Source organism: Rhodanobacter thiooxydans LCS2, from assembly GCF_000264375.1.
Lineage (GTDB): Bacteria > Pseudomonadota > Gammaproteobacteria > Xanthomonadales > Rhodanobacteraceae > Rhodanobacter > Rhodanobacter thiooxydans.
The window spans coordinates 57,672-114,733 of sequence record NZ_AJXW01000027.1 but is presented as its reverse complement, the minus strand read 5'-3'; the positions used below and the strand labels follow the sequence as shown (position 1 = coordinate 114,733).

The 57,062-nt window shown below is 67.9% G+C and carries 45 protein-coding genes (1 of these 45 only partly in view); 12 read left to right on the top strand and 33 right to left on the bottom strand.

What is annotated here, in order from left to right:
- Window positions 1-58: 58 nt before the first annotated feature.
- The 5 genes from UUA_RS06760 to UUA_RS06740 all read right to left on the bottom strand — a co-directional run bounded on the left by UUA_RS06760 (window position 59) and on the right by UUA_RS06740 (window position 5,541).
- Window positions 59-667 (bottom strand): class I SAM-dependent DNA methyltransferase, encoded by a 609-nt coding sequence (locus UUA_RS06760; protein ID WP_008435367.1) that lies wholly within the window; start codon window positions 665-667, stop codon window positions 59-61.
- 43 nt (window positions 668-710) lie between these two features.
- Window positions 711-1,628 (bottom strand): sensor domain-containing protein, encoded by a 918-nt coding sequence (locus UUA_RS06755; protein ID WP_008435366.1) that lies wholly within the window; start codon window positions 1,626-1,628, stop codon window positions 711-713.
- Window positions 1,625-1,990: a PadR family transcriptional regulator gene (locus UUA_RS06750; protein ID WP_008435365.1), complete on the bottom strand. Its 366-nt coding sequence runs from the start codon at window positions 1,988-1,990 to the stop codon at window positions 1,625-1,627. The genes UUA_RS06755 and UUA_RS06750 overlap by 4 nt, the downstream gene beginning before the upstream one ends.
- 137 nt (window positions 1,991-2,127) lie before the next feature.
- A complete protein-coding gene (locus UUA_RS06745; RefSeq protein WP_008435363.1) occupies window positions 2,128-3,933 on the bottom strand; it encodes an EAL domain-containing protein in 1,806 nt (601 codons plus the stop codon).
- An 18-nt stretch (window positions 3,934-3,951) separates the two neighbouring features.
- The gene (locus UUA_RS06740; protein WP_235605926.1) at window positions 3,952-5,541 is read right to left on the bottom strand and encodes a methyl-accepting chemotaxis protein; all 1,590 of its coding nucleotides are present in this window, start codon (window positions 5,539-5,541) and stop codon (window positions 3,952-3,954) included.
- Between the two features lie 318 nt (window positions 5,542-5,859).
- Here UUA_RS06740 and UUA_RS06735 point away from each other — a divergent pair, with 318 nt between their 5' ends.
- Both UUA_RS06735 and UUA_RS06730 read left to right on the top strand, forming a co-directional pair.
- Window positions 5,860-6,795, top strand: coding sequence for a peptidylprolyl isomerase (locus UUA_RS06735; RefSeq protein WP_008435355.1), 936 nt, complete (start codon window positions 5,860-5,862; stop codon window positions 6,793-6,795).
- A gap of 225 nt (window positions 6,796-7,020) precedes the next feature.
- Window positions 7,021-9,165: an AsmA family protein gene (locus tag UUA_RS06730; RefSeq protein WP_008435354.1), complete on the top strand. Its 2,145-nt coding sequence runs from the start codon at window positions 7,021-7,023 to the stop codon at window positions 9,163-9,165.
- Between the two features lie 42 nt (window positions 9,166-9,207).
- On the opposite strand, the gene UUA_RS06725 is transcribed toward UUA_RS06730, so the two are convergent.
- A complete protein-coding gene (locus UUA_RS06725; protein WP_081491518.1) occupies window positions 9,208-9,978 on the bottom strand; it encodes a DUF4349 domain-containing protein in 771 nt (256 codons plus the stop codon).
- A 205-nt stretch (window positions 9,979-10,183) separates the two neighbouring features.
- Here UUA_RS06725 and UUA_RS06720 point away from each other — a divergent pair, with 205 nt between their 5' ends.
- Window positions 10,184-11,113 carry a DMT family transporter gene (locus tag UUA_RS06720; RefSeq protein WP_008435350.1) on the top strand — a complete coding sequence of 310 codons (930 nt, stop codon included), beginning with the start codon at window positions 10,184-10,186 and terminating at the stop codon, window positions 11,111-11,113.
- 103 nt (window positions 11,114-11,216) lie between these two features.
- On the opposite strand, the gene UUA_RS06715 is transcribed toward UUA_RS06720, so the two are convergent.
- The 21 genes from UUA_RS06715 to UUA_RS06620 all read right to left on the bottom strand — a co-directional run bounded on the left by UUA_RS06715 (window position 11,217) and on the right by UUA_RS06620 (window position 39,568).
- On the bottom strand, window positions 11,217-14,366 hold the full coding sequence (locus UUA_RS06715) for an efflux RND transporter permease subunit (protein WP_008435349.1): 3,150 nt from the start codon (window positions 14,364-14,366) through the stop codon (window positions 11,217-11,219).
- Between the two features lie 10 nt (window positions 14,367-14,376).
- A complete protein-coding gene (locus UUA_RS06710) occupies window positions 14,377-15,642 on the bottom strand; it encodes an efflux RND transporter periplasmic adaptor subunit (RefSeq protein WP_008435348.1) in 1,266 nt (421 codons plus the stop codon).
- Window positions 15,639-16,886, bottom strand: coding sequence for a TolC family protein (locus UUA_RS06705; protein WP_081491517.1), 1,248 nt, complete (start codon window positions 16,884-16,886; stop codon window positions 15,639-15,641). The genes UUA_RS06710 and UUA_RS06705 overlap by 4 nt, the downstream gene beginning before the upstream one ends.
- 66 nt (window positions 16,887-16,952) lie before the next feature.
- The gene (locus UUA_RS06700) at window positions 16,953-17,315 is read right to left on the bottom strand and encodes a hypothetical protein (RefSeq protein ID WP_153022982.1); all 363 of its coding nucleotides are present in this window, start codon (window positions 17,313-17,315) and stop codon (window positions 16,953-16,955) included.
- A gap of 108 nt (window positions 17,316-17,423) precedes the next feature.
- Window positions 17,424-17,489, bottom strand: coding sequence for a hypothetical protein (locus UUA_RS20270; RefSeq protein WP_337999106.1), 66 nt, complete (start codon window positions 17,487-17,489; stop codon window positions 17,424-17,426).
- A 100-nt stretch (window positions 17,490-17,589) separates the two neighbouring features.
- Entirely contained in the window at window positions 17,590-19,662 is a 2,073-nt protein-coding gene (locus tag UUA_RS06695; RefSeq protein WP_008435345.1) for a heavy metal translocating P-type ATPase, read from the bottom strand.
- Window positions 19,663-19,744: 82 nt separating this feature from the next.
- On the bottom strand, window positions 19,745-21,370 hold the full coding sequence (locus tag UUA_RS06690) for an ABC1 kinase family protein (protein ID WP_039953667.1): 1,626 nt from the start codon (window positions 21,368-21,370) through the stop codon (window positions 19,745-19,747).
- On the bottom strand, window positions 21,367-23,832 hold the full coding sequence (locus UUA_RS06685; protein ID WP_153022983.1) for a phosphoketolase family protein: 2,466 nt from the start codon (window positions 23,830-23,832) through the stop codon (window positions 21,367-21,369). Before UUA_RS06685 ends, UUA_RS06690 begins: the two co-directional genes overlap by 4 nt.
- A complete protein-coding gene (locus tag UUA_RS06680) occupies window positions 23,829-24,743 on the bottom strand; it encodes a ribose-phosphate diphosphokinase (RefSeq protein WP_008435342.1) in 915 nt (304 codons plus the stop codon). The genes UUA_RS06685 and UUA_RS06680 overlap by 4 nt, the downstream gene beginning before the upstream one ends.
- Window positions 24,740-26,251, bottom strand: coding sequence for a thymidine phosphorylase family protein (locus tag UUA_RS06675; RefSeq protein ID WP_008435340.1), 1,512 nt, complete (start codon window positions 26,249-26,251; stop codon window positions 24,740-24,742). The genes UUA_RS06680 and UUA_RS06675 overlap by 4 nt, the downstream gene beginning before the upstream one ends.
- A complete protein-coding gene (locus tag UUA_RS06670; protein ID WP_008435339.1) occupies window positions 26,248-27,639 on the bottom strand; it encodes an MBL fold metallo-hydrolase RNA specificity domain-containing protein in 1,392 nt (463 codons plus the stop codon). Before UUA_RS06670 ends, UUA_RS06675 begins: the two co-directional genes overlap by 4 nt.
- Window positions 27,640-27,736: 97 nt before the next feature.
- The gene (locus UUA_RS06665) at window positions 27,737-30,916 is read right to left on the bottom strand and encodes an efflux RND transporter permease subunit (protein WP_008435337.1); all 3,180 of its coding nucleotides are present in this window, start codon (window positions 30,914-30,916) and stop codon (window positions 27,737-27,739) included.
- Window positions 30,913-32,232 (bottom strand): efflux RND transporter periplasmic adaptor subunit, encoded by a 1,320-nt coding sequence (locus UUA_RS06660; protein ID WP_039953666.1) that lies wholly within the window; start codon window positions 32,230-32,232, stop codon window positions 30,913-30,915. Before UUA_RS06660 ends, UUA_RS06665 begins: the two co-directional genes overlap by 4 nt.
- Window positions 32,229-33,500 (bottom strand): TolC family protein, encoded by a 1,272-nt coding sequence (locus UUA_RS06655; protein ID WP_008435329.1) that lies wholly within the window; start codon window positions 33,498-33,500, stop codon window positions 32,229-32,231. The genes UUA_RS06660 and UUA_RS06655 overlap by 4 nt, the downstream gene beginning before the upstream one ends.
- 86 nt (window positions 33,501-33,586) lie before the next feature.
- Window positions 33,587-34,015: a hypothetical protein gene (locus tag UUA_RS06650; protein WP_008435324.1), complete on the bottom strand. Its 429-nt coding sequence runs from the start codon at window positions 34,013-34,015 to the stop codon at window positions 33,587-33,589.
- Between the two features lie 69 nt (window positions 34,016-34,084).
- The gene (locus UUA_RS06645; RefSeq protein WP_039953665.1) at window positions 34,085-34,537 is read right to left on the bottom strand and encodes a DUF411 domain-containing protein; all 453 of its coding nucleotides are present in this window, start codon (window positions 34,535-34,537) and stop codon (window positions 34,085-34,087) included.
- A 2-nt stretch (window positions 34,538-34,539) separates the two neighbouring features.
- The gene (locus UUA_RS06640; protein WP_008435322.1) at window positions 34,540-35,631 is read right to left on the bottom strand and encodes a c-type cytochrome; all 1,092 of its coding nucleotides are present in this window, start codon (window positions 35,629-35,631) and stop codon (window positions 34,540-34,542) included.
- Window positions 35,632-35,640: 9 nt separating this feature from the next.
- A complete protein-coding gene (locus UUA_RS19870) occupies window positions 35,641-36,879 on the bottom strand; it encodes a copper resistance protein B (RefSeq protein ID WP_008435320.1) in 1,239 nt (412 codons plus the stop codon).
- Window positions 36,876-38,639 (bottom strand): copper resistance system multicopper oxidase, encoded by a 1,764-nt coding sequence (locus UUA_RS06630; RefSeq protein WP_039953673.1) that lies wholly within the window; start codon window positions 38,637-38,639, stop codon window positions 36,876-36,878. The genes UUA_RS19870 and UUA_RS06630 overlap by 4 nt, the downstream gene beginning before the upstream one ends.
- A 102-nt stretch (window positions 38,640-38,741) precedes the next feature.
- Window positions 38,742-39,137 carry a hypothetical protein gene (locus tag UUA_RS06625; protein WP_235605962.1) on the bottom strand — a complete coding sequence of 132 codons (396 nt, stop codon included), beginning with the start codon at window positions 39,135-39,137 and terminating at the stop codon, window positions 38,742-38,744.
- 95 nt (window positions 39,138-39,232) lie between these two features.
- Complete coding sequence (locus UUA_RS06620) at window positions 39,233-39,568, bottom strand: hypothetical protein (protein ID WP_008435316.1); 336 nt, start codon at window positions 39,566-39,568, stop codon at window positions 39,233-39,235.
- A gap of 161 nt (window positions 39,569-39,729) precedes the next feature.
- Between UUA_RS06620 and UUA_RS06615 the strand changes: the two genes are divergently transcribed.
- The 6 genes from UUA_RS06615 to UUA_RS19965 all read left to right on the top strand — a co-directional run bounded on the left by UUA_RS06615 (window position 39,730) and on the right by UUA_RS19965 (window position 43,912).
- Window positions 39,730-40,644 (top strand): 23S rRNA (adenine(2030)-N(6))-methyltransferase RlmJ, encoded by a 915-nt coding sequence (locus tag UUA_RS06615; protein ID WP_008435315.1) that lies wholly within the window; start codon window positions 39,730-39,732, stop codon window positions 40,642-40,644.
- Window positions 40,645-40,680: 36 nt separating this feature from the next.
- A complete protein-coding gene (locus UUA_RS06610) occupies window positions 40,681-41,199 on the top strand; it encodes a Slp family lipoprotein (RefSeq protein ID WP_008435314.1) in 519 nt (172 codons plus the stop codon).
- 298 nt (window positions 41,200-41,497) lie between these two features.
- Window positions 41,498-41,923: a hypothetical protein gene (locus tag UUA_RS06605; RefSeq protein ID WP_008435313.1), complete on the top strand. Its 426-nt coding sequence runs from the start codon at window positions 41,498-41,500 to the stop codon at window positions 41,921-41,923.
- Window positions 41,924-42,074: 151 nt separating this feature from the next.
- Entirely contained in the window at window positions 42,075-42,974 is a 900-nt protein-coding gene (locus tag UUA_RS06600; RefSeq protein ID WP_008435312.1) for a cation diffusion facilitator family transporter, read from the top strand.
- Window positions 42,975-43,048: 74 nt separating this feature from the next.
- Complete coding sequence (locus UUA_RS06595; RefSeq protein WP_039953664.1) at window positions 43,049-43,585, top strand: DUF2058 domain-containing protein; 537 nt, start codon at window positions 43,049-43,051, stop codon at window positions 43,583-43,585.
- An 84-nt stretch (window positions 43,586-43,669) separates the two neighbouring features.
- Window positions 43,670-43,912 (top strand): hypothetical protein, encoded by a 243-nt coding sequence (locus UUA_RS19965; RefSeq protein ID WP_008435310.1) that lies wholly within the window; start codon window positions 43,670-43,672, stop codon window positions 43,910-43,912.
- 32 nt (window positions 43,913-43,944) lie between these two features.
- On the opposite strand, the gene UUA_RS20300 is transcribed toward UUA_RS19965, so the two are convergent.
- From UUA_RS20300 to UUA_RS06575, 5 genes are all read right to left on the bottom strand, one after another.
- Window positions 43,945-44,262, bottom strand: coding sequence for a hypothetical protein (locus UUA_RS20300; RefSeq protein ID WP_153022986.1), 318 nt, complete (start codon window positions 44,260-44,262; stop codon window positions 43,945-43,947).
- Window positions 44,263-44,329: 67 nt separating this feature from the next.
- A complete protein-coding gene (locus UUA_RS20295) occupies window positions 44,330-44,749 on the bottom strand; it encodes an LTA synthase family protein (protein ID WP_425476883.1) in 420 nt (139 codons plus the stop codon).
- 180 nt (window positions 44,750-44,929) lie between these two features.
- On the bottom strand, window positions 44,930-45,715 hold the full coding sequence (locus UUA_RS06585) for an acetoacetate decarboxylase family protein (protein ID WP_008435309.1): 786 nt from the start codon (window positions 45,713-45,715) through the stop codon (window positions 44,930-44,932).
- Window positions 45,712-47,100, bottom strand: coding sequence for an acyl-CoA dehydrogenase family protein (locus tag UUA_RS06580; protein ID WP_008435308.1), 1,389 nt, complete (start codon window positions 47,098-47,100; stop codon window positions 45,712-45,714). Before UUA_RS06580 ends, UUA_RS06585 begins: the two co-directional genes overlap by 4 nt.
- Window positions 47,097-48,230, bottom strand: coding sequence for an acyl-CoA dehydrogenase family protein (locus UUA_RS06575; RefSeq protein ID WP_039953663.1), 1,134 nt, complete (start codon window positions 48,228-48,230; stop codon window positions 47,097-47,099). Before UUA_RS06575 ends, UUA_RS06580 begins: the two co-directional genes overlap by 4 nt.
- 412 nt (window positions 48,231-48,642) lie before the next feature.
- Between UUA_RS06575 and UUA_RS06570 the strand changes: the two genes are divergently transcribed.
- The 3 genes from UUA_RS06570 (at window position 48,643) to UUA_RS06560 (ending at window position 55,210) form a co-directional block, all read left to right on the top strand.
- Window positions 48,643-49,248: a GNAT family N-acetyltransferase gene (locus UUA_RS06570; protein ID WP_008435305.1), complete on the top strand. Its 606-nt coding sequence runs from the start codon at window positions 48,643-48,645 to the stop codon at window positions 49,246-49,248.
- A 58-nt stretch (window positions 49,249-49,306) separates the two neighbouring features.
- Window positions 49,307-52,975 carry a transcription-repair coupling factor gene (mfd, locus tag UUA_RS06565; protein WP_008435303.1) on the top strand — a complete coding sequence of 1,223 codons (3,669 nt, stop codon included), beginning with the start codon at window positions 49,307-49,309 and terminating at the stop codon, window positions 52,973-52,975.
- A 492-nt stretch (window positions 52,976-53,467) separates the two neighbouring features.
- On the top strand, window positions 53,468-55,210 hold the full coding sequence (locus tag UUA_RS06560) for a sensor domain-containing diguanylate cyclase (RefSeq protein ID WP_039953661.1): 1,743 nt from the start codon (window positions 53,468-53,470) through the stop codon (window positions 55,208-55,210).
- Window positions 55,211-55,246: 36 nt separating this feature from the next.
- On the opposite strand, the gene UUA_RS06555 is transcribed toward UUA_RS06560, so the two are convergent.
- Window positions 55,247-57,062, bottom strand: partial view of a thiamine pyrophosphate-dependent enzyme gene (locus tag UUA_RS06555; RefSeq protein WP_039953671.1) — the 3' portion only. The gene runs 455 nt beyond the window's last position; 1,816 of the gene's 2,271 nt are visible here — the last part of the coding sequence; its start codon lies beyond the right edge, outside the window; it ends in the stop codon at window positions 55,247-55,249.

The window sequence follows — 57,062 nt, the reverse complement described above, 5'->3', positions numbered from 1 at the left end:
CGGGCGCTGCCCGCCCTACGAAGCAAGAGCATCGCGAACTGAGGTGCTTGGCAGCCAATCAGGCCGGCAACTGCGCCCGTTCCAGCGCCGCGATGTGGCGTTCCAGCCGCGGCCCGAGATAACAATGCGAGCCGCACGGCAGCAGCCCCACCCGACCGAATTCGCGCAGGTACCACGCCGGTGTGCGCGCCACGAAACCGTGGCGGTCGCCGGCCACGTCGTCGCGGCTGGTGAACACCTCCAGGAACGCCACGCCTTCGAGCATCTCGCCGATGCCCTGCAGCCCGGCGCGGATCTCCACCGGCTTCAGGTAATGCAGCACGTCGGCGCACACGATCAGGTCAAAGCGGGTGTCGAAGCGCAGCTGTTCCAGCTGGCCGAAGCGCGCCAGGCCGATGCTGCGGCTGCGCCCGTAGCGGGCCACCACGTACTCGCTGGCATCCAGCCCGCGATAGGCGATGTCCGGCCGCAGTGCGCGCAGCGGCGTACGCCAGGTGGCCTCCCCGCAGCCCACGTCGAGCACGTTGCGGATCGGCCGGCCCAGGTAGTACTCCGCCTGCGCCACCACCATCGCCACCTTGCGTTTCAGCTCCGCCGGCGAGCCCACCGCATGCCGCGGGTCGCGGTACCACTTGTCGAAATAGGCGCGGTCGTAGGTCTTGGGCATCGGCAGTCGGTCCGGCAAAGGCCGCATGGTAACCGGGTGGTCTTCAATCCGCCGCGCGCGGCACCAGCATGTGCTTGGCGACCTGGCCGTGCACCCGGCCCAGCGCGCGCGCCAGGTGCAGGGTGGCGAACAGCAGCACGATGCCGATCACGCACATCGCGATCGCGTCGCCCCAGCCCGGCACATGTGCGCCGAAGCCCCAGTCCACGGTGACCTGGCGCGGCCAGGACAACCAGCTGTCATCGCGGAACAGCATTGCCAGCGGCGCGCCGATGAACGCCACCGACACGCTGAGCAGGGTCACTACCAGCGTGAAATAGACGATGCCCAGCGGCAGCATCAGCCACATGTAGCAAAGCGTGGTCCAGGTGTGCACGTCGGTGAACATGCTGCCGATGCGCTGCATCAGGGTCATGCCCTGGGTGGGATACACCGGCCGGCGCGGCATGCGCATGCCGAGCATCGCCTCCACGATGCGCCCTTCCACCAGCGACAGCACGCGCACGCTGCCGAAGAACAGCACGATGAACGGCAGGCCGATGATCAGCACCGACAACCCCACCGACAGCGACAGCCCGGTCACCGCCCAGGTGAAGTAGAAGATGCCGGTGGCCAGCGCCAGCAGCATGTAGAACAGCGCGCCGTAGGTGCGCGGATCGGCGGCAACGCCGAAGAAACGCCCGGCCAGCGAACGACGCTTCGGCGGCCGCGGCGGGCGCAGCGCGCGCTGGATCCTGATCTCCTGGTCGCGGTAGATCTCGGCCACCTCATCCGGCGCGCCATAGCTGCCGACGACGTGCTCCAGCATCGCCGCTTCGCTGCGATCGGGCTGCTCGGCCAGTTCGGCGCGCAGGTGTTCCTCGGCGTCGTACAGCGCGTCCTGGATCAGCGCCGGATCGGCGCCGCGCAGCGCGGCACGCAACTGCTCAAGGTATTCGACGATGGTGCGTGGCGCGTTCATGACACCCCTCCTTGCAAGACGTTGTCGACGGAATCGCGGGTGGCCTTCCATGCGGCGACCCATTCGCGCAGTACCTCGCGCCCCGGCTTGGTAATGCGGTAATAGCGGCGCGGCGGCCCGCTGACGGACGGCCCCACCTCGCTGGCGAGCAGGCCGGCCGCCTCCAGGTTGCGCAGCACCGGATACAGCGCGCTCTGCTTGCCGGCCAGCACCCCCTCGCCCGTTTCTTCGAGCCGCTTGGCGATCTGGTAGCCGTACATGGGCTGGCGCGACAGCCCCAGCACCGCCAGCAGCACCAGCGACACGGTGCCGCTGGACAGCTCCTTCTGGAACTTCTTCAACTGGCTGACGCTGTCGTCCACTTCAGCTCACCCGTACTGCCGCATGGCGTTGAGTGAACCATAGTGTGAACTTGATACTAGTGCATGGGCCTGAAGTCATGCCCAAGCCGAACAGCATCTGCGAACATGGCACCGCAACCATGCCGCCCCGATGCGGCTCAGCGGACAGGCTCCGTCGCCTCGCTCGCGGGGGCCAGCAACACGTGGAAGCCCAGCCGCTCGCGCTTGGCGTGCCGCTTGGCGCGGGCCGCCAGCGTGGCGATCACTTCCGGGCGGCGGGGAAACGGGGCCTGGATGCGCACCGCACCGATCGACGCGGTGGCCAGCGCGAAGAACTGCCGCGCACCACGGCGATCCTCGCCCTCGATGCCGCCCTGGGCGAGGTCCTCGGCATCGAACAGGGCCCGCGAACGCTCGTTGAACTCGGCGATGATGGTGCGGCAGCGCGACTCCCAGTCGGCGCTCTGGAACAGCAGGATGAAATCGTCGCCGCCGATGTGGCCGACGAAGTCGCGCGCCGGGTCGATCCGCGCAGTGAGAATCGCCGCCAGCAGGCGGATCATCTCGTCGCCGCGGAAGTAGCCGTATTGGTCGTTGAATGGCTTGAAGTCGTTCAGGTCCACGTAGGCGGCGACGAATACCCGCTGCTCGCGCATCAGCCGTTCCATGTGCTCGGTCACCGGGATGTTGCCCGGCAGGAAGGTAAGCGGGTTGGCGTAGCGCGCCGCCTCGATGCGCTGCTCGGTCACGCGCCGCACCAGCGATTCGCCGGTGCCGAGCCCCAGGTAGCGCCCGCCGCGGGTGATGATGAAGCCGTCGGTCAGGTAGCGCTGGTCCTCGCCGCGCAGCACGTCGGCCATGCTCTCCAGCGACTGGCCCTCCTCGCAGAGCAGGGGCGCGACGTGCATGAAGGCATCGCAGGATTTCCGCCCGAACAGCTCGCGCGCGAACGGCTGTGCAAGGCGCTCGGTGAACACGCGGCGATTGATGAGGCCCACCGGTCGTTCCGCGTCGGTGACCGCTATGGCGTGCAGTTCGTTGTGCCGCGCGAACAGCACCGCCACGTCGTCGTTGGTCTGCTGCAGGGTGACGGCCGGGGCAGAAATTACCAGATGACCGGCCTGCACCGGCCGCAGCGTGACCGGGCCGCGCGGTCGCGGCGGTACCGGCACCACGTGCCCGCGGATCGCCTCGCGGGCCTCGTCGCTGACCGCGGCGAGGGCCTCGACCTGCGGCCGTCCCAGCAGGAAGCCCTGGGCGTAGGAAATGCCCAGCTCCCGCAGCAGCCGCAGGTCCGCGGCATCCTCCACACCTTCGCCCACCAGGTCGGCGCCGAGCGTCTCGGCGACGCTGCACAGCGCGCGGACGATCGCGAGTTTTTCCGCGCTGCGCGCCAGCCCGTGCACAAGGTAGCGATCGATCTTCACTATTTCGGGGTGAAGCTCGTTCCACATTTCGAAGTTGGAATGGCCGTTGCCGAAATCATCCAGCGCGATGCGCGTGCCGCGGGCGCGCAGATAGCCGACGGCGTGCGCGAGCTCGGTGGGGTTCTGCACGATGTCGCGCTCGGTGATCTCGACCGTGATGCGGTCGATGCCGATGCCGGCACCCGACAGGACCGCGATCAGCAGGTCCGGCTGTAGCCCGCCGTCCAGGATGGCGTGCGCGCTGAGATTGACCAGCAGGCGGCCACCCGCGGACTGCCTGGCAAAAGCGGTGCAGACGGTGCGGGCGGCCAGCAGCTCGAACTCGCCGAGCCGCCCCTTGGCACGGGCCAGGTCGAGCATGTCGAGCACGCTGAGGTCCTGCGCGCCTTCCGCCGGCCGGCACAGGCCTTCGTGCGCGACCACGGTCATGTCGTCGAGCCGCACCACTGGCTGGAACACCGCCCGCAGCCCGCTGCCGCCGGCTGCCTGGTCGAGCAGCGATGGACCGCGATTGTCTGGACCGATGACCATGCTCATTTGGGCTTGACCGTCTGCTCAGGTGAGGGCCGGAAGAAGGTGGGCGACCAAGGGGCGCGCAGATGTGACGGGCTCGTCGTCGACCCGCAGCGGGGCCGGCACCTCCGCCAGGGTGAAGAAGCCGACTTCGTCCAGCAGGGCCGTGGCGCTTTCCCGCATCGCACGGCTCGCCATGGCAGCCTGTTCGCCGAGCGCGGCGTTCTCCCGCGTCATCGCCTCCATGTCGATCACCGCCTGGTTCACCGCGGTGATCTCGCCGGCCTGCCCGCGGCCGGCCACCAGCATGGCCGCCATCGCCTCGGCCAGGCGATCGACGCTGCTGCCGATGCTTTCGATCACCTCGCCGGCCCGGGCGACCCGGCCCAGCCCGCTGCGCACGGCGTCGTCGCTCGCCTTGACCAGCCCACGGATGTCCCGCGCCGCCTCCGCGCAACGCTGGGCCAGCTGGCGCACCTCGGTGGCCACGGCCGCGAACCCACGGCCGTGTGCGCCGGCCCGGGCGGCCTCGATGGCTGCATTGAGGGAAAGCAGCCGGGTCTGGAAGGCCACCTGGTCGATCAGGTCCAGCATGTCGCCCATGCGGCGACTGGTGCGGTCGATGGCTTCCATCGAACCGATGGCTTCATCGACGGCAAGCCGGCCGTGCGCGGTCTGCTCGCGCGCCTCGCCTGCCGCGCGATCGGCGTCCCTGCCCAGCCGCGCGTTTTCGGTGAGGGTCGCCGCGATGCTGGCCATGGCGCCGGAGGTGCGCCGCAGTTGCTGCGCCTGCAGCTCGGTGCGCCGACCGAGCGCGTCATTGCCAGCGGCGATGTCGGCGGCATGGCGGTCGAGCAGGCGCGACCGGTCGCGCACCAGGCCGATCACCGCGGCCAACTGGCGGTCCATGCCATCGAGGCTGCGCAGCAGGCGACCGATCTCGTCGTCGTGCCCGGGCTCGATCGGCTCGCCCAGCGCGCCCTTCGCGATGCGCGCGGCCGCCCGCGCCGCGACAGCCAGGCGGCCGGTCAGCGAGCGCATGATGCGCAGGTCCATCCATAGCGTCAGCCCCAGCGCAGTGGCCACCAACAGGATCAACGCATACAAGCCGCGCCGGTTCGCCTGGTGCTGCAGCACCGCTTGCGCCTCGCCGTCGGCAAGCGCCAGCGCGAACAGGTTGGAAAAGTCGCTCTTGAGCGGACCGAAGGCGTTTTCCACGTCGTTCGAGACCTTCAGCCGCGCCAGGTCGAACTGCTCCGCCTTGAGCAGGGCGATCACCTCGTCGACGGCCGCATCCGCCGCGATGCGATGGGTTTCCGTCAGCGCCAGCAATTGCCGCTGCCGGGCGCCGAGACCGCTCGCCCCGAGCGGTCCCCAGTGCTTGCGGACATCGATGCGACGGGTCTTGACCTGGAGCTCGGCGTCATCGACGGACGAGGGCAATTCGGTCAGCGCGGCGTGCGTCACCGACTGCAGCATGTCGTTGTAGTCGTTCTGGATCCGTCCCACGTACGCCACCGGCGCGAGGGTGTCCGACACCACGTGCCGCAGTCGCGCGTCGGCGCCCGCAAGCAACAGGGCGGACCCGGCGCACACCAGCAGAAGCAACACCACGGTGCCGGCCAGCCGCACCGCCAGGCGCGCACCGAACGAGGAGAAAGCAGGAAAGCGCAGGCGCATGGAGGGACCGGGTTGGACGGGACCACCAAGCTAACGGCGGCCACCTCGTTAACTTGAGGGAATATCCAAATATTTCTTTTGTATTTCAATTACTTGGCAAATACATTGCGGATTCGCCCGGTACATCCGGCGAATGGGCTGGCGCTGCCACCACGGGCGACAAACATGCCCGGTTTGCAAGACAGTGCTGTTGCAGAGCCTTTGGTGTCGTGCCCGTCGGCACTCTGCTAAGTTGCCGCCCTCGCCCATCGTTTGCGCAAGGGGAATGCCATGCTCCGCCGCCACCTCGTGACCGCGCTTGCCCTGGCCGGCAGCCTGCTGGTGCTGCCAGCCGCCGCCGAACAGGACAAGCCCACGCCGACCCCGAAGGAGATCCTGGCCAGATCCGCGCCGGCCGAATGGCGCACGCCGGACCCGCAGAACCTGCTGCTCATGCAGTTGCCGAGCGGGCGCGTGCTGATCGAGCTGGCGCCGGACTTCACCCCGCTGCACGCCGCCAACATCCGCACCCTGGTGCGCCAGCACTACTTTGACGGGCTGGCGATCGTCCGCGTGCAGGACAACTTCGTCACCCAGTGGGGCGACCCCAATGACGACGACAACGGCGACAAGAGCAAGCTTCGTTCGCTGGGCCAGGCCAGCAAGACGCTGTCCCCGGAGTTCACCCGCGCGATCGACGCCAAGCTGCCGTGGACACCGCTGCCGGACGGCGACGTGTACGCGCCCGAGGTGGGTTTCAGCGAAGGCTTCCCGGTGGCGCGCGACCCGGCCAGCGGGCAGCAATGGCTGGCGCACTGCTACGGCATGGTCGGCGTAGCGCGCGACGTGGCGCCGAAAACCGGCAGTGGCAGCTCGCTGTACGCGGTGATCGGGCAGGCGCCGCGCCGGCTCGACCGCAACCTCGCCGTGGCCGGCCGCGTGCTGGAAGGCATGCCGCTGCTGTCCGGCCTCCCGCGCGGACCCGAGCCGATGGGCTTTTACGCGAAGCCGGAGCAACGCGTCACCATCGAATCCGTGCGCCTCGCCGCCGATCTCCCTGCCGCGCAGCGCCCGGCGATCGAGGTGCTGCGCACCGACAGCGCCAGCTTCGCCGCGCTGGTCGAGGCCAGGCGCAACGGCCGCAACGCGTTCTACACGAGGCCGGCTGGCAAGGTCGACCTGTGCAGCATCGAGGTGCCGGTGCGCGAGGCGAAGTCGGCGCACTAGACGTTCGCGTCGGCGGGGCGAACATCCGGCCCACGCGCGTCGGTGACCTTGCCGGTCTGACCGCTTGCGGAAACCGCGACATGTCGTTCACCCGGCAAGTACGCGTGAACGGCGAATGAAATCCGGCCGTCACCACATAACCTTTGCATGCCTGCGGCTATCACTGATGCCGCTGCCTCGACGCGTCCGCACGACGCGCGAGGCCGACCGCTGCAGGAGTGTCGGATGCAACGCCACCGGAAAGTACTCAGCTGGATCGCGGGCACGCTGCTGGTGCTGCTCGCAGTGCTGCTGCTCGCGGTCGCCATGTTCGACTGGAACCGCGCGAAGCCATTCATCGCCGACAAGGTCAGCCAGGCCATCGGACGACCGTTCGCAATCAACGGCGCGCTGACCGTCGACTGGCGGCGCGACCGCCTCGGCGGCTGGCCAGCCTCCTGGATCCCGTGGCCCGAGTTCACCGCGCGCGACATCAGCATCGCCAACCCGGACTGGGCCGCGCAACCGCGGTTCGCCCACCTCGACGCGCTGCGCTTCCGGCTGTCGTTGCCGGCGCTGCTGGCGCACCGCATCGACGTGCCCACGCTGCAGTTGGTGCGTCCCACCGTCGATCTGGAGCGCGACAAATCGGGCCGTGCCAGCTGGGATTTCACGCTGCCGCAAAGCACCGTGCCCTCCGCCTGGAAACTGCAGCTGGGCACGATCGGCTTCGATCAGGGAGTGATCACACTCGACGACGCCGCCAGCCGGGTGAAACTCAAGCTGGTGGTGGAGCCACTACAGCAGGCCATTCCCTACGAGCAGATCGTGGCGCAGCAATCCAGCGATGCGCGCGGGCAGGCCGGCAAGACGGCCGGTGCGGCGGCGACCAAGGCCATGGCCGGCGGCGAGGCCACGCCGGAAAAGGTCGGCCAGGCGACCGCGTCGACCGTCTACCAGTTCGGCTGGACCGCTGAAGGCAGCTACCAGGGCAGCCCGCTCAAGGGCAAGGGCCGCACCGGCGCCGTGCTGGCGCTGCAGGACAAGAGCATGCCGTTGCCGCTGCAGGCCGACCTGCGCATTGGCGACAGCCACATCGCGCTGGTCGGCACACTGACCGATCCGCTGCACCTGGGCGCGCTCGATGTGCGCCTGTGGTTCTCCGGCTCCAGCATGGCCAGGCTCTACCCGATCACCGGCATCACCCTGCCCGACACGCCGCCGTACGCTACCGAGGGCCATCTCAAGGCCGAGCTGCATCGTGGCGGCAGCCGCTACAGCTACCAGGGTTTCCGCGGCCGCGTCGGCGGCAGCGATCTTTCCGGCAACCTGCTGTTCGTTACCGGCGGCGCGCGGCCCAAGCTGAGCGGCGAGGTGCACTCGAAGCTGCTGCGCTTCGCCGACCTCGCCCCGCTGATCGGTGCCGACTCCCGCGCCGAAAAGGCGCAGCGCGGCGACGCCACGCCGCAGCCAGCCGACAAGCTGCTGCCGGTGGAACCGTTCCGCACCGGGCGCTGGCGGGCGATGGACGCTGACGTGAACTTCACCGGCGCGCGCATCGTGCGCGGTGCGGCGCTGCCGATCGACTCGCTCAGCACCCACCTGGTGATGAACAACGGCGCGTTGTACCTCGACCCGCTGAGCTTCGGCCTGGCCGGCGGCACGGTGCGCAGCAACGTGAGCCTCGACGGCAGCCGCACACCGATGCGCGGTCTGCTGAAACTCAACGCGCGCCACCTCAAGCTCAAGCAGTTGTTCCCGACCTTCGAGCCGATGCGCACCAGCCTCGGCGAGATCAACGGCGACGCCGCGCTCGATGCGCAGGGCAACTCGGTGGCCGCCCTGCTCGGCAGCGCGAACGGCGAGCTGACGCTGCTGATGAACGATGGTGCGATCAGCAAAACCCTGCTGGAAACCGCCGGCCTCAACGTGGCCAACATCGTCATCGGCAAGCTGTTCGGCGACAAGACGGTGCCGATCAACTGCGCCGCCACCGACATGGCCGCGAGCAACGGCCTGTTCGACATGCGCCTGTTCGTGTTCGACACCGGCGACGCGCTGGTCAACGTGACCGGCACGGTGAACCTGGCCAGCGAGAAGCTCGACCTCGACGTGAAGCCGCACACCAAGGGCCTGCGCGTGTTCTCGCTGCGCTCGCCGCTTTACGTCCGCGGCACGCTGAAAAACCCGGACGTCGGCGTGCACGCCGGCCCGTTGCTGGCGCGCGGCGCAGGCGCCGTCGCACTCGGCGCGGTCGCCGCGCCGGCGGCCCTGCTCGCCCTGATCGCCCCCAGCCACGGCGACAACGGCGACAACACCTGCCGCACCGTGCTGCAGCAGCTGCGCAGCTCCGACACGATGCGGCCCGGCAAGCCGGCGGCAAGGAAATAGGCGTTGGCACCACACCGGACGCAACAGCCCGGCCTCGCCTCGTCAACGCTCCTGCATTCGCCCGCGACGGGTGAATCGACGCCACAGCCAGAGCCACAGCAATGCCAGTGGGAAAGCCAGGATCAGGAACGGCAGACCGTAGCCCAGCAGCCGCAGCGCATCGGTCACGCCCTCGGTGGTTTCGTCGAGCAGGCCGGAAAAGCCATCGCCGATACGCCCACTGCGCGAGTACGCACTGGTGTCGCCGAAATGCAGTTCGAGCCGGTTGGTATCCAGCCGGCGCTGCTGGTTGGCAGCCACTGCCTGCACCGACTGCAGTTGGCTCTCCACCGAAGCCTGCTCGCGACTGAGCGCAATCAGGTCGGCGACCGCGATGTCTTTGCGCGCAGCCAGTTCCGCCAGGTGTTGTGCGTGCTTCTCGAGCAGTTCGCGCTGACGCTGGTTGTCGTTCACGACATCGGCGAGATCCTCCGCTGTGGTCTGCCGGAACCCGACCGTGCCGCCTTGCGCAGCCAGCTTCGCCATCGGCTCCACGCCTTCCGGAACGATCCGCACGGCGAGTTCGGCGTCGTGCTCGGCCTGCTCGATGCGCAATACATCGCAGGCACCGAAACGGCCCGTCTCGCAGGCCTGCCGGGCCGCCGTCACCCGGCCGGCGATCTCGGCCCCGGGCAACCTGATCCGCAGCACGTGCTCATAGGCCAGCATCGCACCGGCCTTCGACCTTTCCCCGCTGATCGGGGCCGGCGAGACTTCCTGCTTCTTCGAGCACCCAACGAGAACCTGCGAGACTCCCAGCAGAACCAGGGTCATCCAGACAGTGTGGCGACAGGACATGCGATGTTCCCCCGATACAAGGCAAGTTGGAGCAATCTGCCATAGCCGCAGGCAAACGCAAACCCCGGCGCGACGATGGTGCAACAGGCGAGACGGATCACCCGCGGCATTCGACTCGCGGAAGTCCGTCCACCCGGCAGGGACGCTAGAATGTCGCGCCGTCCTCCCCTGCGAATTCCCCATGCAACCCGTCAACCAGGCCCGCCTGCAGATCCATTTCTGCGTGTTGCTGTGGGGCTTCACCGCGATTCTCGGCAAGTTGATCACGCTGCCCGCGTTGCCGCTGGTGTGGTGGCGCATGCTGCTGGTGGTGGCGGCGCTGTTGCTGATGCCGCGGGTCTGGCGCGGCTTGCGCGCGATGCCGGCGCGACTGATCTGGGCGTATGCCGGCATCGGCGTGCTGGTGTCGCTGCACTGGCTCACCTTCTACGCGGCGATCAAGCTGTCCAACGCCTCGGTGGGCGCTACCTGCATCGCGCTGGGGCCGGTGTTCCTGGCCTTCATCGAACCGTGGATCGCGAAACGCCGCTTCGATCCGCGCGAGCTGCTGATCGGCGTGGCGGTGGTGCCGGGTGTGGTGATGGTGGTGGGCGGCGTGCCCCACGACATGCGTCTGGGTATCGCGGTGGGCGTGCTGTCGGCGCTGTTCGTGGCGTTCTTCGGCTCGCTCAACAAACGCCTGGTCGAGCACGGCGATCCACTCACGGTGACCTTCATCGAGCTGGGCACCGGCACCGTCTTCCTCACCCTGCTCGCGCCATTCATCCCGCACGCCGGCCCGGCATTCATGCTCCCGGGCGCGCACGATGCGCTGCTGCTGCTGGTGCTCGCGTTCGGCTGCACCTTGCTGCCGTTCACGCTGGCGCTGGTGGCGCTGCGCCACATGAGCGCGTTCGGCACGCAGATGGTGACCAACCTGGAGCCGGTCTACGCGATCGTGCTGGCGATCGTGCTGCTGGGTGAGCAGCGTGAGCTGGACGGCTGGTTCTATGCCGGCGTGGCGGTGATCCTTGCGGCGGTGTTCATGCATCCGCTGCTGAACCGCCGGGCACGCAGCACCAGGCAGCCCGAACTGCTCGGCACGGCCGAGAGTCACTCCATGGTCGACTGATCCATCGCCACCCGCACTCCCGAGGAGCGCCCCACGACCGACAAGCGGCACCCGCTGCCAGGCGCCCGGGCCATCGACCACTTCGGCAGTGGCCGATGGCCTCTCAGCCGGCGGGCACCCGTCGGCGTGCCTCGCCGGCACCGTGCACCCACCGGTACAGCGCCGGCAGCACCAGCAGGGTCAACAGCGTCGAGGACAGGATGCCGCCGATCACCACCGTGGCCAGCGGACGTTGCACTTCGGCACCGGTGCCCACGTTCAGCGCCATCGGCACGAAACCCAGCGACGCCACCAGCGCAGTCATCAGCACCGGCCGCAGGCGGGTCAACGCGCCTTCGACAATGGCACCGTCCAGGTCCCGGCCTTCGTCGAGCAGGCGGCGGATGAACGACACCAGCACCACGCCGTTCAACACCGCCACGCCCGACAGCGCAATGAAGCCCACGCCGGCGGAAATGGAGAACGGAATACCGCGCAGCCACAGCGCCAGCACGCCGCCGGTCAGCGCCAGCGGCACGCCGCTGAAGATCACCGCGGCATCCCGCGCCGAACCGAACGCCATGAACAGCAGGCCGAAGATCAGCAGCAGCACGACCGGCACCACCACCTGCAGGCGCTGGCTGGCCGAGATCAACTGCTCGAAGGTGCCACCGTAGTCGATCCAGTAGCCCGCCGGCAGGGTGACCCCGGTGGCCACGGCGCTGCGCAATTCCTCCACGAACGAGCCCAGGTCGCGGTCGCGCACGTTGGCGGTGACCACCATCCGCCGCTTGCCGCTTTCGCGGCTGATCTGGTTCGGCCCAGTGGACAGTTCGATGCGCGCCACCTCGCCCAGCGGTACCGTGGCGGGGGCGGAGGGATCGCCGCGCGCCGGCAGCGGTATCGGCAAGCTACCCAGCGCCTCCAGCCGGCTGCGCTGCGCCTCCGGCAGGCGCACCACGATGTCGATGCGCCGGTCGCCCTCGAACACCTGGCCGGCGGGGCCGCCGCCCATCGCGATGGATACCGTGTCCTGCAGGTCGGCGACCGACAACCCATAGCGGGCCAGCGCGGCGCGGTCGGGCTGGACCGTCAGCAACGGCAGGCCGGTGGATTGCTCCTGCTTGACGTCGGCGGCACCGGCCACGCCGGCGGCAACCTGCTCCACCCGTTCGCCCAGCGCCACCAGCGTGTCGAGGTCGTCGCCGAAGACCTTGACCGCCACTTCCGCGCGCACGCCGGCAATCAGCTCGTTCATGCGCATCTGCACCGGCTGCGTGAACTCGTAGTTGTTGCCCGGGATGGCGCGCACGGCCGCATCCATCTCGCGGACCAGTTCGGTCTTGGGCTTGCGCGGATCGGGCCAGTCCTTGCGTTCCTTCATGATGATGTAGGTATCGGCGACGGACGGCGGCATCGGGTCGGTCGCCACATCGGCCGTGCCCAGCTTGGCGAACACGTGGCTGACCTCCGGGAACTGCTTGATGCGCGCTTCCAGTTGCACCTGCATGCCGATCGCCTGGTTCAGCCCGGTGCCCGGGATGCGCAGCGCATGCACGGCGATGTCGCCTTCGTCCAGGTCGGGGATGAATTCGGCACCGAGGCGACCGGCCAGCAGCCCGGCGGCGACGACCAGCACGGTCGCCGCGGCCACCACCGCGACTCGCCACGCCATCACTCGCTGCAGCAGCGGCGCGTAGACGCGGCGGACAGCGAGCATCAGTCGGTTCTCCTGCTCGGCTACGCGGCCGGTCACGAACATCGCCACCGCTGCCGGCACGAAGGTCAGCGACAGCGCCATCGCCGCGGTGATCGCGATCACCACGGTGAACGCCATCGGGTGGAACATCTTTCCCTCGACCCCCGAGAGGCTGAAGATCGGCAAGTACACGGCGGCGATGATGAACAGGCCGAACAGGCTCGGCTTGATCACCTCGGCCGTGGCGCTCGCCGCCAGCGCGAAACGCTCGTCCCGGCGCAGCATGCGGCCCAGGCGGTGCTGCGCCTCGCCGAAGCGGCGCAGGCAGTTCTCCACGATGATCACCGCGCCATCGACGATCAGGCCGAAGTCGAGCGCGCCCAGGCTCATCAGGTTGCCGGAAATGCCGTTGCCGACCATGCCGGTGATCGTCATCAGCATGGTCAGCGGAATGACCGCGGCGGTGATCAGCGCCGCGCGCAGGTTGCCCAGCAGCAGGAACAGCACCGCGATCACCAGCAACGCGCCTTCGACCAGGTTCTTCTGCACCGTAGCGATGGCCCGGTCGACCAGCAGCGTGCGGTCGTACACCGTGCGTGCGCTGACCCCGTCGGGCAGGCTCGCGTTGATCGTCTTCAGCTCGGCCGCGACCCGCTGGGCCACGATGCGGCTGTTCTCGCCGATCAACATGAACACGGTGCCCAGCACAGCCTCGTGACCGTTCTCGGTCGCTGCACCGGTGCGCAATTCCTCGCCCTCGGCGACTTCGGCCACGTCGCGCACGCGCAGCGCCACGCCGTCCTTCCGCCCGATCACGACCTCGCGCAGGCCATCGAGGTCGGCGATCTGCCCAGGCACACGGATCAGATACTGCTCGCCGAACCGCTCGATGTAACCGGCACCGACATTCGCGTTGTTGCGTTCCAGCGCCTGTTGCACGTCGACCAGGTTCACCCCGTAGGCAGCCAGCCGGGCCGGATCGGGGGTGACGTGGAACTGGCGCACGAAGCCGCCAATCGTGTTCACCTCGGTCACTCCGGCAAGGTTGCGCAGCTGCGGCCGGATCACCCAGTCCTGCAGTGAGCGCAGGTCGGTCGGCGTCCACGGCTGGCCGTCAGCCCGCCGCGCATCGGGGGCAGCCTCGACCATGTACATGAAGATCTCGCCCAGGCCGGTGGCCACCGGTCCCAGCGTCGGCTGCACGCCCGGCGGCAGCTGCGTGCCGACCTCCTTCAGCCGTTCGGCCACCTGCTGCCGCGCGAAGTACACGTCGGTGCCGTCCTCGAACACCGCGGTGATCTGCGACAGGCCGTAGCGGGCGATCGAGCGCGTCTGCTGCAGATGCGGCAGCCCCGCCAGCGCCATCTCGATCGGGTAGCTCAGGCGCCGCTCCGCTTCCAGCGGCGAATAGCCGGGCGCCTCAGTGTTGATCTGCACCTGCACGTTGGTGATGTCGGGCACCGCGTCGATCGGCAGCTTCGAATAGTTCCAGACGCCCAGTGCGCCCAGCCCCAGCGCCAGGACGAGCACCAGCAGGCGATGCGCGATCGCGGCGCGTACAAGTCGTTCAAGCATGCCGGCGTCCTCAGTGGTCGTGGCTGGCGCCGGACTTCTCGATGTCCGCGCGGATGAGGAAGCTCTGCTCGCTCACGTAGGTCGTGCCGGGTTTGAGGCCGCCGAGCACCTCGGCCGCGTCGGCATCGCGCTCGCCCAGCTCCAGCATGCGCACCTCGTAGGTGTCGCCGACCCGGGCGAGCACCACGGGGAAGTCGCGAAAGCGCTGCAGGCCTGAAACCTTCACCGCCAGCGGCACTTCACGCTGGGCGACGGTGACATCCCCGACCACCGCCATACCCGGACGCCAGGCGCCGTCGGGGTTGGGGATGCGTGCACGGGCCACCACGCTCGTACCCATGTGGGTGACCGGTACCAGGGCGTCGATACGAGTCGCCAACGCCTCGCCGCCGCTGGCCGGGCGCACACTCACCGCCTGCCCCGGCCGCAGTCGATCGGCGTCGCGTCCGACCGCATGCAGTTGGACCCAGACCGAGGACAGGTCTGCGATCTCGAACAGCGGCGCCTCACCGGCGACGTCGCCGACATTCGTGTTGCGCGCCAGCACCACGCCGTCCAGCGGTGCGGTTACCGCGTAGCTGCGCATGCTGTCGTTGCCTTCCACCGTGGCCAGCGTCTGCCCGCGGCGCACGCGGTCGCCCAGGTTCACCGGCACGCTGCGCACGATCCCCGGAAAACGGGCACGCACCATCGCCTGGCGGCTGCGGTCAATCGCCACGCGCCCCATCAGCGGCAGCACGTCGCGGATCGTGGCCGGCCCAGCCACCGAGGTTTTCACCCCTGACGCTGCGGCAATCGCCGCCGGGATCGTGACGCGTCCTTCGTACGAGGCGTAGTTCCACGCATGCGTCTTGCCGGCGTGGACGGCACTGACCTTGACGTCGAAAGAATGCGGCTCGATCACCGTGCCGTCGGCAACCAGCGCGTCGCCCTCGGGCCCGAACGCGAAGCGGGTGGTTTCGCCGTCCAGACGTCTGATCTCGATCACCGGCTGCAGCGCAGCCGGCGGCAGCGGCTTGCCGTCGCGATAGCCGTACAGGCGGAACTCCGGCGGCACGCCGGCTTCGTAGACGGTGACTTCGAGTGCGAACGAACCGTCGCGCAGCAGGCGGCCGTTGTGCGGGCCGCGCTCGAACGCATCGGCGGCAGCGTGTTCGCCTGCGGCCGGTTCGTGTGCGGCACGCTCGCCGCAGGCGCCAAGGGCAACAATGGCGAGAACCAGCAGCACCAGTGCAGTGCGCTTGATGGGAGCGCTTTTCAGGGACATGAACTTCATGGCGACGAAACTCCGGCGGAGACCGTCATCCGTTCGATGTCGGTCAACAAGATGTGGTAACGGACGGCGGCGTCGATCTGCGCGTTGCGCAGTTCGAGCAGCGTGCGCTGGGCCTGCGACAGCGCGACGAAGCTGAAGCGCCCCGCCTCGAAACCCTTGCGGATCAGCGCCAGCGCAGCTTCAGCCTTGGGAATCATGCGGTCGCGATGCGCTTCGAAGGCGGTGCGTGCGTGGACCAGTTCCTGGTACGCGGAGAACAGCCGCTGGCGCACGTCCATCTGCTGCGCCTGCGCGCGCGCGTCGGCCGCCTCGGTCTCGGCCTCCGACTGGGCCACGCTGAGCGCGGAGCGTCCGGCGCTGCCCAGCGGCAGCGATACCCCGGCGATCAGCGCCGTGTCGTTGAACGTCGACAGCCGGCGCACGCCGACGTGCCAGGTAACGTCCGGCCTGGCACTGGCGGCGGCGACGCGCTCGCGCGCCCGTGCCGCGTGCGCGTCCAGCGCCAGGCCGCGCAAAGCGGGGTTGTCGGGCAGGCGCGAAATGAGGGCTGCATACGACGGTACCGCGGGCAACTCGAACAGGTTGCCGGCCACCGCGTCGAAATCAGGCTCGGCGGCATGCCACAGCGCGGCCAGCGAAACCCTGGCACTGGCCAGCTCATGGGACGCGTGCTCCACCTCGATGTCGGCCCGCGCCTCGGCGATCTGCATCAGGTCGAGGTCCGACTCCGGACTGCGGCCGGCTTGCACCCAGCGCCGCACGGTCGCCGTCAGCTCGTGCGCGAGGGCGAGGTCCTGCGCCGCCACGGTGGTGCGCGCCTGGTCGGCGAGCACTTCGACGAAGCGCCGTGCGGCCTCGGTGGCCAGCTCCAGACGGATCTGTTCCAGCGCATTGCGCGACCGCTCGATGTCGATGGTACCCGCGGCCACGCGAGCGTCGCGCTTGCCGCCCCGTTCGAGCACACGGCCCAGCCGCAAGGTGGTCTCCGCCGCCTGCACGCCGGCCAGGGATCCGCTGCCGGCCACGTTTTCCACCTCCGCCCCCACCACCCAGGGCGGCGCAAGGCCGGCAAGGTCCGCTTGCCGTTCGGCGGCGACGACGCTCCGGTCGCCGGCACGAATGGCCGGGTTGTGCGCGAGCGCACGAGCCACCGCTTGCGGCAGCGAAAGGGCCTCGCCCGCCACCGCAGGCGCACCGAAGCCGCCTGCCAGCAGCAGAAGACACAGACAGCGTAAAGAAAACACGACGATCTCCCATCGAATGCACAGTCAACGAGTTCAGGCCGCGATGCGGCCGTCGGGGCGTTGCCGTCAGACGATGGGAGGGCGATGCAGGCGGGTCAGCGAACCGTCGGGTGCGGAGGCATCCTGCCAGGGCGTGCAGGCGTCCGCCTGCACCGGTGCGCACAGCGCAACGACGACTTGCGGCAGGGTTGCCGCTGCGCCGGCCAGGTAATGCACATGGACGTGCGAGCCGTCCGGCAGCGGCACCACCGGCTCGCCGGCACTGTCGGCATGCTGGTGATCGGCGGCGGCATCGGCGGCGATCGCGTGCACTGCCGTGTGCGCGCCGTCATGGCTATGCGTGATCCACCTCGGCATCAAGGCCGACAGCACCATCGCCAGCGCGAACAGCAGCACCGCGCGCACCATGACGGGGCGACGATGGGGCAAGCGGCGAAGAGTGCAAAGGACGCTCATGACCCGCCCACTATGCGCAGGAAGAGCCGCGAAGGCAACCGGCGATGCGACGCACCACCGGTCATTCACCCGCCGCGACGGTCACCCGCGGCAGCCCTTCTGCTGCTGCACGGGCGGGCACGGCACGCTGCCCCAGGAGCAGAACACGCAGCAGTCGCCGCAGCCGGGGGCAGTCGTGGAAGAACCGGATGGCTTGAGTCTCCAATGAGTTCGTCGAGGAATCGAGAGCGCCGGGAACCTCGGCGCTCTACAGCGCGGTCCGTCGGAGAAGCTGCGCGTTGATCGCCACGATTATCGTGCTGGTGGACATCAGGATCGCGCCCACCGCTGGGTCCAGCAGGATGCCGGCCCAGGCCAGCACGCCCGCGGCCAGCGGAATCGCCACGATGTTGTAGCCCGCCGCCCACCAGAGGTTCTGCACCATCTTGCGGTAGCTGGCCCGGCTCAGGGTGACAATGCGCGGCACGTCGCGCGGGTCGGAGCGGACCAGGACCACGTCTCCGGCCTCCACCGCCACGTCCGTACCCGCGCCGATGGCAACGCCCACGTCCGCGGTCACCAGCGCGGGCGCGTCGTTCACGCCATCGCCCACCATGGCGACCTTCCTGCCGCCCTGCTGCAGTTCCTCGATCTTGGCGACCTTGTCCTCCGGCAGGACCTCGGCAAAGACCACGTCGATCCCCAGCTCCCTGGCGACGGAGTCGGCCACGGCCTTGGAGTCGCCCGTGAGCATGGCAACCTTGATGCCGGCAGCGTGCAGGCGTTCCACGGCTTCCTTCGACTCGGGTCGCACCGCGTCGGCGATGGCGAACACGGCGAGTACACGGTTGCCTTCGATCAGGTAGGTGGCCGACTGCGCGTTGGCGGCGGCGGTCTCCGCTGCTTCCTGGATCCTCGTGCCAGGCTGGAGGCCCAGGCGCCTGAGCATGCCGGGTCCGCCGACACGAAGCGTGCGGCCTTCCACCTCGGCACGAACGCCGACGCCGGCCATCGACTCGAATCCCGCCGCGGCAGGCACGTCCAGGCCGCGTTCCTTCGCGCTCGTTGTCAGTGCATTGGCGATGGGGTGTTCGGCGTCACCCTCGACTGCTGCAGCCAGGCGCAGGGCGTCATCTTCCGTCACGCCGTCCTCGACCGCCATCGACACGACGCGATGCGAACCAAGGGTCAGCGTACCAGTCTTGTCGAACACGACGATATCGAGGTTGCGTGCCTCTTCCAGACCACGCCGGTCGCGTACCAGCAGGCCGTTTTGTGCCCCGATCGTCGTGGAGATCGCGGTCACCAATGGCACCGCCAGCCCGAGGGCGTGCGGGCAGGCGATGACCAGCACCGTCACCACGCGCATGATGGTGAAGTCCAGCGTTGCACCCACCGCCCACCATGCAATGAACGTGACCACGCCCGCACCAATGGCGATCAGCGTGAGCCAGAACGCCGCCCGATCCGCCAGCGCCTGGGCACGCGAACGGGACGTCTGCGCCTGCGCAACCAGGCGCATGATCCCGGCCAGGGCGGTCCTGTCCCCGGTGCCGGTGACTTCGACCCGGAGCGATCCCTGTCCGTTCACCGTTCCGGCGATCACCTTGTCGCCCTCCCGCTTCTCGATCAGCTTGGACTCGCCGGTGATCATCGACTCGTTGACGCTGCTCTTGCCGCTTTTCACCAGGCCGTCGGCAGGAATGCCCGCGCCGGGGCGGATCAGCAACACGTCGCCGTCCCTGAGCGCAGCGACCGGCACCACTTCGGTTTCATCGCCCCGGGTGATCCGTACCGCCGTGTCCGGCAGCAGTTTGGCCAGCTCCTTGAGCGCGCCCTGGGCCTGGAAGATGGAGCGCATCTCGATCCAGTGGCCCAGCAGCATGATCGTCACCAGCGTCGCCAGCTCCCACCACAGCGCATGTCCCGGATAGCCCAGCGTCACCGCCGCGCTGTAGAGGAAGGCGACGACGATCGCCAGCGAGATCAGCGTCATCATGCCAGGCAGGCGGTCGGACAGCTCGCTCCATGCGCCCTTCACGAACACCCAGCCGCCGTAAAGGAAGACGGCCGCACCGAAAATGGCAGGGATGTAGCCCGAGCCGGGGAACTGCAGCGCTGTATAGCCGAACCATTTCTGCAGCATCGGCTCCCACACCAGCGCGGGAATGGTCAGTGCCAGGCTGATCCAGAACCGGTCGCGGAACATCTCCACGCTGTGGCCGGCGTGCTTGTCATGGCCATCGTGTTCGCCTGTGTCCGGCCCATGTTCGCGTGCGCGATGCTGTGAATGATCATCGGGTGAATGGCCGTGTCCGGCATGGTGATCGTTGTTGTTCATGGTTCCCTCCGCTCAAGGGGGTGGAAAATCACGTTGGGGCCTTGCGGCTGCGGTGTCGAGGTGGGGAGCAAACAAAACCTGTTCACAGGTGTCCCGAGCGGCCGATGCCGATGATGAGGCGCACCGACAGCACGCCAGCCGCGACGAAAGCGATGACAGCAAGCACTGGCAGGTGTCCGAACATCTGCGGACCGTCCCCATGCAAGGTCAACAGCGAGGCACTCATGTACAGGCCCAGGGTGACCAGCGCCAACGCAAGCCGGTTGCCGGTGCGCGCAATCGCCTCCTGCGTCGAGTCCAGGCCACGATGAAAAATGGAAAGAGCCAACCGGCCATCGCCCAGCTGAGCTTGCCGCAACATATCTGCCGCAAGCTGGGGTAGTTGCCGTGCAGCGTGCATCAGCTGCGCCGCGACCTGGCGTCGGGTGCGGGTTGCGTTGACTGTCCTGGCGATCGCTGGCGCACGGGCGGTCAACGCCCCCAGCACGTCCAGATCCGGAGCCAGGGTGCGCAGCGTGTTCTCCAGCAGGAAAAGCGTGCGCATCAGCACCAGCAAGTGAGGTGGCAACCGGAAATCCGCTCCCTGGCCAATCCGGGCTACACGCCAGATCGCTTCTGCGATTGACCATTGCGCCAACGGGCGACTCGCCATCTCGGAAAGGATCATGTGCACTTCGCGTTCGTACGGCCGACGATCGACTTGCACGCGGAAGAATTCGAGGGCGATCGCGGTATCCAGCACCGTTGGCGCGTCGTTGGCGGCAATGGCTTCCACCAGCCCGCCCAAGGCCAGGCGCGACGCCGGATCAAGCACCCCGATCGAGCCGAAGTCATGCAGGCACAGGCGTCCGTCGTCCAGGACGAACAGGTTGCCCGGGTGGGGATCGGCATGGAACACGCCAGCCACCAACAGCTGGTGTATGTAGGCGTCGAGCAGCCCCGCGGCCAGCGCGGGCGCGGCAGGTGTCCCATACACGGTCTCGATCCGGGAGCCGTAGCTGCGGTCTTGTACCAGTACCTCGCGCGTGGCCAACGGCTCGATCACGTGCGGCACAGTGATCCCCGGCAAGGGATCGATCACGCTCGCCATGCGCCGCATGTTCTGGGCCTCGTGGCGCATGTCGATTTCGTCGTGAAGGAACGCTGACAGTTCGTCCACCAGCTCCAGCGGACGTTGGCGCTTCAGCGAAGGATAGATCCATTGGACGACGCGGACCGCGCGCCGCAGCAGGCGCAGGTCGGCCTGCACCTGCGCGTGGATGCCTGGCCGCGTGACCTTGACCACGACGTCGCGCCCGTCGAGCAGGCGCGCAGCATGGATCTGCGCCACCGATGCCGCGGCAAGGGGGGTGGCGTCGAAGCTCATGAACAGCTCGCCAAGCGGCTTTCCGAACGCCTGTTCGATAGTGTGGATCGCGGCGTCCTCCGGGAATGGTGGAACGTCGCTGTGCAACCGCGACAGCGCCTCGCGATATTCCGGCGGAAGCAAATCCCAGCGTAGGCTCAAGCCCTGCCCCAGCTTGACGAAAGTCGTGCCCAGGCCCACCAGCGTGTCACCCAGTCGTTCGGGTATCCGCTGCGGCGCGCGCCCTCGCCACCGGACCACGTCGAACCCGAGGCGCAGCATCGCCCAGCCGATCTGCATCGCCCGCAGCATCGCGATGGTCGCGGACCTGTCCTCCCGTAAGCGGGCTGCCGGGGGGCTCATCGCACCGACTCCGGTGCCGCCTTCAGAACGGTCGCGGGATCGCCCGTGCCGTCGATGGCTGCCAGCTCCTGCGCGTTCAGCAGTCGCGTCCGGTCCAATCCCAGTACGCCCGCAGCCGCCTCGACCACGTGGGCCCAGGTGCAGCGGTTCGCGAACAGCAGCCCCGGCACGTCCATGGTGCCGCCATGGTTGATGAAGCCGAGGGCGGTGGTGGTGGCCGGACCGGTATCCAGTCGCCGCAGGGCGCCAAGATACGGCTCCGGGCGTGTGTGCGTAAGCAGCACCCGGGGCAGATCGTCGGGAAACAGGCGCCGGACCTGGCCGTCGCCGTGGACGTAGGCGGCTTCGTCGCGATCGCGCGGCGTGCGGTAGCGCGCGGGCTCTCCGAGGTAGACCACGGTGGACGGCACGTCACGTGCAGCCAGCCGTGCCCGCGCACGCAGCACTTCCTGCAACTGGTACGCGCCGGTGGCGACCAGCAGCAGCGAGGATGCATCGGGATCGCCTGCCATCCGCACGGCCCCTTCGGCCGCCAGCTCTGCCGCCTGCGCACGGGTCAACACGTGCGGCACGTCGCGCTTGGGCACCACCAGCGCAGTGATGGTGCCGCGCTGCGCGTAGGCCCGCGCCAGCGCAGCTGCCGCCGCATTGGCATCCGGAGGAAAGACCACCCGCGACACGTCGGCCATCTCGCCGAGCAGCGCCTCGGTCATGGTCGGATCCTGGTGCGACTGTTCGTTCTTGGCGTTCTCCCAGGTATGCGAGGTGAGCACCAGCGGGATGCCCAGCCAGTCCTGTGATCGACCGGCCAGCCGCAGCTGGCGCGAGAAGATCAGTTCCTGCCGGATGGCGCCGAGCATCTTCGGCGCGAAGGCTTCGTAAGTGACCACCAGGTTCAAGCCGCCCTTGTTGGCCAGCGCCGCGCACACCACCGCTTCCTCGTTGAGCGCTGTGATGACGGCGCCCGTGGCGGATTCACTGTTCCCGGTCTCGGGAATCTGGACCCGGTGCTTGAGCAGGTCAAGCGAGCGGTCGAGCCGGTTGCTGCGCAACTCGTCGGGGTTCCCCAGGCGCACGCGCAGCTGCGGGTTCGCTTCGACGATCGCAACGAACTGCTCGTCCATCGCCCGCATCGGTGAGCCTGCCTGGCCAGGCAGGCGTTCGGCGATCGCAGGCACCTTTGGCGGGGCGACATCGCGGGTCGCCAGCGCATGATCGCGCTCGCGCACCCGTTGCTGTTCCCGGTGGGTGTTCAGTGAGGAGATCGCCTGATCCAGCTCCGGCACCGGCACAAACAGTGCTGCGGCGCCTTCGTTGAAAAGATCCCGCGCCATGACGTCGTGGGCCGGATTGCCTGGAAGCGGCAGGTTGTGCGCGGCATTGGTGCCCGCGCCAGGGAAGCCATAGCCCTTGATGGTCTCCGCAATTCCGTACGGGAGCCGGATCCCGCCTTCCGGCGCTTCTCCGCAGGCACGCAGCCGCGATTCCATCGCGTGAATGCCCCACGCGATGCTCGCCGGGTCGCGGCCATCTATCCCGACCGGCTCGAAGCCATTCAGGCGCAGGTGCTGATGCAGCCAGCGGTCCCCGCCTTGCTGGGCAATCTGGCTGCGCTGCTCGATGCGGCGTCCGTTGAGGATGATGATGGGCGACACGAGTCCGCTGTCTTCCGCGCGCCACCAGCGCGGAGCCCAATCGCTGCCACGCTGTTCCTCGAACGCACCATCGCTCAGGAAGGCCACCAGCCGCTCGCCCTTGAGCGGAGCGTGGACGTACTGCAGCTCGGCGAAGCCGAGGTAGCCCCCTTCAAGGATGCCACCGGCGGTGTGGGCGTTCACGTGCGAGCCCAGCGGCGACTCCGGCGAGCCATCGGGCTTCAGGGTGTAGGCGTAGAAGTCCCCGCACAAGCGGCTCAGGCCGGCATCGGTGCGGTCATAGCGTGATGCATGGGCAGGCGTCATGTTGCCAACCAGCACGTTGAGCGCGTCGATCGCGGCAACGCAGTGCCCCTGGCCCATCATCCACGCCCGCGTGGTCCCGTCCAGCGCATCCATCAGCAGGTAACCTGCGTACGCCGGAACCATGTTCAGCGAACCGCCGGTATGGCCCTCCGGCGCCGCCTTGAAGTCGTCGGCTGCAAGCGCGGCACCGTCGGTGCGTACCCGGCGGGCGTAGGTCATGTGCACGACCAGCCATATGGCGGCGCTGGCGAGACGATCGGCGGCGGCGAGACGCCGCCATCCGTCATCGGGATCCGCGAGCTGCCCGAGCGCGACCAGCTCGGCCACCATCTCGCGGACCCGCAACTGGGTCAGCGGGTCGTGCTGGATCATGCCGTAGCCGGCGGCCCAGTGGGAAAACGCCGGGTCAGCCTGTCGATAGGCGGCGGCGAGCTGCTCCATCCGATGGCGTGGAGCGCGATCGAGCTGGGAGACCGTACAGCAGGTTGAATAAAGATTCATGAGACCTCCGGTGCAGCGGAAAGGGACGTCATGAGCTTGGACGCGGCGGCCCCGAGCGCCGGTCCCGTCGAGATCGCGTTGGATGGATGGGCGATCGTGTCGGTACTGACGATTCTCGCCAGGCGGGCAGTTTTCAGTTGCTCATAGGCATCGCCCGAGAACACGGGATGGATTGCCACCACGACCGGCGCCGGCAGGCCGAGTCGTTCCAGGTGCACCAGCGTCTCCAGGATCGTGCGCCCCGATGAAACGATGTCGTCGACCAGCACCGGTGTGCGTCCGGCGGCGGCATCGGCATCAGGCAGGCTGACGCTGACGTCGTAGTCGCCACGGCGCACCTTGCGCAGCACCTGGAAGGGTACGCCGGCCTGCGTCGCGATACTGTTCACCCACTGCTCGCTTTCACTGTCGGGCCCGATCACGGTGGCGTCGGGCACGTTGGCGGCGATCCAGCGGGCCACGACCGGAGCGGCGCGCACTTGTGCCGTCGGGATGCGATACAAGGCATCCAGTCGTGGCGTGCGATGCAGGTGGGGGTCAACCGTCACCAGCCAGTCGAAGGACTGCTCCAGGAAGCGCGCGAACAGCGGCGACGTGACGGCTTCGCCGCGGTGGAAGCGGGTGTCCTGTCGCATGTAGCCGAGGTAGGGCGCGATCAGACCCACGCTGCGGGCGCCGAACTCACGTGCGGTCTCCGCGGCGAACCGCAGCGGCAGGGCGATGGCGTCGGCAGTGCGCAGGCTCGCGAGAATGGCGAGGTCGGCGCCCTGCAAGCCATCATCCAGGGCGACCAGGGATTCCCCATCGGGAAAGCGGTGCCAGTCCAGCGGGGCAATACGGGCGCCGAGTTCAGCGCCGACGGTCGCCGCCAGGGCGACGTCGGCGGGGAACGGGATCAGGATGCGATTCATGCAACCTCCTCGACGGCGAAGGGCGCGGCAGTCGCCGCGTACTCCAGCGCGTACGCCAACTCTCCGCGCGACTGCGCATGTACGGCGAACAGGGGTTGCCCGCGCTGGACGACGTGACCGATCCGCAACGCGGTTGCCAGGCCCGCGGCGGGCGAGCCGGGTGCGCCGGCGAGCTTGGCAATACGTGCCAGCCGGCGATTGTCGATCGCCGCAATCCGCCCGGACACACCCGCGGTGACGTCGGCAGTGAACTCCGCGTGTGGCGGTTCGCGGAAGCCGCCCTGGGCTTCACAGATCGCGAGGAACTTCGCCAGCGCCCGGCCCGAGTCCAACACCTCATTGGCCCGCGATGCCCCCGTGCCCGCGGCGTTGCCGGGCACCATCTCCAGCAGGGCGCCGGCGAGCGCGACGCTGCGCTCGCGCAGGTCCGCCGGCGCATCGGCATCGTTGCGCAGGACCTTGAGCACGTCCAGCGCCTCCAGCGCGGGCCCGATGCCCACGCCGACCGGCTGGCGGCCGTCGGAGCGGTACACGTCCAGCTCAAGGCCAAAAGCCGAGGCCGTGCCACCCAACCGGGTTGCAAGATGGGCGCCGGCGACCTCGCTGCGCACCTTCGCGGTCGGACCGACTGGCATGTCGATCAGGACGTGGGTCGAGCCGGCCGCGATCTTTTTCGACAACACGCTGGCGACCAATTGCCCGTCGCTGTCGAAATCCAGCGGTCGCTGGATACGGATCATGATGTCGTCGGCCGGGCTCAGGCGGACGTTGCCGCCCCAGACAATACACCCCCCCTCACGCTCCACGACACGACGCATGGCCGGCAGGTCCAGTGCCACCGGCGCCATCACTTCCATGGTGTCGGCGGTCCCTGCCGGCGACGTGATCGCGCGCGAAGAGGTCTTGGGGATTCGATAGCCGAGCGCGGCGATGATCGCGACCACGATCGGGGTGGTGCGGTTCCCCGGCAGACCGCCGACGCAATGCTTGTCCAGTACCAGGCCTTCGCCCCAGTCGAGCCGCTGACCGACCGCCAGCATGGCCCGTGTCAGCGCGGTGGCTTCGCCCTGGTCCATGCGCTCGCCGGCGGAGGCGGCGACGAAGGCAGCGAGCTCCAGGTCCGACAGCCGGCTGGCCACGGCGTCCTGCATCAGGGCGAGATACTGGGATTCGTCCAGGCGCTCGCCAAACACTTTGGCCCGCAGTGCACCCACCGAAGCCGCCGGCTCGGGGTGACGGAAGCTGGCCAGCACCCCGGGTTCGGGCGCCAGTGCGTTCCAGGCCGCCTCCGAAAGAGCCACCTCGTCGACGGCGACCATGTCGCCGACAACGACGTTCAGGGTCGCGATCAGCGTGCGATGCCCGAGCTGCATCTGCACCCGGGTCATGGCAACGAATCCTTCCGAGCGGCAGATCTCGCAGTCGCGGTGCATGTAGACCACCGGCTGCTGGTAGGTGTCGATGCCCGCGCGGATGACACGCATGCGGGTGTGGGCCGACGCCTTCATGCTCCATGCCCTCCTTCCAGCGTCACCCGTTCCAGGTGTTCCGGAGCATGGGCCGACCATCCGAGCTCGCGCTGGATGCGCGCGCGCAACGCGTCTGCCGCGTCCAGCTCGCCATGCGTCACGTAGACGACGCGTGGCGCCGTCGGTGCAGTCCGCATCCAGTCCAGCAGTTCGTTCGCATCCGCGTGGCCGGAGAACCCCTCCAACTGGATGACCTCGGCGCGGATGGGAACTTCGCGACCGAACATTCGCAGTGTGGACGCGCCCCCCGCCAGGGCCGCGCCGCGGGTGCCACCGGCCTGGTAGCCCGCGAGCACGATGGCATTGCGATCATCGGGGCCGAACGCTTCGATGTGATGCAGCACGCGCCCGCCGGTCGCCATGCCGCTGGCCGAGATGATGATCATCGGCCCGTGCTGGCGATTGAGCGCTTTGGACTCCTCGACGCTGTTGACGAAGGTCGCCAGTTCGAACATGCGGCGGCAGTCTTCGTCCGATACGTGGTGTTCGTCGTGATGGCGGTGGTAGATGTGGGTCGCATCGATGGCCATCGGGCTGTTGAGGTAGACCGGAACCCGCGGGATCTCGCCCCGCTCGCGCAGGCGCGCCAGGTGCAGCAGCAACGCCTGCGCCCTGCCGACCGCAAAGGCCGGGATCACCATCACCCCGCCGCGGGCGGCCACCCGGCGCACGATCGGAGCGAGTTCGGCTTCCTGGTCGATCGGCACGTGCGCCCGGTTGCCATAGGTGGACTCGCAGACCAGCACGTCGCAGGCGGGCAGCGGCGAGGGCGGGTTCATCAGCGACTCGTTCTGCCGCCCGAGGTCGCCGCTGAAGTGCAGGCGCAGGCCATGCACGTCCAGGCTGAGATGGGCGGCGCCGATGATATGTCCGGCTGGATGGAAGCGCACCCGGATGCCGGGCATCACCTCGATTTCTTCGCCCTGGTCGTGCCCGTGCAGGTACTTCAGGCTCTTGCGCGCGTCCTCTTCGGTGTACAGCGGCAGCGGCTCCTTGTGCTTCGAGTATCCCTTGCGCGCCGCGTACCTTGCCTCCTCTTCAAGCAGGCGACCACTGTCGGGCAGCAGCAGGCCGCACAGGGCTACGCTGCCATGGGTGCAATGGATGCGGCCGCGGAACCCCTGTTTGACCAGCGCAGGCAGGTATCCCGAGTGGTCCAGGTGCGCGTGGGTGAGCACGACGGCGTCGATGGATGCCGGGTCCACCGGGAACGGGGCCCAGTTGCGCTCACGCAGCTGCTTGTAACCCTGGAACAGTCCGCAGTCGACGAGTACGCGGTGGCGGCCATCTTCGACCAGGTAGCGCGAACCGGTGACGGTGCCGGCGGCGCCGAGGAACTGCAGGGTCGATCCGCTTGTGGTGTTCATGGATGCTCCAGGGAGGGTGGATTGATGCGTGCGTGGTCCAGCAACTGCCGGCGCTTGACCAGTGAGCCGGTGAGTGCCAGGGCGGGAAGAGCCTTTTTCATGGCGTGGATTTCCCTCCGTCGGGTTGGGGGCGCGCGCTCGGGACGTTCCTGCGCAAGCGTCGCAGGACCAGCAACCGGAACGCCGCGGGAATTACCAGCATCGACAGCAGCGGCGCGGTGAGCATGCCGCCGATCATCGGCGCCGCGATGCGCTGCATCACTTCGGAACCGGCGCCCTGGCCGAGCAGGATCGGAAACAGACCGGCAAGGATCACCGCCACGGTCATCGCCTTCGGCCGCACGCGCTGCACCGCGCCCTCGCGGATCGCCTCGTCCAGCTCGGCCGGCCCCGAGCGCGGATCGGCCGTCAGCTGGCGATCCCACGCGTGGCGCAGGTACAGCATCATCACCACGCCGAATTCGGCGGCGACGCCGGCCAGCGCGATGAAGCCGATCATCGTCGCGATCGACACCGCATGCCCGAGCAGCCAGATCAGCCACAGGCCGCCGACCAGCGCCAGCGGCACGCTGGCCATGATCAGCGCCGCCTCGCTCACCCGGCGGAACACCGCGTAGATCAGCACGAAGACGATCAGCAGCACGACTGGCACCACCAGGGTCAGCCGCTGCATCGCCTGCGCCAGGTATTCGAACTGGCCCGACCACGCCACCGTGATGCCCGCCGGCAACGGGACCTCGCGCGCCACCGCACGTTGCAGGTCCGCCACCACCGTGCCGAGGTCGCGGCCGGCGGTGTCGACGTAGATGTAGGCCGCGAGCTGACCGTTCTCGCTCTTGAGCATCGGCGGCCCGGCGACCACCTCGATGTCGGCCACCTGCCCCAGGGTCAGCTGCACGCCGTTGGCGGCGACGATCGGCAATGCCTTCAATGCAGCGAATGAATCGCGCTCGGCCCGCGGGTAGCGCAGCACGATGGGATAGCGCTCGCGGCCTTCGATGACCTGGTCGATCGGATCGCCGCCGACCACCGTCGCCACCAGCTCCTGCAGCTGCCGCTGGGTCAACCCGTAACGCGCGGCCTCGGCGCGGCGGATGCGCACGTCCACGTAGCGCCCCGCAGCGGCGCGCTCGGCAACCGCCGAACCCACGCCCGGCACGGTACGCGCCACCGCCTCGATCGCATCGGCCACTGTCTGCAGGCGGTCGACATCGTTGCCCAGCACCTTGATGCCGATCGGGCTCTTGATGCCGGTGGCCAGCATGTCGATGCGGTTGCGCAGTGGCGGCACGAACAGGTTGGTGAGGCCCGGTACCTGCACCGCCTGGTCCAGTTCCGTCTTGATCTTGTCCATCGTCATGCCCGGCCGCCATTGGTCCTTCGGCTTGAACGTGATGGTGGTTTCGAACATCTCCATCGGTGCCGGGTCGGTCGCCGTGTCGGCGCGGCCGGCCTTGCCGAACACGTGGTCGACCTCGGGCACGGTCTTGATCATGCGGTCGGTCAGCTGCAGCAGCTGCGCGGCCTTGCCCGAGGACAATCCGGGCAGCGCGGTGGGCATGTAAAGCAGCGTGCCTTCGTCCATCGCCGGCATGAACTCGCTGCCGAGCCGACTGAGCGGCAGCAGCGCGCTGAGCAACAGCAGGCCGGCCAGCACCAGGGTCGCCTTTGGATGGTGCAGCACCGCCTCCAGGATCGGCCGGTACAGCGCAATCAATCCACGGTTGAGCGGGTTGGCGTGTTCCGGTCGGATGCGCCCGCGGATCAGGTAGCCCATCAGCACCGGCACCAGGGTCACCGCCAGCCCGGCCGCCGCCGCCATCGCGTAGGTCTTGGTGAACGCCAGCGGCTTGAACAGCTTGCCCTCCTGCCCCTGCAGCGCGAACACCGGGATGAACGACAACGCGATGATCAGCAGGCTGACGAACAGCGCCGGCCCCACCTCCGCCGCCGCCTCGACCACCAGCGACCAGCGCGCCGCGCCCTGCGGTTCCCTGCCGTCGTGCGCGTCGCGCCAGTGCTCCAGGTGCTTGTGCGCGTTCTCGATCATCACCACCGCCGCATCGACCATCGCGCCGATCGCGATGGCGATGCCGCCGAGCGACATCAGGTTCGCCGTCACGCCCTGCAGGTGCAGCGCGATGAACGCGACGAGCACGCCCAGCGGCAGGCTGATTACCGCCACCAGCGCCGAGCGCAGGTGGCCGAGGAACAGCACGCAGACCAGCGCCACCACCAGGAACTCTTCCAGCAGCTTGCCCCACAGGTTGTCCACCGCCGCACTGATCAGCTGCGCGCGGTCGTAGGTCGGCACGATCTCGACGCCGGCCGGCAGGCTGCGCTTGAGGTCGGTGAGCTTCGCCTTGACTGCATCGATCGCGGCCTTCGCGTTCTTGCCCGAGCGCAGCACGATGATGCCGCCGGCCACCTCGCCCTGGCCGTCCAGCTCGGCGATGCCGCGCCGGAAGCTCGGCCCGCGCCGCACCGTGGCGACGTCGCCAAGCAGCACCGGCACGCCGCTCGCATTGGCGCCGACCGGCACGCGCTCGAAATCCCCGCGGCTGCGCAGGTAGCCTTCGCTGCGCACCATCAGCTCCGCCTCGCCCTGCTCGATCACCGAGCCGCCACCGGCGCCGTTGGCCGCACGCACCGCGTCCACCAGTTGCGCCACAGTGATGCCGCGCGCGGCCAGCGCCTGCGGGTCCGGCACGATCTGCCAGGCGCGTTCCATGCCGCCCAAGCTGGCCACCTCGGCCACGTCCGGCACGGTCTTCAGCTGGTAGCGCAGGAACCAGTCCTGCAGCGCGCGTAGTTCGCCGAGGTCGTGCTTGCCGGTGCGGTCGACTAGCGCATATTCGTAGATCCAGCCCAGGCCGGTGGCGTCGGGGCCGAGCGACGGGTTAACCCCGGCGGGCAACCGGTCGCGAACCTGGCTCAGGTACTCCAGCACACGCGAGCGCGCCCAGTACAGGTCGGTGCTGTCGTCGAACAGCACATAGACGTAGGAGTCGCCGAAGAACGAGTAAGCACGCACCGTGCGGGCGCCGGGCACCGACAGCATGGTGGTGGCCAGCGGATAGGTGACCTGATCCTCGACCACCTGCGGCGATTGCCCGGCCCAGCTGGTGCGGATGATCACCTGGGTGTCGGAAAGGTCCGGCAAGGCGTCCAGCGGCGTGCGCGTCAGCGAGAACACGCCGGCCGCGGCCAGCGCCAGCGCGGCCAGCAGCACGAACACGCGGTTGGCGATGGCGGCGCGGATGAGGGCGGCGATCATGGATGGCCTCCGCTCGGCATCACGTGGCCCGCATGCGGGTCATGCGAGGTTGCCGGATGAGGTGCACTGGTGGCGGCCGCAGGAACCTCTCCGTGTTCGCCAAGGCGTTCCAGCGCACCAGACAGGCTGGCCTCCGAGTCGATCAGGAACTGTCCGGAGACGACGACCTTTTCACCGCCGCGCAGGCCGTGCAGGATTTCCGTGTAGCCATCGGCCGAGCGTCCGGCATGCACAGCCAGCGGGCGGAAACGGCCATCGGCCTCCGCCACGATCACCCGCGTCTGCACGCCGGTGGCGATCAGTGCATCACTCGGCACCACCGGCACGGCCTCGCCTTCGGCCGGCTGCAGTTGCACGGTGGCGAACATGCCCGGACTCAGTCGGCCGTCCGGATTGGCCAGCACGATGCGCGCGCGCTGGGTGCGCGTGGCGTTGTCGATGTCCGGCAGCAGCGTCTCCACGCTGCCGTGGAACTCCTGCCCGGGCAACGCATCGGCGCTCACCGTAACCGGCGTACCACTATGCACCGTGCCGGCGACCGCCTGCGGCAACGCCGCCTCGACCCAGACCGTCGCCAGGCTGTTCAACGTCATCAGCGTCTGCCCGGCACCGACCCGCTGGCCTTCCCGTACCTCCAGCGTGGTGACCACGCCCGTTTGCGGCGCATCCAGCGTGATCGCCGCGCCCGCACCGCGGCGCGCGGTGCGGATCTCCGCGGCGGTCAGACCGAGCACCCGCAGGCGCTCGCGGGCCGCGCTGCGCAAGGCCTTCGCATCAGCCGATTGCGCGCCCTGCAGCGCGTCGTACTCGGCCAGTGCGCTGCTCCACTGCGGCGCCAACAGCTCGGCCAGCGGCTCGCCCGCCGTCACCTGCGTATACGGTGCACGCACCCACAACTTGCTGATCACCGCGTCGACGCGGGCGCTGACCGTGGTGGCTTCGCGCGGATTCCACGTGATGGTGCCCGGCACCCGTACCGCAGTAGACAGGACACGGCGTTCGACCGACGTGGTCCGGATGCCCAGATTCTGTACCGTGCCCGGGTCGATGCGCACGCCTTCAGCGCCCGCCTCGTCACCCGCATATTTGGGCACCATGTCCATGCCCATGGGTGATTTGCCAGGCTTCGGGAAGTGCTGCGCCGGCTCCATCGGGTCGTACCAGTACAGGATCTCTTTGGCGGAGCTCGGCGAGGAAACCGGTGTGCCCGCGGGGGCTGCTGTGCCGACAGGTTGGCGGCGGCCGCCGAGGTAGCCCACCAGGAGCAACAGCGCCGCGAAAAAAACGGCGGCAAAAATGATCAATGGACGCTTCATGGCGTCACCTCCGAAGGCAATAGATAGGCCAGCGATGCCCACAACCGTGCGCGAGCAGCGAGCGCGTCGGCATAGCTCAGGCGCAGTTCGATCTCGTCGCGACGGGCATCCAGCCAAGGCTGCAGCACGCCACCACCGCGATAACCGGCCAGCGCTGTTTGCGCGCGGTCGCGCGCCAGCGGCAGCAGGGTTTGCTGATAGCGCTCGATCTGGCGATTCCAGCCCTCCCAGGTTGCCGCGGCGCGCGCGACAGTTTCCTGCTGGGCGCGCCGGGCATCTTCATGGTCAGCCTGGACGGCATCGCGCTGCGCTTGCCTCGCGCTGATGCCGCGATCCTGTCGGTTGTGGGTAAACAGCGGCAGGCTGACGCTGAACTGCACCGTGAGCATGTCCGACATCCGTGGCGCACGCTTGCCATATTCGGCACTGACGCTCCAGTCCGGGTGCCTGGTTGCACGCGCCTGGTCAAGCGCGGCTTGCGCCACCTGTTCGCGCGCCGTCCACGCCTGCATCGGCGCCTGCTCGTCGATGGATCGCTGCAGGCTTTGCGCGCTCACCGGCAATCGACTGAAGTCCGGCGCCTCGCCGAGTGGGCCGGTGATGGGCCCTACCCAGCGTTGCAGGCTGGCCTGCGCCGCCGCGATGTCTGCGTCAGTGGCCTCCAGGCGATTATCGAGCAGGGAAGCCGCCGCACGCGCGGCCAGTGCATCGGAAGCACCACCTTCGCCGCCGCGCAATCGCGCCTGGGTGGTTTGCACGGCCAGCGCGCTCTCGCCGCTCAGTTCGCCCAGCAGCGCGCGCGCACGCTCGGTGATCCATACGTCGATCCAGGCATCGGCGATACGCTCCTGCACGGTCTGCGCGGTGGCTATGCGATTCGCTTCGGCGGCACCGATCTGGGCATCGGCCAGCCCGCGCTCCGCAGCTCGGGCCGCGCGCGACGGGATGGCTTGCATCACGCCTACGGTGCGCATGGTCATGCCGTCCGAGCGCAAACTGAAGGCGCCCGGTGCGGTCACCGGATAACTGGCGATCCCGAAGGTCAGCGCCGGGTCCGGCAAGCGTCCGGCACGCGCTGCCTCCTCGTGCGTGGCAGCGACATCAGCGGCACGTGCCTCGATTTGCGGGGCACGCGCCAGCCCGCGTTGGACAGCCGCTGCAAACGTCAGCGGCGGTTCGACGGCTTGTGCCGCCGTGGCCACCGCTCCCCACAGGAGCGCGGCCAGGCCTGTCGCCAGCAGGCGTCGGGCGAAATACATGTACAACATGGATGGACACTCCGTCGATCTGGAAGATGCGCCGTGCCAGAACGGACACGACGACACCACGTCAGTGGATAGCGCGACGTGTCAGATCAAATCAGGAGCGAGCAGAACAACAATCGAGGGAGGGGTGGCGGTGCACGCAGCTGATCCCGTCGCACCAAGGCGCGATGCGACGGCAACGCCACCGCGGCCACGGACGGCAACTCCGGCGGCAACGCGGCCAGCATGCTGGCCGGCACCGAGGCGCTGCGCGCATCGACCTGGGTGGCGTGGTCGGGTTGGCAGTGCTGTCGGCACAGCGGATCGGCCGGCGCCGCCGGCATTTCCATGCAGCCGCCACTCATCGCTGCCATCGACGACGAGTGCACCGCCACGGCCGCCGCGACCGCGCCAGGCGACGCCGGCGCGGTGCCACAGGCATACGCGGCCACCGCCACCTGCTGCCAAAGCAGCAGCAGGGCCACCAGCCACGCAAGGCGGCGACGGGTGAGCGGGCGGAGGCGGAAGGCGCGTTTCATCTCACGGGTACTGTAGCGTCAGGGGCGGCGGCGTCATTGATGCGGATCAACCAGGCAGCGCGGCGTCGCTCACGCGCCCGGGCCGTGCGTCGCGTAGACCCGGGTCGAGCCGTCGCGGCCGATCAGCACCACGTCGTAACGTTCGGGCGCACCCATCTCCATGCCGGGCGAACCCATCGGCATGCCGGGCGCGGCGATGCCGATGGCGTCCGGTCGCTCAGCGAGCAGGCGGCGGATGTCCTGCACCGGCACGTGCCCTTCGATCACGTAGCCGTCGATCACCGCAGTGTGACAAGACACCGCACCCGACGGCACGCCGAAGCGCGCCTTCACCGCCGCCATCGGCTGGTCCTGGTGCACGGTGACGGTATAGCCCTGCGCGCGCATGTACTCGACCCATGCGCCGCAGCAGCCGCAGGACGGGTCGCTGTAGACATCGAACGCGTTCGCCGCCAGCGCCACCGGCGCGAACAACATCGCAAACAGCAGGCTGATGCCCGTGCGGGAAAGCCAACGCTTCATCATCATTCTCCTGGTACCGGGGCGGTTTCCCACTGGACGGACACGATCTTCCAGCTGTCGCCGTCCTTCCTGAGCTTGAGCATCTCGCGGCTGCGCAGCGTGGTCGACTTGCCCTTGATCATGGCCTCGATCTCGCTCTCGCTGCCGACCATCGCGGTGTCGCCCATCGGCATCGAGCCCAGCGAGACCGGCGTGAGCTTCGCGGCCTTCAGAAACTTGATGTCGTCGCCCAGATGGCCGGCGACGTATTCGTCGCGCGTCTGCGTGTGGCCGCCTTCGCTGACGCGGACATCGGGCGCCAACAGCGCGAGCACGGCCTCGCGGTCGCCGCGCTGCAACGCGGTCTGGAATGTCCGCGCCACCGCTTCGGCCGTCGGCACCGCGCCCGGCTTCATGCCTTCCATGGACAGCGGCGCCTCGACCGCTGGCGCGGCGGCGTGTTCGTGGGCATCGCCATCAGCAGCGTCGTGGCTGTGCCCCGCTTCGCCGGCCATGGCCATGCCCTCCATCGCAGCCGCACCATGCGCATCCTCGCCGGCGGCCCCGCCATGGCTGTGACTGTGGCCGCCCGCCTCGTCCATGTCGTGGTCCTGCGGTGCCCTGGCCACGATGTCCTTGTATTGCGCCGGCGTCATGTCGGGCATTTTCTGCAGGAACGCGACCATGCTCCAAATGGTGGCGTCGTCGTGGCTGGCGCCCCAGGCCGGCATCGCGCTCATCTTGATGCCGTGCTTGATCACCCAGAACGCCTGGCGCGGGTCGGGCCGGAATTTCGCCAGCTCGGGCGGCTGCGGGTACAGGCCCGGGCGCATCTCGTTCTCGCCCAGGCCCGGCGCCAGGTGGCAGCCGGTGCACATCGCCGCGTACTGGCCAGCGCCTTTCAGGATCAGCTGCGGGTCGTCGAGGCTCGGCACCACGACGTCCTTCGCGTGATGCGCGATCGAACGTTCGCGCAGCGCCTGCATCAGCGCGTAGACGGGTTTCGTGTGGTGGGCGTCGGCACCGATGTTGTAGACACCGGACACGACGAAGACGCCGACACCGGCGATGGCGACGACGCAAAGAACCACGAGGGTAATGATGAATCGCTTCATGAAATCTCCTTAGAACCAGATGCGCAGGCCAGCGACCCATTGCTGGTCGAAGACCGCCTGATGCCCGTCTCGGGCGAAGTCCGCGGTGGCGCCGAAGCGGCGCGTCCAGACTACGCCGATGTACGGTGCGAATTCACGACGTATCTCATAGCGCAGGCGCAGCCCCAGCTTCGCATCCGAGATGCCGCTGCCGATGCCGCGCGCCGGGTCGGATTTGCCGTACAGGTTGACCTCCAGTTCCGGCTGCAGGATCAGCCGCTGGGTGAACAGCAGCTCGTAGTCGGCACGCAGGCGCGCCGCGGTGCGTCCGGAAGGCCCGACATAGGCGGTGGCCTGGATCTCGAACCAGTACGGCGCCAGGCCTTGCACGCCGAACGCGGCCCATTCGCGCCGCGGGCCGGTACCGAAGTCGTGGCGCACGCCCAGTTGCGTGCCCCAGAACGTGGCGACGGAATGGTTCCAGAACGCCTCGATCTCGCCATCCTCTAACCGGCCGCGGCTGCGCTCGCCCTCGCTGCGCAACCACAGCTTGTCCGCGTCACTGCCGTACCAGCCTTCGGCTTCCCACGTCTGGCCGTTGCCGTCGCGGCCGTGGAACGCTTCCAGTTGATCGACCAGCAACATGCCGGCCAACGCGCTGCCGTGCAGGTGCAGTCCATGCGCAGGGCTGGCGGCGATGCCGTCGGAATAATCGCCGCTGCGTGCATCCGCCGGTGCGCGGCCGCCCTGCATCGGCCCCATCGCCATGGCCGGCACCGCTCCCGTGCCGTGTGCCGCGCCATGGTCCATGCCGGGCATCGCGCCGTGATCCATCTCCGGCATCGCCTGCTGCTCCGTGCCCGCCATGACATGACTGGAGGCCGTGGGCGTGGTGGACGACGCGCCATGGCCCATCCCATGCATCGAGCCGTGGTCCATCGGCGACATCGCGCCATGGTCCATGTCGTGCATGGGGTGCGCGCCGGCGGGCGCAGCTGCCGGCGTGGCCGGGGCGTGCGGCTTCTTCGTCTTTTTGACCGGCGTCTTCGCCGCCGGTGGCGCACTGCTGCTGGTGCTGGCCGGCATCGTCATGCCGTGCATGCCGGCGTGGTCCATGCCCGGCATCGCGCCCATGTCCATCGGTGCGGTGCTGCCCGACGAGGCCGGCGCGCTCTGCGCCGTCGCCGCCAGCGGCATGGCCAGCAGCAGCGCGGCCAGCAGCAACGGGTGGCGCCCGGAAAATGCAATGGTTCGACGGTTCGCGCTCATGCCACCACCACCTCGCGGAACATGCCCGCTTCCATGTGGTACAGCAGGTGGCAGTGGTAGGCCCAGCGCCCCGGCGCGTCGGCCGTCACTGCGTAGCTGACGCGTTGCGCCGGCTGCACGTTGACGGTGTGCTTGCGCACCTGGAACTGCCCGTCGGGATTTTCCAGCTCGCTCCACATGCCGTGCAGGTGGATCGGGTGGTTCATCATGGTGTCGTTGACCAGCACAATGCGCAGGCGTTCGCCGGTATTGAAGTGGATCGGCTTGGCGTCGGAATACTTGATGCCGTCGAACGACCACATGAAACGCTCCATGTTGCCGGTCAGGTGCAGTTCGATCTCGCGGCTGGGCTCGCGTGCGTCGATCGGGCCGCCGATGGTGTGCAAGTCGGCATAGGTCAGCACGCGGCGGCCGTTGTCGCGCAGGCCGGTGCCCGGATCGTCGAGGTTGGTGCGCGGCATGTCGACGTGCATGTCCACGCCGGGGCCGTATTCGGTGCGGGCGTGGCGCACGACCGGTACGGGTGCAGCCGCCATGCCGGCCATGCTGCCGTGGTCCATGGCGCCGTGGTCCATGCCGGGCATCGTGGCTTGGCCGCCGTGGTCCGCGTGCGACATCGCGCCCATCATGTCGCGCATGTCCAGCCACACGCGCTTGTCCACCGATGGCACCTCCGCCTCCATCCCGGCGCGCGGCGCCAGCGTGCCGCGCGCGTAGCCGCTGCGGTCGATCGACTGGGCGAACAGCGTGTACGCGCGCTCCTCCTGCGGCTCGACGATGACGTCGTAGATTTCGGCCGGCGAGAAGCGGAACTCGTCGACCGGCACCGGCTGTACGTCCTGGCCATCGGCGGCGATCACCGTCATCTTCAGGCCGGGGATGCGCACGTCGAAGAAGGTGGACGACGAGCCGTTGATGAAGCGCAGTCGGATCTTCTCGCCGGGCTTGAAGATGCCGGTCCAGTTGCCCGCGGGCGCGGCGCCGTTCATCAGGTAGGTGTAGGTGTAGCCGGAAACGTCGCTCAGGTCGGTCGGGTTCATGCGCATCTGGTTCCACATCTTGCGCATGGCCAGCGCGTGGCTCAGACCCTTCGTGCGCACGTCGCGGAAGAAATCCGGCACGGTGGGCTGGGCGAAGTTGTAGTAGTCGCTCTGTTTTTTCAGCTTGGCGTAGATGCGCTCGGGATCCTCGTCGGTCCAGTCGTTGAGCATCACCACGTAGTCGCGGTCCGTCGGGTAGCGCTCGGGGCCGTCCGGCTCGATCACCAGCGGGCCGTACAACGCGTTCTGTTCCTGGAAACCCGAATGCGAGTGGTACCAGTAGGTGCCGCTCTGGCGCACCTGGAACCGATACAGAAAGCTTTCGCCCGGCGCGATGCCGTCGAAGCTGAGGCCGGGCACGCCGTCCATCTGGAACGGCAGGATGATGCCGTGCCAGTGGATCGAGGTCGGCACGCGCAGGTGGTTGGTCACGCGCAGGTTCACCGTGGTGCCCTGCCGCCAGCGCAACAAGGGACCGGGCACGCTGCCATTGACCGTGATCGCGGGCCGCGCCGCGCCGGTGAAATTGACGGCGGTCTCGACGACGTCCAGCGCAAAGTCGGTGCCGCTGAGCACGGTGGGCTGCCCTGGGCTGGTCAGCGCCCAGGCGTTCGGAGGGCGCAGCAGGCCGAGACCGGCCACCGCACCGCCCAGGGCCAGGCCCTGCACGAAACGTCGCCGCGACAGGTCGGTCGCGGGCAATGGAGAAAATGGATTCACGTTCACTTCCTTCGAGGGAGGCATCGGCGGCCGATACCGATCAAGGGCTGCGTTCACGCCCGCTGCAGGGCGGGCGCGAAAGCGCTATCGCAGCGGACGGAATCAGCCGACCGGGGGCCGCAACGGCACTGCGTGGACGACACTGGGCGCCGCCACGACGGAGGAAGAAACACGCAACGGCTCCGGTGCCACCGGCACGAGCCCGGCCATCGCCAGCGCTGGCAGCGCGCTGCCGCACGCCGCCGCGCACTGGGCCGATCCCATCGACCCGTGCTGGTCGTGGTGCGGACCACCGCAACAGTCGGCCGGAGCCGGCATGACGTGTCGACCGTGATCGACCACGTGCGCAACCATAGCCGCTGGCGCCGCACCAATCGCGTCGCCGACCATCCCGCGCGGCATGCCGTGCAACGGCGCCAGAGCGAGGATCAGCCACGCCAACCATGCCATCGCCCGCAGGAACGGCAAACGTGCAACATGGCGCAGCGGGTGGTTCATCAGCACAGCATAGGGTTCGTGCCGGCGGGTCTCAACCCTGGACGAGGGTCCATCGGGCCTCGCCGGCACGCCTGCCACAGGTGAGTCGCCCAACGCTACCTGGTGTAGCCCATGTGCAGCGTGATCTTGTCGCCGGCTTTCAGGTTCGCCACCGAAGCGGGCGGGAAATGCAGGCGCAGCGACATGCCTTCCGAGTCCGCCTCGACCATGCCAGTCTTGGTGTCGACCGAACTCACCGTGGCCGGCATGATGTGCATGCTGCCGTTCTTGTTGTGGCGCATCATCTGCTGATGCATACCGCCCATCTGGCCCATGCCGCTCGACGACGACGCCGGCGCCATGCCTCCGGTGTTCTGGGCGCTGACCGTGCCGAATGCCAGGCAGAGGCCGACAGCGGCCGTCGAAACAATGATTCTTGGCAGGAACGTCATGATGATTCTCCGCGCAGGGAACGTCCGGAGCCGATGTCCGGCCGGTTGCAACGCTGCAACGGCAGGAGCCTGCGCCGGCGAATGTGCAGGAAAGGTCACGTGACGCCCGGGCCGGCGCCGCGGGCCCATCTATACTGGGCAGCCCGCCCGCCGTGACCGCCATGAACTACCGCCACGCCTATCACGCCGGCAACTTCGCCGACGTCCTCAAGCACGTCGTGCTGCTGGCCCTGGTCGAGGCGTTGCAGACCAAGCCCACATCATTCTGCTACGTCGACACCCATGCCGGCAGCGGCAGCTATGCGCTGGAAGGCCACGAGGCCAAGAAGACCGGCGAGTATCACGATGGCATCGCCCGCCTGCACCCGGCCGAGAAGCTGCCGCCGCTGCTGCGGCGCTGGCGCGACGGCATCCTCGGCGGCGAAGGCAACGAGCACGGCCTGAAGTACTACCCCGGCTCCCCGCTGCAGGTCGCCCGGGTGCTGCGCCCGGGCGACAGCGCGCAGCTGTGCGAGCTGCACGCCGAGGAAGCGGTGAAGTTGCGCGAACTGTTCCGCGGCAACCCGCAGGTGCACGTGCACCAGCGCGACGGCTATGAGGCACTGAAGGCGCTGCTGCCGCCGAAGGAGAAGCGCGGACTGGTGCTGATCGACCCGCCCTACGAGGCGCAAGAGGACGAATACCGGCTGATCGAGCAGGCGCTGAAGGCCGCCCTGCCGCGCTGGCCCGGCGGCATCTACGCGGTGTGGTACCCGATCAAGCTGCGCAGCCAGGTGCAGCCGTTCCTGCGCAAGCTGCAGCACAGCGGGGTGAAGCGCATCCTGCGCGCCGAGTTGCTGGTGCATCCGGACGATTCTCCGCTGCGCCTCAACGGCTCGGGCATGGTGATCTTCAACGCGCCGTGGAAACTGGACGACACCCTGCGCGAACCGCTGCGTGTGCTGGCCAGCCTGCTCTCGCAGGAACGCCCGGCCGAATGGAAACTGGACTGGCTGCTGGACGAAGCCGGCAGCCAGCTGAATACGCCCAGCCCGCTGCCCACCTCGCGGCTACCGCGGCCGCCCGCTCGCCGCTAAGCTCGGCGTATCCAGGCTTCTCCCAGGAGCACGACCATGCACACCCGCCTCGCCTCCCTGCCGATCCGCCTCGCCGCGCCGGCCGCTCTGCTGATGCTGCTGGCCGCCTGCGCCCCGGCACCGATCTACAAAATCAGCGGCGCCGCAGCCACCGCGGCACCGTTCCAGGTCGCGCAATCGCCGGAGAACTTCAGCAACCGCGAGGTGATCTGGGGCGGGCGCATCGTGCAGGTCAAGGTGTTCGCGGACCACAGCGAGATCGAGCTGCTGGCCTACCCGCTGGACGCCTCGCAGCGACCGAAGGCAAACGACAGCGGCAACGGCCGCTTCATCGCGGTGATGCCCGGTTACGTGGAACCGCTGGACTACCCCTCCGGCGCGCTGATGACCGTCAACGGCAAGCTCAACGGCAGCCGCGCCGGCAAGGTCGGCGAAGCCGATTATGTGTTCCCGCTGGTCGGCGTGGCGCAATCGCACGTGTGGACCGCCGACGAGATGAACAAGGGCCGCAACAACGTCCGCTTCGGCGTGGGTGTGGGTGTCGGCATCCACTGACGGCTGCTGCGTCGCGGCCAAGCGCCAAAGCTTGAGGGTGAGGCTGCCATAAGTGACCGCTTTCGACCCAAAGCGGATGTTGCTCCTACTCATTTCTCCGTATCTCTCGCGGGACAGCCAGGCGAAGCGGGCGCGGTATCGACTGAAGGCCAATTCGGACGAGAACCGGCAGAGCAATTGAATGTCCCGGATGGAAGCGTGAATCGGACACTCCGCTTGGGGCGCTCGAAGGTACTCACCAACGAGCGGGCCTTCGCGTCTATGCAATACAACGCTTGCCTGAACATGGAATGGAACGATGGATAGATATACGAAATTACTGCTAGCCATATTCCTGGCTGCGACCTCCGCGGCGTCCGCAGCGTCCGTCACGTCGGCAGAAGAATTCCTTCTAACGAAGGCCGCAGCGGATTTTCACAAAACCTCACCAAACGAAATTATCCACGTCCGACACGTTCGATTTGGCCAGGCCATTAATTCCGAGAACGGAAAGCAGGATGTGCTGTGCGGAGAGTTCAAGTCATCTGGTAAAACTGGCAAGCACTGGATCTCTTTTGCCACCACAAAAAGTCGCTATCAAAGCCCCGGGGCCGGTAACTACGAACAATGGATCGGGGCTCAGGCCGAGGTCGTTTGCAAAATGAGGAATGTCACCGAAAATGACGACAAGGACTTGTCATCGATGTTGCAGCAGCGTCTCGACCACTTCACAAAGAAGCCGTAGCTAACTTTCAGGCTGCCCGCTTTCGACCAGAAGCGGACAGTCGCGAAGTTTCTTAGACAGAAAAAAAGCCCGGCTCCAGTGGCCAAGCCGAACACCACACCCCACACGCCCACTACAATTGCCGCCCGCCTCCCAGCCCGAGAACCCCTGTATGTCCGGCCACGCCAATTCGCTGAAGGCGATCTTCCTCGCGTTGGGCGCGAACTTCGCCATCTTCGTGGCCAAGCTGTTCGCCGCCTTCGTCACCGGCTCCGGCGCGATGATGGCCGAAGCGGTGCACTCGCTGGCCGACTGCGGCAACCAGGGACTGCTGCTGCTCGGCATCCGCCAGGCGAAGCGGCCACCGTCGGACGAATTCCCGCTGGGCTGGGGGCGTGCGCTGTACTTCTGGTCGTTCCTGGTGGCGATCCTGCTGTTCAGCGTGGGCGGTATGTTTTCGATCTACGAGGGCATCCACAAGCTCACCCATCCCGAGCCGCTGAAGTGGCCGTGGCTGGCGCTGGGCGTGCTGGTGTTCGGCATCGTGGTCGAAGGCATCTCGCTGCGCGGCTGCCTGCAGGAAGTGAACAAGGCCCGCGGCGACCAGGACCTGTGGACCTGGTTCCGCGAAACCCGCTCCAGCGAACTGCTGGTGATCTTCGGCGAGGACCTGGCCGCCCTGGTCGGCCTGTGCCTGGCCACCTTCGCCATCGGCACCACCATGCTCACCGGCAACCTGATGTTCGACGCCGGCGGCACCATCGCGATCGGCGTGCTGCTGATCGTGGTGGCGGTGCTGGTGGCGATCGAGGTGAAGGCGCTGCTGATCGGCCAGGGTGTGGAGCCGCGCCGCCGCGACGAGTTGATGAGCTTCCTGAAAAACCGCCCCGAAGTCGCCGAGGTGCTGAACCTGATCACCCTGCAGATGGGCCCGGACGTGATGGTGGCGGTGAAGGCACGCATGCAGCCGACCGCCAATCTGATCGATGCGATCAATACCGTCGAGGCGGCGATGAAGGCGGAGTTCGGGGATGTGCGGTGGAGCTTCTTCGAGCCGGACAACGCGGATTGACCGGTAAGGGTTGAACGCGCGAGCCCACGCTGCAATCTCATCCCCACCCCACTCGGCTCTCTCTCGCCCACCCCATGCGCAACCCTCTGCAAGAACAACTCCTCAAGGCCGGCTTGGTCAACAAGACCAAGGCCGCGCAGGTCGTGCGCGAGCAGGCGAAGAAACACCAGGGCAGGGGGCCGGCGGCGCCAAGTGCGGAGCAGGTCGAGGCGCGGCGGCTGCAGGCGGAGAAGGCCGAGCGCGATCGCGCGATGGCTGCCGAACGCAATGCGCAGGCGCGCGCGAACGAGGCACGGGCGCAGGTGCGGCAGATCGTCGAGGCGCACAAGGTGAAGCGTGAGGGCGAGATCGTTTATCGCTTCACTGACGGCGACAAGATCAAGGACGTGCTGGTGAACGAGCCGCTGCGCGCGCAGCTGGCCGCCGGCACGCTGGTGATCGTGCGCCACGGCGAAAGCTACGAACTGCTGCCGCGGATTGCCGCCGACAAAGTCTACGAACGCGACGCGGAGATGATCGTGCTCGACCACGGCCGCAGCAAAGCCGCCACCAGCGATCCGGACGACGAGTACTACAAGCAGTTCGACGTACCCGACGATCTGATCTGGTAGTCCACAGACTTTGACCGAGCACGGCGCGGGTGTGTAATGACCCAGTGAATTTGCTCCGGTGTTGCCTTTCCCAAGGAGACACTGATGAGCAACGGGGTGGACGAAGAGATCAAACGCTGGATGGCCCGGCGCAAGTCGTCGCCGGTGCTGGACGTCATTCAAGGCAAGACGACCGTGGCCGAAGCCAGCTGGCAGTTCGATCTGCCGCCCTCGGCGATCGAGAGCTGGGGCATTACAACACCCGCGTGGCCAATAGCCTGCTTGGCTGTGTGCGGGTCCTGGTTTTGCCGGCCTGGCCCACCCGCAGACGCGCCACGAATGGCCTGATCCTCTCCATGGAGCGGGAGCTCTTGCCGCGCCTACTGCGTGACCAACGTGATCACTGGCGCAGGCACCACAACTTTGCCCGTGGCTGCGACAGAGGCGGCGTCTGCCGATTCCTCGGCAGGTAGCGGCCGTACCAGCGTCGCATCCTCACTGCGGCGGGCCAGCCCGCCGTCCTTGAACAGGTTCGCTGCCACCTGGTAATAGGTGATCGCGCTATTGACCTGGGTCTGGTCGATCGACTCGACGGCGCTGGCATCACCCGTGGCGAAGTCGGGCCTGAACCGCTCCACCTTGCGCTGCGGTTCCAGCACGGTGAGCCTGCCGCCACGCAGGTAGCCGAGCTTTTTCATAGGTGGATGGGAACGCGCGCTCGCGGCGTGGCTCCAGCTTGAACACGTCGTAGCCGAAGAAGCGGCTTCAGTAGCTGAAATGCAGCAGGCTCAGCAGGGTGGGCGGGATGTCGATCTGGCTGCTCAGCCGGTTGACCTGCTGCGGCTTGAAGTGGGACGGCGCGTAGATCCACAGCGGGATGTGGCAGCGGTTGATCGGAATGCTGGCGTTGCCGGCGCTCGCCGCTTCGTGGTCAGCGGTGATCACGAATACGGTGTCCGCGAAGTACGGCTTGTCCTGCGCGCGCGTGATGAAGTCGGCAATCGACCAGTCGGTGTAGGCCACCGCACCCTGGCGCGAATGTTGCGGGAAATTCACGCGATCGGCCAGAAAAGTGAATGGTCGGTGGTTGCTGGTGGTTATGATGTGCAGGAAGAACGGTTTGCCTGCGGCGTGGATCTTGTCCATCTGGCCGAGCGCCAGCGTGTACAAGTCCTCGTCCGCCACGCCCCACACGTTCTCGTGGTGAGATGGTGGCGCTGGCCGGAATGTCCTTGCGGTCCGCCGCCGTGTAGCCGTCTCGCGGGTCCCGCAGGAACCGGCCGATTGCCGCGCGATGCTGCAGCAGGTCGCGCCGTTGCACGGTACGGTGCAGGGTCCGTGCTTTCACGCCACTGGCCATCACCGTCATGCAATCGCAGCCCCGGCATTCAGGCGCAACTGGAGCTTGTGGGTATGACTGACGAAGGCCGGCCTGGCTTGTTGCAGGCCCAGCGCCCGCAACCGTTGAGCCATGGGATGATCGCTGTCGGAGACCTTGAGCTGGATCGAGCCTGGAAGACAGATCCGGGCCCCGCCCCGGGTGTTGACCTGGGTGCGCAGCAGCTTGCCGTCATGCGTGGAGTACAGGACCAGATCAAGCAGCGGCCCCGGAATGCCCAGTCCGACTCGGCCTGCCAGCGTCACCATCGGTGTCTTGCTTTGCGGATCGACGACCGTGCCCGCGAAGTCCGGGCCTTTCAGGGAAAAGTCGATCTGGGTCACGAACTTGGGAAAGCCCCAGATCTCGCGCCCGGCAGAACAGGCCACCGCCGTGGTGACCGGCAGGTCAACCACATGGAAACCCACGTGTGGCTTGTCCATGCTGCCGAACAACGACAGCAGGGGAAACCCAGGCTGCGGCGTACCGCGTGGCGTGGCGGCAATCGCCACTCCCACCTCGTTGTAGGATCCGATCGCGGTGTGCCTGTACTCGTAGAACCCCATCGCGACCAGGGCCCTGCCACCAGCGAACCGGACCGCATTCAGCGCATGCGGTTCGAGCATGGCCCGAGCCTTGTCGTGATCCACCCAGAACATGGGAATCATGTTGGAGTTGTCGAAATACAGGATCGGCAGATCGACCTCCCCTTCACTGCATTGAAACTTCGTCATGGGGTACTGGAAAAACGGATCCTGCTGCCATGTCGTCATACTGAAACTCCCGGGCGCATCGAATGGGTATCGGGGTCCAACAACTGAGTCTGCCAGTCTTCCACCAGCGACAGGCGATTGATCTGATTCGTTCCCTCGAAGATTCGCGTCAGGCGGATATCGCGGAAGATCTTTTCGACGCGCTGCTCGTGCAGACCACCGTGATCGGCCATCAGATCCATCGCCATTTCGCACACGCGCTGCGCGCGATCGGTTGCGTGGAACTTGCAAAGCGCCGCATGCAATTGGCGGGGCCGCCAGGCATGCCGCGCCTCCTGCCAGATCAGGCTGCGCAGCGAGCGGGTTTCCGCCACCATGTCGGCCAGCAACAGCTGCACGTCCTGCGCGTCGATCAAGGGCCTCCCGCCAAGTTGGTACTGTTGGGCAAATTCAACCGCCGCTTCGGTGGCTGCGCGGGCCATCCCCAGCGCCATGGCGGACACCGGGATGCGCGAGGTATTCAAGGTGGCCCGGTTGATCGCCCAGCCATTGCGCAGGCCACCGATGATCCGGTCATGGGGCACGAACACGTTCGAGAATTCCAACTCCGCCGCACCGGAGGCGCGCATGCCCATCTTCAGTTCCGTGCGCACCAGCTTGAAGCCGGGTGCGTTGCAATCGACGTAGAAACAGGTCCACGAGGCCATGCCCTCGCCCTGCAACGCGGCAAACACCGTCACCGACTGCGCCAGATCGCCACCACTGATGAAGATCTTGCGCCCGTTCAGCAGATAGCCACCGTCCACGGGCGTGGACACTACGCCGGGCCGGTAGCTTTCCGCGCCATGACCGTCCTCCACGTCTGAACCGGCTCCCGGCTCGGTAATGGCGAAGGCAACCAGGTGCGGGTCCCCTGCCCGGCAGCGGCGATAGATGGGAGCGACGTACTTGAGAACCGTGCGGGGATTGCCGGACAGCAGCAAGGGCATCACGCCCAGGTGATGGGCCGAAAGCAACAGCGAAAGCCCGCCACAGACGCGACTGAACTCCTCGATCACCAGGCTGCTCTGCCAGACCGGTGCGTGACGCAGGGCCCGCCACGGCATGCTGCCGAGCGGCGCCGGCAGGAAATAACTCAGCCAGCCGTCTCGTCCGGCCTCGGCCAGCAACCGCTGCAACGACGGGGAACATTCGCCTGGCGGCAGGTGCGGGGCCAGATCCGCTTCGGCCGCAAGCGGACGCAGGTGCTGCTCGGCGAAATGACGTGCCCGGCGGCGTATTCGTGCCAGCGCGGCGGGCAGCCGCCGGGTGTCGGTTTCCCACAGGTCGGAAGCTGCATAGTCGGACATCATCCGCGCAGCCCAGGGGAACTGCGCGTACCGATGTCGCGGCGAAAGCGGGTGCGTGGCAGGCAGATGGCCCTGCAGGTGCGCCGGGTGGTTCATGCACTGGCTCCTTTCCATCCCGCCACGAACTGCCGTGCGTCGTGGATGCCGCCGGCTTGCAGGCGCAGCATGTTCTGGTCGCGCAGGATTTTTTCAACGCCGAGGTCACGCATGTAGCCGATGCCGCCGTGCACCTGGACCGCCTGGTTGGCCGCATGGCACAGGTGCTTGTGCACATCGATGCGACTGGCGGCCACGGCGCCCAGGTCCACCTCGTCCAGCGCAAGCCCGAAACTGCCCAGCGCCTGATCGACCCGCAGGCGCGCCGATTCGATGTCGGTGAGCAGCTGCTGCACGGCGGCATGCGCGGCGATGAGCTTGCCGCCTTGTCGGCGCACCGCGGCATAGTCCGTGGCCATGGTTTGTGCCCGGGCGAGCGCGCCGCCACCGATCGCCATCAGCCCGAGCATGTCCATTTTCAGCACCCTGGTGAACAAGGCACGCGGGTCGCCCGGTACGCTGACGATGGGTGCCGCCGAGGCCGGTGGTTCGCGCAGGCGGAACGCCGCCAACTCGTCAAACCCGTGTGCCCTGGCGCAATTCGTCACCTGCCAGTCGCTGCGGTTGACGCGCCGCCACGCGATCGTGTGCTGATCCCAGACCGGCAACAGCACGCTTTCCCAAGCCGCGGGCGCGTAAAGCACCGTGTCGTGTTCGCGGCGGTTCAGCCAGTCCGCCAGCAAGGCGGAATCCTCATCGGATGGCGGCTGCCCCGTCAGCCAGCGCGCCAAACTGGTGCGGGCCAGACCGAGGTGGCCGGTCGGCACGAGCGTGGCGGCCAGCGGCGCATCGGCGTTCAGCGGCAGCCGCAACTGGCGCGCCACATAAGCGGCCAGAGCGATGCGATGCCAGGCGAAGGCGACACCTGCATTCACCGCACCGAACTGGCCCAGCATGCGCAGACTCAGCAGCATCCCGGCTTTTTCGGCCGGTTGCTCCCACAGGCCATATCCCTCGGGATCTGCTGACAGCGACAATAAGCCCATGTCCCCGGCCTCAGCGCTCAGCTGCGCCAGAGTCACCCCATCCAGTGGATTTTCGGGATGCGCAACGGCAGCACCGATTCGGGCGAGGGCAAAACGCTCCACTTCACCAAGCAGGACGGGAAGGTCTTCCAGATCGATGGCCATGAGATCCCGAGGGGCACGTGACGCACTGGCGGTTGAACACCCGGATGCAACCATGATGCAGCCGTACTGGCCACTTTAACGGCTTTCGCGCAGGCAGCGCGAATGCAATCAATGATCGCGCACCGTGAGCACCAAAGACGCCCCCACGTACTGCGCGATTGCCTCGTCGTAATCGCCAGGCGTGACACCCAGATACCCGTGGACGGATGTTTTGGCGCATGTCGAGGCCCGATCGGCTGCACATCCCGCGGGCATGGCAGCATGCCCTTCTGCGATGCCTGCGACATTTCGTATCGCAGCATGAATCACGCGCCACAACGACAATTTAGCCTTGTATCTGCCGGGCGGATCCAACTACGTCATTGCAAATTCATGTTGCGTTGCACACAATACGCTAAAGTATGGAACCATCATGATTCCCATCGTCGACTTCTCCGCTCCCACCCGCTACGCCTCGCTGCCGCCGCGCGCCAACGAGCGCTTCGCGCGCCCGCGCGTGCAACCCTCGCCCCGCGGCGAGCAGGTTCGCACCGAGGACGGCCGCGAGCTGGTGCTGCGCGCGATCGAACCGGGCGACGTGGCGGCGATGCAGCGTTGCTTCCTTCGGTTGTCGCCGGAGGACATCCGCCGCCGCTTCCTGCATGCGATGTCCGAGCTGCCCGCCCCGATGGCGCAGCGGCTGTGCCGCATCGACCCCACCCAGGAGACCGCCTACGTGCTGATGGACGAATCCACCAGGCCGGCCGAGATGCGCGGCGTGGGCCGGATCTACGTGGACGAGGCCACCGACAGCGCCGAGTTCTCGGTGCTGGTGGAGCAGGACTGGAGCCGCCGCGGCCTCGGTGCGCTGCTGATGCAGCACCTGGTCGACGACTGCCGCCGCCGCGGCCTCGCCGAGCTGTGGGGCTACGTGCTGCTGGAGAACCGGCCGATGCTGGAACTGTGCAAGGAGCTGGGTTTCAGCCGGCGGATGATCCCGGACGAACCGGGCACCGCGCAGATCACGCTGAAGCTGTAGACCGCGGCCGGCCTCACCCAGCGGGCCCGGCCGGACCGCCGCGTTACACTTGTCGGCTATGTCCAGCCCGATCAAGCACCCGCCCCTTCCCACCACCCCGAAGCAGCGCCGCTACTGGACGCCGCCGCACGGCTCCGCCCGGGCGTTGCTGCTGGCCGAGGCGGCGCGCTCGCACGAGGGCCTGCTGGTGGTGGTGGCACGCGACACCCAGCGCGCGCAGGCGCTGGAAGCGGAGCTGAAGATCTTCGCCGGCGGCCTGCCCGTGCTGCATTTCCCCGACTGGGAAACCCTGCCCTACGACGCGTTCAGCCCGCACCCGGAGATCGTCTCGCAGCGCATCGCCACCTTGTACCGCTTGCCGGGCGTGAAGCGCGGCGTGCTGGTGGTGCCGGTGGCCACGTTGATGCAGCGCATCGCGCCGCGTTCGCACATCACCGGCTCGGGGCTGGTGCTGGCGAAGGGCCAGAAGCTCGACCTGGCCAGCGAGCAGCGCCGGCTGGAAGCCTCCGGCTACCGCCACGTGCCGCAGGTAGCCGAGCCGGGCGACTTCGCCGTACGCGGCGCGCTGCTGGACATCTTTCCGATGGGCACGGCCGAGCCGTACCGCATCGAGCTGTTCGACGACGAGGTGGAGTCGATCCGCAGCTTCGACCCCGAAACGCAGCGCTCGCAGCAGCCGGTGGACAAGGTCGAGCTGCTGCCCGCACGCGAGTTCCCGCTCACCGAAGAAGCGGCCAAGCTGTTCCGCGGCAACCTGCGTGAGCGCTTCCCGATCGACGTGCGCCGCTGCCCGCTGTACCAGGACATGAAGGAAGGCGTGACGCCCGGCGGCATCGAGTACTACCTGCCGTTGTTCTTCCCTGTGAAGAGTCCGCACATGGATGTGCGGGGTGTTGCGGAGGATCCGCATGCAGGTACGGCCACCTTGTTCGACTACCTCGCTGACGACGCGCTGTTCGTGCTCGGCGAGGGCGCCGGCGAAGCGGCCGACCAGTTCTGGGTGCAGACCGCCGAACGCTACGACCAGCGCGCGCACGACATCGAACGCCCGGTGCTGCCGCCGGCCGAGCTGTACCTGCCGCCGGAGAAATTGCGCGAACAACTCAACCGGCGCCTGCGCGTGGAAGTGGTCGACACCGGCCACGAGCATGCCGTCGACAGCGGCACCCAGCCGGCGCCCGAGCTGCCGCTCAATCGCAAGGGCGAGGAACCGGGCACGTCGCTGCGGCATTTCCTGGCCAGCTACCCGGGTCGCGTGCTGATCGCGGCGGACTCGGCGGGGCGGCGCGAGGCGCTGGTCGAGACGCTGGCGGCGGCGGGGTTGAAGCCGCAGAGCGTCGAAAGCTGGACTGACTTTCTCGATCAACCTTCCAGCCTCCCCGATCGTCATCCCGGCGAAGGCCGCGATCGCTCTTCGGCAGAAAGTCATGAGTCTGCGCTCAAAAGCGATTCCGGCCTTCGCCGGAATGACGAGCAAAAGAAGGGTGCCCAGCAGAGAGGTGATGGCGCGCAGGGGAACGGTGGCGAACCCATCAAGTTCGCCATCACCATCGCTCCGCTTGAGCAGGGCTTTGCGCTGACTAAACCTGTATTGACCGTGCTCACCGAGCGCGAACTGTATGGCGAGCGGGTGCGCAGCGAGCGCGAGCGCAAGCGGCGCCGCGGCGCCGCGCGCGATCCCGAGGCGATCATCCGCGACCTCACCGAGCTGACCTCCGGCGCGCCGATCGTGCACGTCGACCACGGCGTGGGCCGCTACCAGGGTCTGGTATCGATGGACGTGGGCGGCATGGACGGCGAGTTCCTGGTGATCGAGTACGCCAAGGGCGACAAGCTGTACGTGCCGGTGGCGCAGCTCGGCCTGGTCAGCCGCTACTCCGGCACCGCGCCGGAGCTGGCGCCGCTGCACTCGCTGGGCGGCGATGCGTGGGAACGCGCGCGCCGCAAGGCGGCCGAGAAGGTGCGCGACGTGGCCGCCGAGCTGCTGGCGATCTACGCGCAGCGGCAGGCGCGCGGCGGCGAGTCGATGCCGATCGATCGTCAACTGGTGGAGGAGTTCGGCAGCACCTTCCCGTTCGAGGAGACCCCCGATCAGGAAACCGCGATCGAGGCCGTGCTGGCCGACCTGGCCGCACCGCGCGCGATGGATCGGGTGATTTGCGGCGACGTCGGTTTCGGCAAGACCGAAGTTGCCTTGCGTGCGGCCTTCGCCACTGCCACCGCCGGCAAGCAGGTCGCCGTGCTGGTGCCGACCACCCTGCTCGCCCAACAGCACTACCGCAACTTTGCGGACAGGTTCGCCGACTGGCCGGTGCGGGTGGACGTGCTGTCGCGCTTCAAGTCCGCCAAGGAAGTGAACGAGGCGCTGAAGCGACTCGCCGACGGCCAGATCGACGTGATCGTGGGCACCCACAAGCTGCTGCAGCCGGACGTCAAGTTCAGGAACCTGGGCCTGGTCATCGTCGACGAGGAGCAGCGCTTCGGCGTGCGCCAGAAGGAGCAGCTGAAGAAGCTGCGCGCCGAGGTCGACCTGCTGACCATGACCGCCACGCCGATCCCGCGCACGCTGAACATGGCGATGAGCGGCCTGCGCGACCTGTCACTGATCGCCACCCCGCCGGAGCACCGCTCGGCGGTGCGCACCTTCATCTCGGCGTGGGACCCGGCGACGATCCGCGAGGCGCTGCAGCGCGAGCTGTCGCGCGGCGGCCAGGTGTATTTCCTGCACAACGAGGTGCAGAGCATCGAACGCACCGTGCGCGAGCTGGAGGAGCTGGTGCCGGACGCGCGCATCCGCATCGCCCACGGCCAGATGCCCGAGCGCGAGCTGGAACAGGTGATGGCGGATTTCCACCGGCAGCGTTTCAACGTGCTGGTGTGCACCACCATCATCGAAACCGGCATCGACATCCCCACCGCCAACACCATCATCATCGACCGCGCCGACCACTTCGGCCTGGCCCAGCTGCACCAGCTGCGCGGCCGCGTCGGCCGCTCGCACCACCGCGCGTATGCATATCTCATCGTGCCCGACCGCCGTTCGATCACCGCCGATGCGCAGAAACGGCTGGAAGCGCTGGCCTCGCTAGAGGAACTCGGGGCCGGCTTCACCCTGGCCACCCACGACCTGGAAATCCGCGGCGCCGGCGAGCTGCTCGGCGACGAGCAGTCCGGCCAGATCCAGGAGATCGGTTTCGGCCTGTACACCGAACTGCTGGATCGCGCGGTGCGTGCGCTGAAGTCAGGCAAGGTGCCGGACTTCGACCTGAGCAGCGAGCACGAGACCGAGGTGGAGCTGCACCTGCCCGCGCTGATCCCCGACGACTACCTGGCCGACGTGCATGCCCGGCTTACCCTGTACAAGCGCATCGCCAGCGCGCGCAGCGAAGACGAGTTGCGCGACCTGCAGGTGGAAATGATCGACCGCTTCGGCCTGCTGCCGGAGCCGACCAAACAGCTTTTTGCCGTGGCCAGCCTGAAGCTGATGGCCACCCCGCTCGGCATCCGCAAGCTCGATTTCGGCGCCAGCGGCGGCCGCATCGTGTTCCGCGAAAAACCCGAGATCAACCCGATGACCATCATCCAGCTGATCCAGCGCCAGCCGCGCGTATACAAGCTGGACGGCCAGGACAAGCTGAAGGTGGTCCTGGAACTACCCGGCGCCAGCGAGCGCATCCGCAGCGCGCAGGAACTGCTGGTGACGCTGGGCGCACGCCCGCCCGCGTGAGTCACGGCGCCGCCGCTCCCGCGGCTTGCCTGTCCGGCAATCGGTCCGGGGTCACGGACGTGCGACAGGAGCGCGCGACCCAGGCCTGGCTGATCGGCTTCGCGCCGGAAGGTCCATAGTCACCGGCCGCCGATAGCCTCGCTCCGCACCTGCACCCCGATGCCGCCACGGATGACCCTCCGCGTCCGGATTGAACCACTTCGGCCGCCGCTTGCCGGGTGCCAGCGTTCGATGGGCTCGCGAACGGCGCGTGATCTGGCTGCGCGCAGCGCCGTGGCACTGGCACGGCCCGTGCTTGACTCAGGGACGAAAGATGATGCACGTTCGGGAGTCGTCACCCGCGTCATGGCAGGTCACGGAGTGGGATCCGACGGGCAAGGAGAGGGGCGGCCCGGTGCCTGGAACAGGCCGGGGCGCAATGTCGCAGAGTGGCTGATACGCGCGCCATACACCTGCAGTCCTGCAAGATACTCGCACAGCGGGGAGAAGCAAATGGAGAGGCTGATCACAATGCCGACATCGATCCGCTCACGGCGATCATGGTGCGGCTTGGTGCTGGGCCTGTTCTGGTTCGGGCTGGGCGTGGCCCACGCCGCCACTCCGCTGAACGGTGCCTGGCGCGAGGCGTACGCTGGCGACACGCCGCAATCCGTGCTGCACGAATACCATGCCGGCTTGCTGAAGAGCTTCGATCCGTCCCTGCTGCAGCGTTTCCCGCAAAACAGCACCGGCAGCTGGGTGGTGATCGCGCCGCAGCCGCCCTGGGACAACACGGCGCGGGTGCTGACGATCTACCCGCCCACACTGGGCAAGGTCATCGCGTTCGGCGGCGATCAGTCGCAGACCCTGGCATTGGACGATTTCAGCGCATCGACCCACGGCCACGGCCGGCTGGCCTGGCAACTGCCCGGCAACCAGGCCGCGTCGGCACCGATCCTGCTGAAATTCGAACCGTCGCAGACGCTGAGCGCACCGGTACGCTTCCATCTGGAATCCTGGAACGAATACATCCGCGCCGATGCGCAGTGGCTGGTCTTCGCCAGTGCCTGTTTCGCGGTGATGCTGGCGATGGTATTGATGGCGCTGTGCTTCGCGCTGATGCTGCGCGACGTCACCTACGCGTGGTACGCCGGCTACGTGCTGTGCTATGCATTGATCCAGGGCGTCCAGACCGGCTTCGTGTTCCACCCGCTGGAATGGCAGTGGCTGTCAGGCAGCGCCTTGCTGGCCGGTTCGGCCGCCGTGGCGCTGTCGGTCGCGTTCGCGTCGCTGTTCATGATGCGGTTCTGCGAACTGCAGCGTTACGCGCCGCTGCTGCGGGTGCCGGTCACAGCCATGGCCGTCGGCATGATCCAACTGGTGCTGATGCGCTGCAGCCGGATCCCGTTGTTCGTGGAGGTGGCGCAGGTGCTGCTCAACCCGCTGCTGATGATCGGCGCGGTGCTGCTGCTGGTGGCGGCGATCGTTGCGGCGGCACGCGGTTCGCGCCAGGCGTGGTTCTTCCTGGCCGGCTGGACGCCGCTGCTGCTGCTCACCGCGTTGACCAGCGCCCAGGTCGGCGGCGCGCTGCCGCAGCTGGACTGGCTCAACGACGCCAGCCTGGCCGGCGGCGCGTTCGAGGCGGTGGTGCTGTCGATCGGCCTGGCCGACCGCGCGCTGCACCTGCGCCACGACCGCGACATCGTGCGGGTGCTGGCCGACCACGATGCACTCACCAACGTGTTCAACCGCCGCGCCTGGACCGAGCGGGCCAATACCCTGCTGTCCGACGGCCCGCCGCGGCCGCTCGCGCTGCTGTTCCTCGACCTGGACCATTTCAAGCTGCTGAACGACCGCCAGGGCCACAACGCCGGCGACCGCGCACTGGTCGCCGTGGCCAAGGCGCTGGCCACCGAGCTGCGTCCCGCCGACCTGCTCGGCCGCTACGGCGGCGAGGAGTTCGTGGCCCTGCTCGACGGCATCCCGACGCAACAGGCGGTGCAGGTGGCCACACGCCTGTGCCGGCGCGTGCATCGCCTGGAAATACCCGTCAGCGAGGAGTCGCTGCTGCTCACCGTCAGCATCGGCATCGCCATGCGCCGGGAAGGCGACGACCTGGAATCGCTGGTGGACCACGCCGACCAGGCCATGTACGACGCCAAGCTCGGCGGCCGCAACCGCGTCTGCCTGCACGCCGACAGCCTGGCACCGAGCGGCGGTCCACACCTGCATGTGGTGGAGAAGCGCGAGCGCTGAGCAGCTGTCCCGGAGCCGGCCCGCAGCCGGTCGCGGTCAGCCCGCGGCCAGCTCGCGCGCCGCCGCCACCACGTCGGCATCGCCTGGCAGCACCAGCAGCGCCGCGCCGGCCAGCGGGGTGAACGTGTCAGCGCCGACCACGCGCTTCAGCGGCTTGGCGCCGTAGCCACCCTCGACGATCGCGGTGATCACGCCCTCGCCCACGCCGGCACTCTTGCGCCCCTCGTCCAGCACCAGGATGCGCTTGGCGCTCGATGCCTGCGCCGCGATGAAAGCGTCGTTGAGCGGCGCCAGCCAGCGCAGGTCGACCACGCGCACCCGCCAGCCCAGTTCCTTTTCGATCGTGCGCGCGGCGCGCAGCGCCATCGGCACACCGTTGCCGAAGGTGAACACCACCAGGTCGTTCGCGGTCTCGTGGTAGATGCGGCCCTCGCCCAGCGTCATCGCCTGACTCGGTGCCGGATAGTCGAACTGCCACTGGCCGTCGCCCGCTTCGTACAGGTCCTTGGTCATGTACAGCGCGATCGGTTCGAGGAACGCGCAGACGCGGCCGTCCACCTTCGCCAGCGCCATCAGCGTGCGCAGCATCATCGCCGCGTCGTCGCCGCGGCTGGGGCAACCCACCACCAGGCCGGGAATGTCGCGCAGCGCGGTGATCGAGTTGTCGTTGTGGAAGTGGCCGCCGAAGCCCTTCTGGTAGCCCAGCGAGGCCACCCGCATCACCATCGGATTGCGGTACTGGCCGTTGGAGAAGAACTGCAGCGACGCTGCCTCGCCGCGGATCTGGTCGCAGGCGTTGTGGAAGTACGCCAGGTACTGGATCTCCGGGATCGGCAGCATGCCCATGTTGGCGTAGCCCTGGGCCAGGCCCAGAATCATCGTCTCGTCCAGCAGCGTGTTGAACACGCGGCTGCCCTTGAAGGTCTTGTTCAGCCCCTTGGTGACGGTGTACACGCCGCCCTTCTGGGCCACGTCCTCACCGAACAACAGCGCCTCGGGGTACTTCGCCAGCAGGTCGTGCAGCGCCTGGCCGATCTGGATCGCCAGGTGCCGCGGCGGCAGCTTCTCGGGCAGCTTGGCCTCACCGCCGAACACCGCCAGGCGTTTGTCGGCGTAGTCGGCACGCTCGGCCTCGGCCTTCACCGCGGCCGGCGTGTACGGCGCCAGCGGCTTCATGACATCGGCAAGCGAGGTCAGCCGCGGCCGTGAATCCGCGTCCTCGGCGGCGGCGAAGCAGCGCTTGCGGGTGGCCTCGTACAGGCCCAGCAGCGCGTCCTTCGAATACAGGCCGGACTCCAGCGCGATACCGGCCGAGCGCAGCAGCGGGTCGGAGCACTCGACCGCGAAGAGTTCCTCGATGCTGCGCCACTCGATCTCGAAGTCGGTGCCGGCATGGCCCATCACGCGGGTGGTCTTCAAATGCAGGAAGGTCGGCCGGCGCGTCATGCGGCAATGCTCCACCGCACGCTGCACCTGGGCGTAGCCTTCGGCGAGATCCAGGCCGTCTGCGAAGAAATAATCGAGGTTGGCGCGATGCTGGTAGTTGGCCGCGACCCAGCCGGTTGGCGTCTTCACCGAGATGCCGATGCCGTTGTCCTCGCACACGAACAGCACCGGCGCCGGCAGTTTCTGGTAGGCCGTCCACGCCGCGGCATTGAACGCGGTCTGCGCGGTGGCGTGGTTGCTGGAGGCGTCGCCGAACGAGCAGATCGCGATGCTGTCGTCGGGGATCGGCAGCGTGTGGCCGATGCGCCGCGCCTGCTCGATCGCCACCGCGGTGCCCAGCGCCTTGGGCAGGTGCGAGGCGATCGTCGAGGTCTGCGGCAGCACCCACAACGGCTTGCTGCCCCAC

Coding starts and splice junctions, on each gene's coding strand:
- UUA_RS06560 (WP_039953661.1), top strand. CDS start 53,468: ATGGAGAGGCTGATCACAATGCCGACATCGATCCGCTCACGGCGATCA.
- UUA_RS06745 (WP_008435363.1), bottom strand. CDS start 3,933: ATGAGCATGGTCATCGGTCCAGACAATCGCGGTCCATCGCTGCTCGAC.
- UUA_RS06600 (WP_008435312.1), top strand. CDS start 42,075: ATGTCCGGCCACGCCAATTCGCTGAAGGCGATCTTCCTCGCGTTGGGC.
- UUA_RS20300 (WP_153022986.1), bottom strand. CDS start 44,262: ATGAAAAAGCTCGGCTACCTGCGTGGCGGCAGGCTCACCGTGCTGGAA.
- UUA_RS06605 (WP_008435313.1), top strand. CDS start 41,498: ATGGATAGATATACGAAATTACTGCTAGCCATATTCCTGGCTGCGACC.
- UUA_RS06715 (WP_008435349.1), bottom strand. CDS start 14,366: ATGCTTGAACGACTTGTACGCGCCGCGATCGCGCATCGCCTGCTGGTG.
- UUA_RS06710 (WP_008435348.1), bottom strand. CDS start 15,642: ATGAAGTTCATGTCCCTGAAAAGCGCTCCCATCAAGCGCACTGCACTG.
- UUA_RS06580 (WP_008435308.1), bottom strand. CDS start 47,100: ATGAACCACCCGGCGCACCTGCAGGGCCATCTGCCTGCCACGCACCCG.
- UUA_RS06755 (WP_008435366.1), bottom strand. CDS start 1,628: ATGAACGCGCCACGCACCATCGTCGAATACCTTGAGCAGTTGCGTGCC.
- UUA_RS06640 (WP_008435322.1), bottom strand. CDS start 35,631: ATGAAGCGATTCATCATTACCCTCGTGGTTCTTTGCGTCGTCGCCATC.
- UUA_RS06620 (WP_008435316.1), bottom strand. CDS start 39,568: ATGACGTTCCTGCCAAGAATCATTGTTTCGACGGCCGCTGTCGGCCTC.
- UUA_RS06695 (WP_008435345.1), bottom strand. CDS start 19,662: ATGAACAACAACGATCACCATGCCGGACACGGCCATTCACCCGATGAT.
- UUA_RS06690 (WP_039953667.1), bottom strand. CDS start 21,370: ATGAGCCCCCCGGCAGCCCGCTTACGGGAGGACAGGTCCGCGACCATC.
- UUA_RS06730 (WP_008435354.1), top strand. CDS start 7,021: ATGCAACGCCACCGGAAAGTACTCAGCTGGATCGCGGGCACGCTGCTG.
- UUA_RS06645 (WP_039953665.1), bottom strand. CDS start 34,537: ATGAAGCGTTGGCTTTCCCGCACGGGCATCAGCCTGCTGTTTGCGATG.
- UUA_RS19870 (WP_008435320.1), bottom strand. CDS start 36,879: ATGAGCGCGAACCGTCGAACCATTGCATTTTCCGGGCGCCACCCGTTG.
- mfd (WP_008435303.1), top strand. CDS start 49,307: ATGTCCAGCCCGATCAAGCACCCGCCCCTTCCCACCACCCCGAAGCAG.
- UUA_RS06655 (WP_008435329.1), bottom strand. CDS start 33,500: ATGTTGTACATGTATTTCGCCCGACGCCTGCTGGCGACAGGCCTGGCC.
- UUA_RS06675 (WP_008435340.1), bottom strand. CDS start 26,251: ATGAAGGCGTCGGCCCACACCCGCATGCGTGTCATCCGCGCGGGCATC.
- UUA_RS06650 (WP_008435324.1), bottom strand. CDS start 34,015: ATGAAACGCGCCTTCCGCCTCCGCCCGCTCACCCGTCGCCGCCTTGCG.
- UUA_RS06610 (WP_008435314.1), top strand. CDS start 40,681: ATGCACACCCGCCTCGCCTCCCTGCCGATCCGCCTCGCCGCGCCGGCC.
- UUA_RS06685 (WP_153022983.1), bottom strand. CDS start 23,832: ATGAATCTTTATTCAACCTGCTGTACGGTCTCCCAGCTCGATCGCGCT.
- UUA_RS06660 (WP_039953666.1), bottom strand. CDS start 32,232: ATGAAGCGTCCATTGATCATTTTTGCCGCCGTTTTTTTCGCGGCGCTG.
- UUA_RS06720 (WP_008435350.1), top strand. CDS start 10,184: ATGCAACCCGTCAACCAGGCCCGCCTGCAGATCCATTTCTGCGTGTTG.
- UUA_RS06665 (WP_008435337.1), bottom strand. CDS start 30,916: ATGATCGCCGCCCTCATCCGCGCCGCCATCGCCAACCGCGTGTTCGTG.
- UUA_RS19965 (WP_008435310.1), top strand. CDS start 43,670: ATGAGCAACGGGGTGGACGAAGAGATCAAACGCTGGATGGCCCGGCGC.
- UUA_RS06735 (WP_008435355.1), top strand. CDS start 5,860: ATGCTCCGCCGCCACCTCGTGACCGCGCTTGCCCTGGCCGGCAGCCTG.
- UUA_RS06595 (WP_039953664.1), top strand. CDS start 43,049: ATGCGCAACCCTCTGCAAGAACAACTCCTCAAGGCCGGCTTGGTCAAC.
- UUA_RS06585 (WP_008435309.1), bottom strand. CDS start 45,715: ATGACGACATGGCAGCAGGATCCGTTTTTCCAGTACCCCATGACGAAG.
- UUA_RS06670 (WP_008435339.1), bottom strand. CDS start 27,639: ATGAACACCACAAGCGGATCGACCCTGCAGTTCCTCGGCGCCGCCGGC.
- UUA_RS06760 (WP_008435367.1), bottom strand. CDS start 667: ATGCCCAAGACCTACGACCGCGCCTATTTCGACAAGTGGTACCGCGAC.
- UUA_RS06575 (WP_039953663.1), bottom strand. CDS start 48,230: ATGGCCATCGATCTGGAAGACCTTCCCGTCCTGCTTGGTGAAGTGGAG.
- UUA_RS06570 (WP_008435305.1), top strand. CDS start 48,643: ATGATTCCCATCGTCGACTTCTCCGCTCCCACCCGCTACGCCTCGCTG.
- UUA_RS06615 (WP_008435315.1), top strand. CDS start 39,730: ATGAACTACCGCCACGCCTATCACGCCGGCAACTTCGCCGACGTCCTC.
- UUA_RS06680 (WP_008435342.1), bottom strand. CDS start 24,743: ATGAATCGCATCCTGATCCCGTTCCCCGCCGACGTCGCCCTGGCGGCG.
- UUA_RS06625 (WP_235605962.1), bottom strand. CDS start 39,137: ATGAACCACCCGCTGCGCCATGTTGCACGTTTGCCGTTCCTGCGGGCG.
- UUA_RS06725 (WP_081491518.1), bottom strand. CDS start 9,978: ATGACCCTGGTTCTGCTGGGAGTCTCGCAGGTTCTCGTTGGGTGCTCG.